The organism is Streptomyces sp. GQFP (genome assembly GCF_021545335.1).
Classification (GTDB): Bacteria; Actinomycetota; Actinomycetes; order Streptomycetales; family Streptomycetaceae; genus Streptomyces.
The window spans coordinates 6292579-6347835 of the sequence record NZ_CP089312.1 but is presented as its reverse complement, the minus strand read 5'-3'; the positions used below and the strand labels follow the sequence as shown (position 1 = coordinate 6347835).

General features: G+C 70.4%; 57 protein-coding genes and 1 tRNA gene (1 of these 58 only partly in view). 26 read left to right on the top strand and 32 right to left on the bottom strand.

The window, feature by feature from the left end; genetic code table 11:
* Positions 1 to 267 precede the first annotated feature (267 nt).
* The gene (locus LUX31_RS28555) at positions 268 to 1122 is read left to right on the top strand and encodes a helix-turn-helix domain-containing protein (protein ID WP_235478182.1); all 855 of its coding nucleotides are present in this window, start codon (positions 268 to 270) and stop codon (positions 1120 to 1122) included.
* A gap of 36 nt (positions 1123 to 1158) precedes the next feature.
* On the top strand, positions 1159 to 1551 hold the full coding sequence (locus tag LUX31_RS28550) for a hypothetical protein (protein WP_235478181.1): 393 nt from the start codon (positions 1159 to 1161) through the stop codon (positions 1549 to 1551).
* A gap of 237 nt (positions 1552 to 1788) precedes the next feature.
* Here LUX31_RS28550 and LUX31_RS37550 read toward each other — a convergent pair whose 3' ends face one another.
* From LUX31_RS37550 to LUX31_RS28530, 4 genes are all read right to left on the bottom strand, one after another.
* Complete coding sequence (locus tag LUX31_RS37550; RefSeq protein ID WP_268828210.1) at positions 1789 to 2004, bottom strand: DUF397 domain-containing protein; 216 nt, start codon at positions 2002 to 2004, stop codon at positions 1789 to 1791.
* A 126-nt stretch (positions 2005 to 2130) separates the two neighbouring features.
* Positions 2131 to 3312 carry a dipeptidase gene (locus LUX31_RS28540; RefSeq protein WP_235478180.1) on the bottom strand — a complete coding sequence of 394 codons (1182 nt, stop codon included), beginning with the start codon at positions 3310 to 3312 and terminating at the stop codon, positions 2131 to 2133.
* 5 nt (positions 3313 to 3317) lie between these two features.
* Entirely contained in the window at positions 3318 to 3869 is a 552-nt protein-coding gene (gene purE / locus LUX31_RS28535) for a 5-(carboxyamino)imidazole ribonucleotide mutase (RefSeq protein ID WP_235478179.1), read from the bottom strand.
* Positions 3866 to 5005: a 5-(carboxyamino)imidazole ribonucleotide synthase gene (locus tag LUX31_RS28530; protein ID WP_235478178.1), complete on the bottom strand. Its 1140-nt coding sequence runs from the start codon at positions 5003 to 5005 to the stop codon at positions 3866 to 3868. The genes purE and LUX31_RS28530 overlap by 4 nt, the downstream gene beginning before the upstream one ends.
* 144 nt (positions 5006 to 5149) lie before the next feature.
* Between LUX31_RS28530 and LUX31_RS28525 the strand changes: the two genes are divergently transcribed.
* Positions 5150 to 5719: a GtrA family protein gene (locus LUX31_RS28525; protein WP_235478177.1), complete on the top strand. Its 570-nt coding sequence runs from the start codon at positions 5150 to 5152 to the stop codon at positions 5717 to 5719.
* 164 nt (positions 5720 to 5883) lie between these two features.
* Here the strand turns inward: LUX31_RS28525 and LUX31_RS28520 are convergent, their stop codons facing one another.
* Positions 5884 to 7158, bottom strand: coding sequence for an ATP-binding protein (locus LUX31_RS28520; protein ID WP_235478176.1), 1275 nt, complete (start codon positions 7156 to 7158; stop codon positions 5884 to 5886).
* Between the two features lie 176 nt (positions 7159 to 7334).
* The gene (locus LUX31_RS28515; protein ID WP_235478175.1) at positions 7335 to 8012 is read right to left on the bottom strand and encodes a response regulator transcription factor; all 678 of its coding nucleotides are present in this window, start codon (positions 8010 to 8012) and stop codon (positions 7335 to 7337) included.
* 336 nt (positions 8013 to 8348) lie between these two features.
* On the opposite strand from LUX31_RS28515, the gene LUX31_RS28510 reads away from it, so the two are divergent.
* The 3 genes from LUX31_RS28510 (at position 8349) to LUX31_RS28500 (ending at position 10390) form a co-directional block, all read left to right on the top strand.
* Entirely contained in the window at positions 8349 to 9830 is a 1482-nt protein-coding gene (locus LUX31_RS28510; protein WP_235478174.1) for an oligopeptide:H+ symporter, read from the top strand.
* Between the two features lie 237 nt (positions 9831 to 10067).
* Positions 10068 to 10226 carry a hypothetical protein gene (locus LUX31_RS28505; RefSeq protein WP_235478173.1) on the top strand — a complete coding sequence of 53 codons (159 nt, stop codon included), beginning with the start codon at positions 10068 to 10070 and terminating at the stop codon, positions 10224 to 10226.
* Positions 10223 to 10390, top strand: a complete 168-nt coding sequence (locus LUX31_RS28500) for a hypothetical protein (protein WP_235478172.1) — start codon at positions 10223 to 10225, stop codon at positions 10388 to 10390. Before LUX31_RS28505 ends, LUX31_RS28500 begins: the two co-directional genes overlap by 4 nt.
* A 74-nt stretch (positions 10391 to 10464) precedes the next feature.
* On the opposite strand, the gene LUX31_RS28495 is transcribed toward LUX31_RS28500, so the two are convergent.
* From LUX31_RS28495 to LUX31_RS28470, 6 genes are all read right to left on the bottom strand, one after another.
* The gene (locus LUX31_RS28495) at positions 10465 to 11724 is read right to left on the bottom strand and encodes a hypothetical protein (protein WP_443046078.1); all 1260 of its coding nucleotides are present in this window, start codon (positions 11722 to 11724) and stop codon (positions 10465 to 10467) included.
* Positions 11725 to 11768: 44 nt separating this feature from the next.
* Entirely contained in the window at positions 11769 to 12872 is a 1104-nt protein-coding gene (locus LUX31_RS28490; protein WP_443046008.1) for a hypothetical protein, read from the bottom strand.
* Complete coding sequence (locus LUX31_RS28485) at positions 12869 to 13723, bottom strand: hypothetical protein (RefSeq protein WP_235478171.1); 855 nt, start codon at positions 13721 to 13723, stop codon at positions 12869 to 12871. Before LUX31_RS28485 ends, LUX31_RS28490 begins: the two co-directional genes overlap by 4 nt.
* A 30-nt stretch (positions 13724 to 13753) precedes the next feature.
* On the bottom strand, positions 13754 to 14518 hold the full coding sequence (locus LUX31_RS28480; RefSeq protein WP_235478170.1) for an LPXTG cell wall anchor domain-containing protein: 765 nt from the start codon (positions 14516 to 14518) through the stop codon (positions 13754 to 13756).
* Between the two features lie 169 nt (positions 14519 to 14687).
* A complete protein-coding gene (locus LUX31_RS28475; protein WP_235478169.1) occupies positions 14688 to 15173 on the bottom strand; it encodes an ATP-binding protein in 486 nt (161 codons plus the stop codon).
* 191 nt (positions 15174 to 15364) lie between these two features.
* Complete coding sequence (locus LUX31_RS28470; protein WP_235478168.1) at positions 15365 to 15751, bottom strand: STAS domain-containing protein; 387 nt, start codon at positions 15749 to 15751, stop codon at positions 15365 to 15367.
* Positions 15752 to 16020: 269 nt separating this feature from the next.
* Between LUX31_RS28470 and LUX31_RS28465 the strand changes: the two genes are divergently transcribed.
* Positions 16021 to 16947, top strand: coding sequence for an RNA polymerase sigma factor SigF (locus LUX31_RS28465; RefSeq protein ID WP_235480091.1), 927 nt, complete (start codon positions 16021 to 16023; stop codon positions 16945 to 16947).
* 146 nt (positions 16948 to 17093) lie between these two features.
* Positions 17094 to 18689 carry an RICIN domain-containing protein gene (locus LUX31_RS28460; RefSeq protein ID WP_235478167.1) on the top strand — a complete coding sequence of 532 codons (1596 nt, stop codon included), beginning with the start codon at positions 17094 to 17096 and terminating at the stop codon, positions 18687 to 18689.
* 366 nt (positions 18690 to 19055) lie between these two features.
* Here LUX31_RS28460 and hutI read toward each other — a convergent pair whose 3' ends face one another.
* From hutI to hutU, 4 genes are all read right to left on the bottom strand, one after another.
* Positions 19056 to 20312, bottom strand: coding sequence for an imidazolonepropionase (hutI, locus tag LUX31_RS28455; RefSeq protein WP_235478166.1), 1257 nt, complete (start codon positions 20310 to 20312; stop codon positions 19056 to 19058).
* A gap of 50 nt (positions 20313 to 20362) precedes the next feature.
* Positions 20363 to 21709, bottom strand: coding sequence for a formimidoylglutamate deiminase (locus tag LUX31_RS28450; protein ID WP_235478165.1), 1347 nt, complete (start codon positions 21707 to 21709; stop codon positions 20363 to 20365).
* A complete protein-coding gene (locus LUX31_RS28445; RefSeq protein WP_235478164.1) occupies positions 21706 to 22917 on the bottom strand; it encodes an allantoate amidohydrolase in 1212 nt (403 codons plus the stop codon). Before LUX31_RS28445 ends, LUX31_RS28450 begins: the two co-directional genes overlap by 4 nt.
* 182 nt (positions 22918 to 23099) lie before the next feature.
* On the bottom strand, positions 23100 to 24764 hold the full coding sequence (hutU, locus tag LUX31_RS28440; RefSeq protein ID WP_235478163.1) for a urocanate hydratase: 1665 nt from the start codon (positions 24762 to 24764) through the stop codon (positions 23100 to 23102).
* 115 nt (positions 24765 to 24879) lie between these two features.
* Here hutU and LUX31_RS28435 point away from each other — a divergent pair, with 115 nt between their 5' ends.
* The 5 genes from LUX31_RS28435 to LUX31_RS28415 all read left to right on the top strand — a co-directional run bounded on the left by LUX31_RS28435 (position 24880) and on the right by LUX31_RS28415 (position 28771).
* Positions 24880 to 26292 carry a diaminopimelate decarboxylase gene (locus LUX31_RS28435; RefSeq protein WP_235478162.1) on the top strand — a complete coding sequence of 471 codons (1413 nt, stop codon included), beginning with the start codon at positions 24880 to 24882 and terminating at the stop codon, positions 26290 to 26292.
* Positions 26293 to 26534: 242 nt separating this feature from the next.
* Complete coding sequence (locus LUX31_RS28430; RefSeq protein ID WP_235478161.1) at positions 26535 to 26960, top strand: hypothetical protein; 426 nt, start codon at positions 26535 to 26537, stop codon at positions 26958 to 26960.
* Positions 26957 to 27820 (top strand): transcriptional regulator, encoded by an 864-nt coding sequence (locus LUX31_RS28425; RefSeq protein WP_235478160.1) that lies wholly within the window; start codon positions 26957 to 26959, stop codon positions 27818 to 27820. Before LUX31_RS28430 ends, LUX31_RS28425 begins: the two co-directional genes overlap by 4 nt.
* A gap of 34 nt (positions 27821 to 27854) precedes the next feature.
* The gene (locus LUX31_RS28420) at positions 27855 to 28370 is read left to right on the top strand and encodes a roadblock/LC7 domain-containing protein (protein ID WP_235478159.1); all 516 of its coding nucleotides are present in this window, start codon (positions 27855 to 27857) and stop codon (positions 28368 to 28370) included.
* Between the two features lie 26 nt (positions 28371 to 28396).
* Positions 28397 to 28771, top strand: coding sequence for a hypothetical protein (locus LUX31_RS28415; protein WP_235478158.1), 375 nt, complete (start codon positions 28397 to 28399; stop codon positions 28769 to 28771).
* A 7-nt stretch (positions 28772 to 28778) separates the two neighbouring features.
* On the opposite strand, the gene LUX31_RS28410 is transcribed toward LUX31_RS28415, so the two are convergent.
* From LUX31_RS28410 to LUX31_RS28400, 3 genes are all read right to left on the bottom strand, one after another.
* Positions 28779 to 29363: a hypothetical protein gene (locus LUX31_RS28410; RefSeq protein ID WP_235478157.1), complete on the bottom strand. Its 585-nt coding sequence runs from the start codon at positions 29361 to 29363 to the stop codon at positions 28779 to 28781.
* 108 nt (positions 29364 to 29471) lie between these two features.
* Positions 29472 to 30338 carry a MurR/RpiR family transcriptional regulator gene (locus tag LUX31_RS28405; protein WP_235480090.1) on the bottom strand — a complete coding sequence of 289 codons (867 nt, stop codon included), beginning with the start codon at positions 30336 to 30338 and terminating at the stop codon, positions 29472 to 29474.
* A 518-nt stretch (positions 30339 to 30856) separates the two neighbouring features.
* Positions 30857 to 32422 (bottom strand): aromatic amino acid ammonia-lyase, encoded by a 1566-nt coding sequence (locus LUX31_RS28400; protein WP_235478156.1) that lies wholly within the window; start codon positions 32420 to 32422, stop codon positions 30857 to 30859.
* 142 nt (positions 32423 to 32564) lie between these two features.
* On the opposite strand from LUX31_RS28400, the gene LUX31_RS28395 reads away from it, so the two are divergent.
* The 5 genes from LUX31_RS28395 to LUX31_RS28375 all read left to right on the top strand — a co-directional run bounded on the left by LUX31_RS28395 (position 32565) and on the right by LUX31_RS28375 (position 36526).
* A complete protein-coding gene (locus LUX31_RS28395) occupies positions 32565 to 33635 on the top strand; it encodes an ABC transporter ATP-binding protein (protein ID WP_235478155.1) in 1071 nt (356 codons plus the stop codon).
* Positions 33632 to 34273, top strand: a complete 642-nt coding sequence (locus LUX31_RS28390; protein WP_235478154.1) for an ABC transporter permease — start codon at positions 33632 to 33634, stop codon at positions 34271 to 34273. The genes LUX31_RS28395 and LUX31_RS28390 overlap by 4 nt, the downstream gene beginning before the upstream one ends.
* Before the next feature lies 1 nt (position 34274).
* Positions 34275 to 34937, top strand: a complete 663-nt coding sequence (locus LUX31_RS28385; protein ID WP_235478153.1) for an ABC transporter permease — start codon at positions 34275 to 34277, stop codon at positions 34935 to 34937.
* A gap of 79 nt (positions 34938 to 35016) precedes the next feature.
* Positions 35017 to 35952 (top strand): ABC transporter substrate-binding protein, encoded by a 936-nt coding sequence (locus LUX31_RS28380; RefSeq protein ID WP_235480089.1) that lies wholly within the window; start codon positions 35017 to 35019, stop codon positions 35950 to 35952.
* A 124-nt stretch (positions 35953 to 36076) separates the two neighbouring features.
* Entirely contained in the window at positions 36077 to 36526 is a 450-nt protein-coding gene (locus LUX31_RS28375; protein ID WP_235478152.1) for a hypothetical protein, read from the top strand.
* A gap of 384 nt (positions 36527 to 36910) precedes the next feature.
* Here LUX31_RS28375 and LUX31_RS28370 read toward each other — a convergent pair whose 3' ends face one another.
* A complete protein-coding gene (locus LUX31_RS28370; protein ID WP_235478151.1) occupies positions 36911 to 38302 on the bottom strand; it encodes a cystathionine beta-synthase in 1392 nt (463 codons plus the stop codon).
* Between the two features lie 150 nt (positions 38303 to 38452).
* On the opposite strand from LUX31_RS28370, the gene LUX31_RS28365 reads away from it, so the two are divergent.
* Positions 38453 to 39496: an SGNH/GDSL hydrolase family protein gene (locus tag LUX31_RS28365; RefSeq protein ID WP_235478150.1), complete on the top strand. Its 1044-nt coding sequence runs from the start codon at positions 38453 to 38455 to the stop codon at positions 39494 to 39496.
* Here the strand turns inward: LUX31_RS28365 and LUX31_RS28360 are convergent.
* Entirely contained in the window at positions 39468 to 41078 is a 1611-nt protein-coding gene (locus tag LUX31_RS28360; protein ID WP_235478149.1) for an FAD-dependent monooxygenase, read from the bottom strand. The two genes, LUX31_RS28365 and LUX31_RS28360, sit on opposite strands and share 29 nt — an antisense overlap.
* 98 nt (positions 41079 to 41176) lie before the next feature.
* On the opposite strand from LUX31_RS28360, the gene LUX31_RS28355 reads away from it, so the two are divergent.
* Positions 41177 to 41701 carry an ATP-binding protein gene (locus LUX31_RS28355; protein WP_235478148.1) on the top strand — a complete coding sequence of 175 codons (525 nt, stop codon included), beginning with the start codon at positions 41177 to 41179 and terminating at the stop codon, positions 41699 to 41701.
* 49 nt (positions 41702 to 41750) lie between these two features.
* On the opposite strand, the gene LUX31_RS28350 is transcribed toward LUX31_RS28355, so the two are convergent.
* The 6 genes from LUX31_RS28350 to LUX31_RS28325 form a co-directional block, all read right to left on the bottom strand.
* Entirely contained in the window at positions 41751 to 44057 is a 2307-nt protein-coding gene (locus LUX31_RS28350; RefSeq protein ID WP_235478147.1) for a FlgD immunoglobulin-like domain containing protein, read from the bottom strand.
* A 122-nt stretch (positions 44058 to 44179) separates the two neighbouring features.
* The gene (locus tag LUX31_RS28345; RefSeq protein ID WP_235478146.1) at positions 44180 to 45100 is read right to left on the bottom strand and encodes a hypothetical protein; all 921 of its coding nucleotides are present in this window, start codon (positions 45098 to 45100) and stop codon (positions 44180 to 44182) included.
* A gap of 125 nt (positions 45101 to 45225) precedes the next feature.
* Entirely contained in the window at positions 45226 to 45630 is a 405-nt protein-coding gene (locus LUX31_RS28340) for a hypothetical protein (protein WP_235478145.1), read from the bottom strand.
* Between the two features lie 626 nt (positions 45631 to 46256).
* On the bottom strand, positions 46257 to 46463 hold the full coding sequence (locus LUX31_RS28335; RefSeq protein WP_235478144.1) for a hypothetical protein: 207 nt from the start codon (positions 46461 to 46463) through the stop codon (positions 46257 to 46259).
* Positions 46460 to 46660, bottom strand: coding sequence for a hypothetical protein (locus LUX31_RS28330; RefSeq protein ID WP_235478143.1), 201 nt, complete (start codon positions 46658 to 46660; stop codon positions 46460 to 46462). Before LUX31_RS28330 ends, LUX31_RS28335 begins: the two co-directional genes overlap by 4 nt.
* A complete protein-coding gene (locus LUX31_RS28325) occupies positions 46657 to 46965 on the bottom strand; it encodes a hypothetical protein (protein ID WP_235478142.1) in 309 nt (102 codons plus the stop codon). Before LUX31_RS28325 ends, LUX31_RS28330 begins: the two co-directional genes overlap by 4 nt.
* 137 nt (positions 46966 to 47102) lie before the next feature.
* On the opposite strand from LUX31_RS28325, the gene LUX31_RS28320 reads away from it, so the two are divergent.
* Positions 47103 to 47345: a GntR family transcriptional regulator gene (locus LUX31_RS28320; protein WP_235478141.1), complete on the top strand. Its 243-nt coding sequence runs from the start codon at positions 47103 to 47105 to the stop codon at positions 47343 to 47345.
* Between the two features lie 92 nt (positions 47346 to 47437).
* Here the strand turns inward: LUX31_RS28320 and LUX31_RS28315 are convergent, their stop codons facing one another.
* Entirely contained in the window at positions 47438 to 47704 is a 267-nt protein-coding gene (locus LUX31_RS28315; RefSeq protein WP_328285702.1) for a hypothetical protein, read from the bottom strand.
* A 192-nt stretch (positions 47705 to 47896) separates the two neighbouring features.
* Between LUX31_RS28315 and LUX31_RS28310 the strand changes: the two genes are divergently transcribed.
* Both LUX31_RS28310 and LUX31_RS28305 read left to right on the top strand, forming a co-directional pair.
* On the top strand, positions 47897 to 49117 hold the full coding sequence (locus LUX31_RS28310; protein WP_235478140.1) for an acetyl-CoA C-acetyltransferase: 1221 nt from the start codon (positions 47897 to 47899) through the stop codon (positions 49115 to 49117).
* Positions 49118 to 49383: 266 nt separating this feature from the next.
* Complete coding sequence (locus tag LUX31_RS28305) at positions 49384 to 50181, top strand: hypothetical protein (RefSeq protein ID WP_235478139.1); 798 nt, start codon at positions 49384 to 49386, stop codon at positions 50179 to 50181.
* A 186-nt stretch (positions 50182 to 50367) separates the two neighbouring features.
* Here the strand turns inward: LUX31_RS28305 and LUX31_RS28300 are convergent, their stop codons facing one another.
* The gene (locus LUX31_RS28300) at positions 50368 to 50679 is read right to left on the bottom strand and encodes a hypothetical protein (protein ID WP_235478138.1); all 312 of its coding nucleotides are present in this window, start codon (positions 50677 to 50679) and stop codon (positions 50368 to 50370) included.
* A 104-nt stretch (positions 50680 to 50783) separates the two neighbouring features.
* Here LUX31_RS28300 and LUX31_RS28295 point away from each other — a divergent pair, with 104 nt between their 5' ends.
* A complete protein-coding gene (locus LUX31_RS28295) occupies positions 50784 to 51014 on the top strand; it encodes a DUF4287 domain-containing protein (protein WP_235478137.1) in 231 nt (76 codons plus the stop codon).
* A gap of 84 nt (positions 51015 to 51098) precedes the next feature.
* On the opposite strand, the gene LUX31_RS28290 is transcribed toward LUX31_RS28295, so the two are convergent.
* The 3 genes from LUX31_RS28290 to LUX31_RS28280 form a co-directional block, all read right to left on the bottom strand.
* On the bottom strand, positions 51099 to 52007 hold the full coding sequence (locus LUX31_RS28290) for a Bax inhibitor-1/YccA family protein (RefSeq protein ID WP_235478136.1): 909 nt from the start codon (positions 52005 to 52007) through the stop codon (positions 51099 to 51101).
* Between the two features lie 212 nt (positions 52008 to 52219).
* Positions 52220 to 53404 carry a 4-hydroxybenzoate 3-monooxygenase gene (locus tag LUX31_RS28285; protein ID WP_235478135.1) on the bottom strand — a complete coding sequence of 395 codons (1185 nt, stop codon included), beginning with the start codon at positions 53402 to 53404 and terminating at the stop codon, positions 52220 to 52222.
* Between the two features lie 171 nt (positions 53405 to 53575).
* A tRNA-Leu gene (locus LUX31_RS28280) sits at positions 53576 to 53659 on the bottom strand.
* 441 nt (positions 53660 to 54100) lie between these two features.
* Between LUX31_RS28280 and LUX31_RS28275 the strand changes: the two genes are divergently transcribed.
* Positions 54101 to 54877 carry an ABC transporter ATP-binding protein gene (locus LUX31_RS28275; RefSeq protein WP_235478134.1) on the top strand — a complete coding sequence of 259 codons (777 nt, stop codon included), beginning with the start codon at positions 54101 to 54103 and terminating at the stop codon, positions 54875 to 54877.
* 71 nt (positions 54878 to 54948) lie between these two features.
* A protein-coding gene (locus tag LUX31_RS28270; RefSeq protein WP_235478133.1) for an ABC transporter permease crosses the window boundary here: on the top strand, positions 54949 to 55257 show its 5' portion. The gene runs 2229 nt beyond the window's last position; the window shows 309 of its 2538 coding nt (coding positions 1-309); its start codon is at positions 54949 to 54951; the stop codon falls past the right edge of the window.

The following is a 55257-nucleotide window of genomic DNA, read 5'->3' as shown; positions in this document are numbered from 1 at the left end:
CTTCGCCCGACGCCACACCTGCCTCACTCGCACCACACGTCACGCCTGTCTCCGGCCTCCATGTGACCTGCACAACTTCGGCAGTCGCCAACAGCTGCCGTCGATTAGACAGGTGTCGTTTGGGTAGGCCCATTTAGACGGCAGCGGCAAGCATTAGTTCTATCGGAGTAGAGGCGAATGGATGTGACGCGAGTCGACCTACTACGATGGCGAAGTTTCGGCACGACCAGTGCCCAACCGCCGCAGTCAAGATCCTGAGGAGCTTTAATGCCCACGGCCGTGGACCCGAGTCTCAATCGCCGCAAGCTGCGACTGGCGCTGAAGTCAGCCCGCGACAACCGCGGTCTGACGCAGCGTGAAGCGGCCGAAGCTCTTGAGTGGTCACTGTCCAAGCTCATCCGCATCGAGGCGGGCACGGTCAGCCTGTCCGTCACGGATCTGCGCGCGATGCTCCTTGAGTACGGCGTTGAGGACGCAGCGGTCGTCACGGAACTGGAAGAGGCGGCCCGGGGCAGCAAGGGCCAGTCCTGGTGGTCCGAGTACAACGACGTCATCAGCCAGCCGTTCAACCAGTACCTGGGGTACGAGAGCGCGGCGAACACCATCCGGGGCTACCACCCGAGTCTCATTCCGGGCCAGCTGCAGATCTCGGACTACGTCACCGCCTTCTTCGAGGTCGGTGAGCCCGTGGCGAAGGCCAGGCAGCTCATCGACCTACGGCTGGCCCGCCAGGAGAGAATCCTCCAGGAGGACGGCCCCCGCGTCGAGATGATCCTGGACGAGGCCGCCCTGCGTCGCCAGATCGGCGGCCCTGCGACCATGCGACGCCAACTGGCCTTCCTCAAGGGCCTCGTCACCGAGCAGCGTGTCACTCTGCGGGCCCTGCCCCTCACCGCCGGCGCGCACGCCAGCCTGGACAGCAGCTTCTTCCTCCTCGGCTTCCGCGACGACGAGGACGTCCTGTACGTCGCCGGCCCCGGCGGCACACTGACCAACCGGGACGACCGGGAACTGGTCGCCCGCTACCAGGAGTGCTTCGAGGATCTGGAGAACAAGGCACTCAACGAGGAGGACACGATGGCACTCTTCGACGACCTGATCGAAAACTACCACCGCTCCTGACACCCAGTCAGCGTGTGCTTAGGCCCAGGGGACGCCATGACCAGCGACGACGAGTGCAAGGGACCGGAGCTGGATCCCGGCCGCTCTCGCCGCCCTGGGCCCAGCTACAACATCTTCCTGGAGTCGGGAACCGCATCCGACGAAAGGCCTGCTCGTCCGCCCGGTCCCCAGCGCGGGCGCGGGCGGGCCGACGTCGACGACACGATCAGGCTCCTGCGCAACCTCGCCGCCCTGGTCGTGTTCTCCTCGGCCACTCTCACTCTGGTGGCCTTCGCCGGTATCGGGATGGGCGTACCGCCCTGGTTCTGTCTGGCCGTCGCCTTCGGCGGAGGGCCCCTGACGATCTGGGCGTTCGTCATGACCTTCGAGACGGTACGTTCCGCACTGCCGGACGGACCAGAAGATCGACCGTCCAGTGGCGGGCCGTAGCCGGTGAGCGCACCCACCACCAGCCCGCGGCCGCCGACACCGCGACAAGCACCGCCAGCCACATCACAAGCCGTATCCACGGACTTCCGCCCAGCAGTGAGACGCCCGCCCCGGCAGCCATGGCGAGCACACCGGTCACCACGCAGTACCCGGGCAACCCGTGATACCTGGTCACCGTCTGCTGTCGGCGTTCGCCGCTCATCTCACATCCCGTAATCGGTCTGCTTCACGCGCACGTCACATGTGGTCCCCGCCTGTGGTGTCCCGGGCGAGGAACAACGCTATCGCCGCTCTCCAGGTGTCCGCTGTAAAGCTCACTGACGTGCTGTCCGGCCGTTTGGAATCACGTACCCGGACCATCCCGGGAAGCACGGCAACCTCGCAGCAGTTCGGCTCCGGGTGAGCGCTGTAGCTGCTCTTCCGCCAGACAACCGCACCCCGATTCCCAGCCAATGCCGCCCCCTCCAACTCTCGCCCCGCTCCGAGAAGCGCTGAACGCGCCTAGGGCTCTTACCCGTTGTGGCCACGGTTCAACAGACAGTCGTCTCTCTGGCGCGTTCTGAGGGGTCGCACCACCCCTCAGCCGTCCAGTTCGCCCAGCGTGGCGTTGGACGGCCCCAGCCTCTCCCGCACCTCCCGTGCCACATCCTCCGCCGCCCCCAGCACCCGCACCGCGTTCTCCCAGGTCAGCTTGGTGAGATCGCCCTTCGACCAGCCCCGGTCGAGGAGTTCGGCGATGAGGTTCGGATATCCGGACACGTCGTTCAGGCCGTCCGGGGTGAACGCGGTGCCGTCATAGTCGCCGCCGATGCCCAGGTGGTCGATTCCGGCCACCTCGCGCATGTGGTCCAGGTGGTCGGCGACCGTCGAGACCGTCGCGATCGGGCGGGGGTTCCGCTCCTCGAAGGCGTGGTGGATCTTCATCGCCTCGGGGGTCGTGGCGAGGTGGTGGAAGCCGTGGGCGCGCATGTTGTCGTCCGCGGCGGCCGTCCAGTCGACGGCGGCCTGGAGGACGAACTTCGGTACGAAGGTCACCATGGCCATTCCGCCGTTGACGGGCAGGCGTTCCAGTACGTCGTCCGGGATGTTGCGCGGGTGGTCGCACACCGCGCGCGAGGAGGAGTGGGAGAAGATCACCGGCGCGACAGACGCGTCCAGCGCGTGCCGCATCGTCGTCGCGGCGACATGCGAGAGGTCGACCAGCATGCCGAGGCGGTTCATCTCCCGGACCACCTCGCGGCCGAACTCCGACAGACCGCCGACGCCCGGCTCGTCGGTCGCCGAGTCCGCCCACGCCACGTTGTCGTTGTGGGTGAGGGTCATGTAGCGCACGCCCAGCTCGTACAACCCCCGCAGGGTGCCGAGGGAGTTGGCGATCGAGTGGCCGCCCTCCGCGCCCATGAGGGAGGCGATACGGCCCTCACGCCGGCCCGCCTCCATGTCGGCGGCCGTGAGGGCGGGCCGCAGCTCGTTCCCGTACCGCGCGATCAACTGACGTACGCAGTCGATCTGTTCGAGGGTCGCGGGCACCGCGTCGGGGAGGTCCGAGCGGACGTACACCGACCAGTACTGCGCGCCGACCCCGCCCTCGCGCAGGCGCGGGATGTCGGTGTGCAGGTGGGCGTTCTGGGCGGTGGCGATGTCGCGGGCGTCGAGGTCGTAGCGGACCTGTTCGCGCAGCGCCCACGGGAGGTCGTTGTGGCCGTCGACGACCGGGAACTCGCGCAGCAGTTCCCGGGCCTCCTCCAGTGAGCTGCTCACAGGCGTCACTGCCCGAAGCCGAAGCCGTTGCCCGCGCCGCTCTCGATCTTGGCGCGCAGCCGCTTGCCCTTCTCGGTGGCCTGGTCGTTCAGCTCCTGCTGGAACTCCCGCATCCGGCCGAGGAGTTCCTCGTCGTGCGAGGCGAGGATGCGCGCCGCGAGCAGGCCCGCGTTGCGCGCGCCGCCGACCGAGACCGTCGCGACCGGCACCCCGGCCGGCATCTGGACGATCGACAGCAGCGAGTCCATGCCGTCGAGGTACTTGAGGGGGACCGGTACGCCGATCACCGGGAGCGGGGTCACCGACGCCAGCATGCCGGGCAGGTGGGCCGCGCCGCCCGCCCCGGCGATGATCGCCTTCAGTCCGCGCTCGGCGGCCTGCTCGCCGTACGCGATCATCTCGTGCGGCATGCGGTGGGCGGAGACGACGTCGACCTCGTACGCGATCTCGAACTCGTCCAGGGCCTGGGCGGCTGCTTCCATGACGGGCCAGTCGGAGTCCGACCCCATGACGATGCCTACGAGGGGTCCCGCACCGGGTTCTGCAACGGGGCTCATTCGGTGATCGTGCCTCTCAGGTAGCCGGCTGCGTGACGGGCGCGCTCCAGCACGTCGTCGAGGTCGTCGCCGTAGGTGTTGACGTGGCCCACCTTGCGGCCGGGCTTCACGTCCTTGCCGTACATGTGGATCTTCAGCTGGGGGTCGCGGGCCATGCAGTGCAGGTACGCGGAGTACATGTCGGGGTAGTCGCCGCCCAGGACGTTCGCCATGACCGTCCACTTGGCGCGGGGGCGCGGGTCGCCGAGGGGGAGGTCGAGGACCGCGCGGACGTGGTTGGCGAACTGGCTGGTGATCGCGCCGTCCTGGGTCCAGTGGCCCGAGTTGTGCGGGCGCATCGCCAGTTCGTTGACGAGGATGCGGCCGTCGCGGGTCTCGAACAGTTCGACGGCGAGGTGGCCGACCACGCCGAGTTCCTTGGCGATGCGCAGGGCGAGTTCCCCGGCCTGGAGGGCCAGCTCCTCCCCTATGCCGGGCGCCGGGGCGATGACCGTGTCGCACACGCCGTCGACCTGCTGCGACTCGACGACCGGGTACGCGACCGCCTGGCCGTGCGGGGAGCGGACGACGTTCGCCGCGAGTTCCCGTACGAAGTCGACCTTCTCCTCGGCCAGGACCGGGACGCCGGCCCGGAAGGGGTCGGCCGCGTCCGCCTCGGACCGGACGACCCACACGCCCTTGCCGTCGTACCCGCCGCGGACCGTCTTGAGGACGACCGGGAAGCCGTCCCCCTCGGCCGCGAAGGCGACGACGTCGGCGGGGTCCGCCACGATCCGGTGCCGTGGGCACGGCACGCCGATCTCGACGAGCTTCGCCCGCATCACGCCCTTGTCCTGGGCGTGCACGAGCGCGTCCGGGCCGGGGCGGACGGGGATGCCGTCCGCCTCCAGGGCCCGTAGATGCTCGGTGGGAACGTGTTCATGATCGAAAGTGATCACATCGCACCCCTGCGCGAACGCGCGCAGCGTCTCCAGGTCGCGGTAGTCGCCGACGACGACATCGCCGACGACCTGCGCAGCGGAGTCCTGCGGGGTGTCACTGAGGAGCTTGAACCTGATGCCTAGCGGGATGCCCGCCTCGTGTGTCATACGAGCGAGCTGCCCCCCGCCGACCATGCCGACTACCGGGAACGTCACCCTCCAAGAGTATCGGCCCGGCCAGGGCGGCCTGATTACACGCCTGTGACCCCGTACACACAGGCGAGCCCCAGAGGGGGTGGTTAGCATGGCTGAGTTGACGAAATCCCACAGGGCGATCCCACAGACGGGGGCCGACAGACCATGGAACGTGGTTCCAAACGTGGTTCCGACGGGCCGCGTACGAAGCCTCCGGGCGCCGTGCGCCGGCGCTTCGACCAGTTCGCGGCCGAGGTCGCGAAGTTCGGGGCGGTGGGCACGGCGGGGCTTCTCGTCAACCTGCTCGTGTTCAACCTGGTCCGCCACACGACCGACCTCCAGGTGGTCCGGGCGAGTGTGGTCGCGACGGTGGTGGCTATCTGCACGAACTACATCGGCTTCCGGTACTTCACCTACCGGGACCGCGACAAGAGCGGGCGTACGAAGGAACTGACGCTGTTCCTGCTGTTCAGCGCGGTGGGGCTCGTCATCGAGAACGGTGTGCTTTACGCGGCGACGTACGGGTTCGGGCTGGACAGTCCGCTGCAGAGCAACGTCTTCAAGTTCGTGGGGATCGGGGTCGCGACGTTGTTCCGGTTCTGGTCGTACCGGACGTGGGTGTTCCGTACGCTGCCGGCGCGGGAGGCTGTGGCCAGTGCGGAGGCGATCTTGGAGGATCTCCCCGAGGGTGGGGCGATTCCGGGGCGGCGGAGTCAGCGGCAGCGGGTGGGTTGAGCGGGTCGGTTCGGTGCGGCGCCGTTGTGGCTGGTCGCGCAGTTCCCCGCGCCCCTAAAGACGGCAGCGGGTGGGCTGAGCGGGTTCGGTTCGGTGCCGCGCCGTCGTGGCTCGTCGCGCAGTTCCCCGCGCCCCTTAGGGGCGCGCCCCCTGGTCCTTGCCTGTTAGCGCACCGTGCGCTCCTCCTCGCCGTCCTGTGGCTTCTTCAGGGGGGTTCGGGAGAGGAAGAGGCCGAAGATCGGGGGCTGCTGTTGGAGGAGTTCCAGGCGGCCTGCGTCGGCCTCTGCCAGGTCTCGGGCTACTGCCAGGCCGATGCCTGTGGAGTTGCGGCCGCTGATGGCTCGCTCGAAGATCCGGGCTCCTAGGTCGGCGGGGACGCCGGCGCCCTCGTCTGTGACCTCGATCACGGCCTGGTTGCCGATGACGCGGGTGCGTAGGGCGACCGTGCCGCCGCCGTGCATGAGGGAGTTCTCGATCAGGGCGGCCAGTACCTGGGCGACCGCTCCCGGGGTGCCCACCGCCTGCAGATGCCGCTTGCCCGAGCTGACTATGGCCCGGCCCGCGCTGCGGTAGGCGGGGCGCCACTCGGCTAGCTGCTGCTGGATGACCTCGTCGAGGTCGAAGGAGACGGCGGAGCCGGTACGCGGGTCGCGGGCGTTGGTCAGCAGCCGTTCGACGACGTCCGTGAGGCGTTCGACCTGCGTGAGCGCGATCGTGGCCTCCTCCTTCACCGTGTCCGGGTCGTCGGTGAGGGTGATCTCCTCCAGGCGCATGGAGAGGGCTGTGAGGGGGGTGCGGAGCTGGTGCGAGGCGTCGGCGGCCAAGCGGCGTTCCGCCGTGAGCATTCGGGCGATGCGTTCCGCCGAGCCGTCCAGTACATCCGCGACCCGGTCCAGCTCCGGGACGCCGTACCGCTTGTGCCGGGGGCGCGGGTCGCCCGAGCCGAGGCGTTCGGCGGTCTCGGCGAGGTCGGTGAGCGGTGAGGCGAGGCGGTTGGCCTGCCGTACGGCGAGCAGGACGGCCGCGATGACCGCCAGGAGCGCTACGGCGCCGATGATCAGCAGGGTGCGGCCGACCTCACGGGTCACGGAGGAACGGGGTTCCTCGACCCGGACGGTCTCACCCTCCTCCCCGTCCTCCTCGGCCGAGATGACGTCCCCTACGGGCTTGTCCCCGACCTCGATCGCCGCGCGCCCGGGGATGCGTACAACGGCGTACCGGTCCCCGGTGACCAGGCCGCCGAGCACCTTGGAGTTGATCTGCTCGTCCCCGAGAATCCGACTGTCCACAATGCTGGCCAGCCGCACAGCCTCGGAATCCACCCGCTCCTGCGCACTGGCACTGATCGTCCGCGTCTCGACGATGACCAGGGACACCCCGAAGACGGCGATCACTACGAGCACGACAGCGAGGGTGGACTGGATAAGGCGACGACGCACGGCCCCTCCGGGCGATGGCTGACGGACGACGGGCGGTGCGCTGCGAGACCGCCCTGGGCGCCCCGCAGGGGCGCTCCAGGGGCGCGGGGAACTGCGCGATCAGCCCCCACCGGCCGCCAGCCGCGCGCCAAGCACAACCCCCACGGCGTTACGCGCGTCCAGCTCCGCCAAGTCTGCTAACTCTTCTCGAAACGGAAACCGACACCCCGTACCGTCGCGATGTACCGAGGGTTCGCCGCATCATCGCCCAGCTTCTTCCGCAGCCAGGAGATATGCATGTCGAGCGTCTTGGTCGACGACCACCACGTCGTGTCCCACACCTCACGCATCAGCTGGTCGCGGGTCACCACCCGCCCAGCGTCACGCACCAGCACCCGCAGCAGGTCGAACTCCTTCGCCGTGAGCTGGAGCTCCTCCTCACCCATCCACGCCCGGTGCGACTCGACGTCGATCCGCACGCCGTGCGTGGCGGGCGGCTGCTGCGGCTCGGCGGCGCCGCGCCGGAGCAGGGCCCGGACACGGGCGAGCAGTTCGGCGAGCCGGAAGGGCTTGGTGACGTAGTCGTCGGCGCCCGCGTCGAGGCCGACGACGGTGTCCACCTCGTCGGCGCGCGCGGTCAGGATGAGGATCGGGACGGTCAGTCCCTCGGCACGCAGCCGGCGGGCCACTTCGAGGCCGTCCATACCGGGCAGTCCCAGGTCGAGAACGACCAGGTCGATACCGCCCTGGACGCCGGCGTCGAGCGCGGTCGGGCCGTCCTCGCGGACCTCGACCTCGTAACCTTCCCGGCGCAGTGCGCGGGCCAGCGGCTCCGAGATGGACGCGTCGTCCTCAGCGAGCAGTACACGGGTCATGAACTGATGGTAGACCGCCCTGGACGCCGTCTGGGGTGTGACCAGGCGTTCTTGATTCTTACCTTCGGACACCAGGACGAGAGCGCCCGGGGCGGCGCGGGCGGTGCCCGCCGCACCCCCACCCGCAAACCTGTGCCTCTGCGATGAGATCCTGTCTCTTACCTTCGAATAAGCGACTGTTGCGTACCCATCACCTGTGATCCGTATCTCAAGTCCTTTTATTTACCACAGTGAACTGTCGTATGGTGACTGGAGCTCTTAACGGCACCTGAGGACCTTTGGCGAGTTTTCTGCCGAAGGTCTTTTTTCGTGCGCCCCGACAGCAAGGAACGACCCATGGCGTCCAGCCTGACGAAGGATTCCCCCGTCTCCGAACGGTCCTTCTTCGGCCACCCCCGCGGACTGGCCACACTCTTCATGACCGAGATGTGGGAGAGGTTCTCCTACTACGGCATGCGGGCACTGCTCCCCCTGTACCTGATCGCCCCGAGCGGCCTGCACCTCAGTGCGACGGCCGCGACCGCGATCGGCTCCGTCTACGTCTCGCTCGTCTATCTGCTCGCCCTGCCGGGCGGCTGGTTCGGCGACCGGGTCTGGGGCCCCCGCAAGACCGTCGCCGTGGCCGGCGGCATCATCATGCTCGGCCATCTGACGCTGGCCCTGCCGACAGCGGGCACCTTCTACGCGGGCCTCGGGCTCGTCGCGATCGGCTCGGGTCTGCTGAAGGCCAACATCTCCACCATGGTCGGCCACCTGTACGACGGCCCGGACGACCCGCGCCGCGACGGCGGCTTCACCGTCTTCTACATGGGCATCAACGCGGGCGCGTTCGCCGCGCCGCTGGTGATCGGCACGATCGGCGAGAAGGTCAACTGGCATCTCGGCTTCGCCCTCGCCGCGCTCGGCATGGCCCTCGGCCTCGCCCAGTTCCTGCTGGGCAGCCGGCACCTGGACGCGCGCTCCAGCGTCGTCCCGACCCCGCTGTCCGCCGCGGAGAAGTCCGCGACGCTGCGCAAGGCGGCGGTCTGGGCGGGCATCGCGGCCGTGTTCTACGCGTTCGTCGGCTTCTCCGGCCACTACACGCTGAACTGGGTCATGGTCCCGCTGATCCTGCTCGGGCTGATCGTCCCGGTGGTCGTGCTGGCCCGCATCAAGCGCGACAAGGACCTGAACAAGGCCGAGCAGTCGTCGATGTCGGCGTACATCTGGTTCTTCGTCGCCGCCGCCGTCTTCTGGATGATCTACGACCAGGGCGCCACGACCCTGTCGATCTTCGCCGACGGCAAGGCCGAGAACACGGTCTTCGGCTGGGAGTTCCCGGTCTCCTGGTACCAGTCGGTGAACCCGGTGCTGATCATGGCGTTGGCGCCGGTCTTCGCCTGGTTCTGGCTGGCGCTGAACCGGATGGGCAAGGAGCCGAGCACGATCGTGAAGTTCGCGTCGGGCCTGGTCCTGGTCGGTGTCTCGTTCTTCCTCTTCCTGGCGCCGCTGTCGATCGCCGGGGACGGTCACAAGGCGGCGGCGATGTGGATCGTGGCGATCTACTTCGTCCAGACGGTCGGCGAACTGACCCTCTCCCCGGTCGGCCTGTCGGTCACGACGAAGATGGCCCCGGCGAAGTACGCCTCCCAGATGATGGGCGTCTGGTTCCTGGCGGTCACGGCGGGCGACGCTACGACCGGCCTCCTCTCGGTCGCGGGCGTCAACCTCGACCGTATGGGCGTGGTGGCCCTGGAGGCCGTGCTCGCGGTGGTCGCGGGCGCGGCGGTGTGGTCGTACCGCGGCAAGGTCAAGCGGCTGATGGGCAGTATCAGCTGATGAGCGGTGTGGGCTAAGGGTCAACTGACGGTATTCGCAGGTTGGTTGCAGGCCACCGGGGCCGCCGTGTGCTGATGGGCACGGCGGCCCCGGCCGTTCGGGGCGTACGGGAATTCAGCCGCCGCCGAACGTGTCAACCCGGCCCTGTCCGCGACGTTTTCGCCCGGTTCAGGCGTCATGCTCGTGGCACAGCCACAGCCACAGGCCGGTAGCGCCCCACCTGAGGAGTGAACCCGTATGACGACGACCACCCTCCCCCAGCTCCCCCACCGCGCGCCCACCGCTCAGCACGTCACCCCTCCCCCCGCTCCCTCCCGCCTTCCCGGAGTCTGGGCCGCGCCGACCCCCGAGGTGCTGCGCTCGCTGGAGGCAGCGCTCACCCGGTGGTCGTCGTGACGACGGTGCCCGCCGCCGGGCCGGAGGCAGCGCCCTGCGATGTGTGCGAGGCGCTGGCCGCGCAGCGGGACGCGGCGCGGGAGGCCGGGCGTACCGATGAAGTCGGCGACTGCGAACGGGAGTTGAGGGAGCACGGTCTCCACGGGCTGGGATGCTCGCCATGACCCGACAGGACCCCGCCCCTCCGGTGACAACACACTCCGGGGCGGGGTCCTGACCATGTCGTAGCCGCCGCGGCTCAGCGCAGGCGCCGGCGCCCCGGCATGAACGTGAACACCGCCACGCCCAGCAGTACCGCCGTACCGGCCACCAGGCCGAGCGCCTTCAGGGCGCCGTTGTTCTCCGCGCCCGTGTTCGCGAGGCCGCCGCTGGTCGACGTACCGCCGGAGCCGGACGTCGTACCGCCCGACGTCGACGAACCGCCGGACGCTCCGCTCGCCTGTTCCTCCGTGTCCAGGGTCAGGGAGACCATCGTCGTGGTCGGGGTGCAAGTGGTCGTCGTGCCGAGGGCGTTCACCGTCAACACGCCTGGTGCCAGGGTCGATTCACCAGTCGCGCCCGGCTTGTAGGTGCCCGTCATGTCTGAGATCGTCATCGCGTCGCCGGTCTTGATCGGCTCCGTGTTGGCCGGGCCCTCGACATGGACCGTGCCCGTGTCGGACCCGCCCAGGACAACCTCCATGGACGGCTTCACCGAGTCCGCCGGGAGGTCCGCCGGACTGTCCATCACGGAGCCCTTGAACTGGACCGTGATGTCGTAACTCCCGCCGTTCTTCTTGGCGTTGATCTGAATGGGGGAGGTCACTTCCTTGTCACCGATGGGCGTCACGCACTTGTACGGGACCTGCACGAGTTTCCCGGTGAAGTCCGTCTGGCCACCGTCCGACGGGGTCGAACTCGGGCTCGGGGACCCGGAGTCGGTCGGCGTGGGTGAGGGCGACGGTGACGTCGATGTCGTCGGGGTCGGGGTCGGGGTCGGTGAACCGCCGTCCCCCGCCGTCACCTTGATCGTGACCGACGGCTGGACCGTCTCCGTCGGCGCGCACTTCGTGTCCGTCCCGAAGGCGTTGATCGTGTAGGCGTCCGGCGTCAGCGTCACGTCCCCGGCCGTCGTCAGTTTCACCTTGCCCTTCATGTCGGACAGGACCATCGCCCCGCCCTTGGGGATCGCCGGGTTCTCACGCGGGCCCACCATCGCGATGTCGGCACTCTGCGCGCCGCCCGCCTTCAACACCCCGCTGGGCTGGACCGAGTTGGCGGGCAGGTCGATCAGGTCGGGGTTCTTGGACGCGGCCTGGGTGAACTTCCAGACCACGTCCACCTCGTCGCCCACCTTGGCCGTCACGGGCGCGGTGATCTCCACCTTGGTCGTGCCGTTGACGGGGTCAAGGCCTGAGGCCGCCGGCGGCACGCACTTGGTCGCGTACGACACCTCGGCCGCCTGGGCGGGCCCCGCCGCGGCCATGCCCAGCAGGACACCGCCCGCTCCGCCGAGCAGCAACAGGGCTCCTGCCGCACTCGCGCTCCGTCTCCGTTGCGTTCTCACGTGTTCCCCTTCGAGTTCGTCGTGTTCATCGCGTTCGTCGTCGGAGTGCCCGTAGTGCTCGTGCCGGGATCGGCGTCCGGGGTGAACCACGGCAGGGTTGAAGAAGCGCCCACAGGTGGGGAGTTACCGTCCCGCTCGCCCACCTTCGGCATACGCAGGGTCAGTTCGGGCAACCGAAGCCTTCGCGGCCCCCGGCCACTGTCACGACGTACCGCCTGCTGCCCGCGCGGCCGTACCCGGTCCACCACCGCCATCCCGACGCGGAACAGCGCCGCCGGTACGACGACTCCGGCCAGGACCCAGAACAGGGTCACGCCCCACGGCCGGCCCACGCCCCAGGGCTGTTCGGCGAGGACCTTGCCGTCGTACTTCAGCGAGACCGAGTAGTCGCCGTGCGCCCCGCTCGCCAGGGAGACCGGCAGCTCGACGCGTGCCTTCCCACCCGGCGGGATCGTGCCCTGCCACTGCTGCTCGTCCCACTGCGGGGCGAACACCCCGTGGGAGGTGCCGACTTGGAAGACCGGGTCCTTGACGGCCGCCGTACCGAGGTTGCCGACGGTGAGGACGAGGGTGCGGGTGGGCGGCGCCCCGAACCAGGTCAGCAGCCCGCTCGAACCGTCGAGCCGGGGGTCCGTGAGGACCGAGAGACGTCCGGTGCCGTCCGATTCGGGCAGCGGCTCGGCCGGGTGGCCCGCCACCTGGAACACCGCGTCGGACGCCGTGTCGGACGACCCGGTCACCGTCGCCACATGCACCACGCACGGGCACGGCACCGGCGGTTCGACCACCGGCAGGATCTGGCTGAAGGCGCCCTGCGTGTCCGTGGTGACGGCTCTTCCGTCCGCGTTGGCACAGGAGTTGGTGCCGCCGACCACTCCCCGGGACGGGCTGGACCGGCCGCAGATCAGCATCATCAGCAGCGCCTTCCGGGGCCAGCCGGTCCCGGTCACGATGATCGAACCCCCGGTCCCCGCCTGTGACTTGGAGACCTTGACGGTCGGCCCGTCGGCAGCGGCAGCGGTCGTGGGCAGTAGAGACACGGGGAAGAGGAAGGCGAGCGCCAGCGCCGCCGCGACCAGTGCGGGAATCCGCCGCTTCACTTCATCGCCCCCGTCAGCTCCTCCGCCAACTCCTCACGTGCGCACGGCTGTTCGTCGCTGCTCCGGCGGCGCCCGTGCCGTCGTACGGCCATCAGGGCCCCGCCCGCCACCAGCGCCCCCGCGCCTCCCGCCACCCCGCCCCACGGCACGAACCTCACCGACGTGCCCGCCTCGGCGCGTACCGTCCCGTCGGCCGCCGTGACCGTCAGGCGTACGTCGACCACGTCGAACTCGGGTTGCCCGGGCCAGGGTTCGGTCAGGGCGACGCGCTCGCCCGGGGGCAGGCGTACGGGGAGGGTGCGTGCGGGCCGGTCGAGGAGGGGGCCGAGGACACCGTCCGCGCGGACGGTGAGCGTCGGGGTCAGGTCGGTGGTGCCGCGGTTGACCAGCTCGTACGCGATGCGGTCACCGCGTACCCGCACGTGCTCGACGGTCAGCGCGGGCAACCGGGGTCCCCCGACCCGGAGTCGGACGCGTACCGTCTCGGTCCGGCCCGAGGCGCGGGCGGTGATCGTGGCGGTGCGGTCGCCGGGAGGCGTGCCGTCGGGGATGCGTACCGTGAAGGGCACGTCGGCGCGGGTGCGGGCGGGGACGTCGACCTCGGGGGCGGCGAGGGTGAGCCAACTGCCGCCGGACAGCCGGACATTGAGGATCCGGTCCGTCGGGTTGCGGACGGAGAGCGTGTCCTGGAGGACCGTCCCGGGGGTGCCCTCGGCGTAGAAGTAGGGCCGGTCGGTGCCCAGGGGCGCGGCGGACCAGCCGTCCTGCCCCTCGTCGGCCGCCGCTGTGGACGACGTGGCCCACAACAGCGGGGCGACGAGGCAGAAGGAGAGACAGAGGACGGCACGCATCGGCGGCTCCCGTGGTCGACTGGCCGTGCCTCAGCGGCGTACTGCCCGCTCGTCCCGTACGGTCTGGTTCCTGCGCGTCAGCCACAGCGCGCCCGCCGCGCCCATCAGCAGGACCGTGCCGCCGAGGGTGCCGAGCGCGATCATCGAGTCCTCGGGGCCGGTCTGCGGGAGTTCGGCACCGGCGTCCGAACCGCCGCCACCGTCCGTACCGCCGGTGCTGCTCGTACCGCCGGTGCTGCCGCCCGTACTGCCGCCGTCCGAGGCGCCCGTGACGTCGAGCGTCAGGGACGGGCCCGGGTTGTTGGTGGGCGTGCACGTGGTGGTCGTACCGAGGGCCTTGATGGTGAGGACGCCGGCCGTGAAGGTGACCTTGCCGTTCTTCGACGGTTTGTACGTGCCGCTCAAGTCACTGATCTTTATGGGGGTGTTGGCGGGTACCGCCTCGGCGTTCGCGGGGCCGCTGACGCTCAGCGTGCCGCTGTCCGCGCCGCCCAGCTTGATCGTGGCGCTCGGGTTCATCGCGCCCTTGCCCAGCTCCACCGGGCTGGACGAGACGCCCTTCTGCCAGGACATCGTGACCTTGTAGCCGCCGTCGCTCTCCACCGCCTTGATGTCGATGGGCGACAGGGCGCTCTTGTCGCCGATCGGCGTCTTGCACTGGTAGTTGACGTCCACGACCTCGGCGCGGGCGGCGGGGGCGGCCAGCAGCACCGCCGATCCGGCCAGGGCCGCGACGGACGCGAGCGCGGCGCTTCGTTTCGGGTGCGTGCTGCGGCATGTCCGGTGGTACGACATCGTCGTCCCCCATTCCTGGCGGTCCTGTCAGCATTTCTGACGGCACATCAGATCGCGGATCGGCCGTCAAGGTACGCCGGGGGACTGAGAGAAGGAAGACACAGCGCACACCGGATCGGCGGGAAATCGACCGGAACCCGGCGGTGCTTTGCCGCCACATCGGCGGGAACTACGCCGGAGCGCCCAGCTCCGCCCACACCTTCTTGCCCGCGACACCGGGGGTCCGTACGACTCCCCAGTCCAGGCACAGCCGCTGCACGATGAACATGCCGTGGCCGCCCGGGCGGCCTGCTCTGTGCGGGGTGCGCGGGGCGGGCTGGCCCGTGCCCCGGTCGGCGACCTCGACGCGGATCACCTTGTTGTCGCAGGTGATCCACATCTCGTCCGGGCCCTCGGCGTGCAGGCAGGCGTTGGTGACGAGTTCGGAGACGACGAGCAGTACGTCCTCGGCGGCGGCGCGCCGGTCGGCGGTCGCGGCGGGCAGCCAGCCCCACGCGTACAGCGCCTGCCGGGCGAAGTCCCGGGCGAGCGGAACGACACCGCTCTCGTCGCCGAAACTCAGGCTGCGGGTCTGCCGACCCCCGGAAGCGCCGCTGGACTCGGGGGACTCCGGGGATTCCGGAGAGCCCGGCGAGTCGGGCCGGGTGGTGCTCATCAGCGCTTCACCTCACCGATTCACCAGTTCACGTACACGGTCGTCATTGCACACTGTTCATTACGCGCGCGCTTGTGCGCATATTCAGGATGTCTCCTGCCCGGCGGAACCGACAGAACACCCCCCGAACGCGGCGCGCTCGACAGCCCGCCCGGCCGACCCGGAAGACTCGGCCAGGAGGACCGGGAAGGCTAGGTGGACTCGGGAGGTTCGTCGGCCAGGGCGTCGGCGAGCGATTCGTGCACGGTGAACACCGCGTCCGCGCCCGTGATCTCGAACACCCGTGCGACAACCGGCTGCATTCCGGCCAGGTGCACCCCGCCGCCGGCGGCCTCCGCCTTCAGGCGGGCGCCGAGCAGCACATTGAGGCCGGTGGAGTCACAGAACTCCAGCCGCGCGCAGTCGACGACCAGCCGCGCGAGACCCTTCGCGAGGCAGTCCTCAAGCGGTTCACGCAACAGATCGGCGGTGTGGTGATCCAGCTCACCCGCCGGAGTCACGACGGCGCTGGAACCCTCCCGCCGCACCTCGACCAGTAGCCGGCCAGACTGTGCGCTGCCGACCGTCCCGCGGTCCATGCCGTCTCTCTCCCGAGGTCGTGGCTGTTCGCCGGCGCCCACTCGCGCCCGCTGACGTCCTCGAACACTACGCCTTCCTCACACTCTCCGACACCTGAACTAACGCCCATATTCGGACATATGGGCATGGAACGCACTTGCGGCGGGCTCGGGAAACCGGGTAGGGCTAGATACACGTACCCGACACGGCCGGCATTGGAGGCGCCGCACACCGCACGTGCACACGCACCGGCTTCGGCAGCCTCATGCCGAGAACCATGGAGGACACCATGTCACCCCGGCTCGACGCATCGCATACCCAGAGGGCGACGTCGACACCCCCTCCGGAACACACGGACTCCCACCAGCTCCACCAGGACCCGCTCATTCCGGGCCCACGCGTTCCGGACGCCCTGGACGGGCTCCCCGAGATCCCGCCGTACGACGAGGTGGGTGCGGTCGACGCGCGGGCCCTGTCCAAGACCCTCTTCGCGCGGCTGGAGTCCCTGGAAGAGGGGACGCACGACTACGCGTACGTCCGCAACACCCTCGTCGAGCTCAACCTCGCGCTGGTCAAGTTCGCCGCCTCCCGCTTCCGTTCGCGCAGCGAACCGATGGAGGACATCATCCAGGTCGGCACCATCGGCCTGATCAAGGCGATCGACCGCTTCGAGCTGAGCCGCGGCGTCGAGTTCCCGACCTTCGCGATGCCGACGATCGTCGGCGAGATCAAGCGCTTCTTCCGCGACACGTCGTGGTCGGTGCGCGTACCTCGCAGGCTCCAGGAACTCCGGCTCGACCTGGCCCGCGCCGGCGACGAACTGGCCCAGCAGCTCGACCGCGCCCCCACCGTGGGCGAGCTGGCCGACCGCCTCGACCTCTCCAAGGACGAGGTGGTGGAGGGCATGGCGGCCTCGAACGCCTACACCGCCAGCTCACTTGACGCCCAGCCCGAGGAGGACGACTCCGAGGGTGCCCTCGCCGACCGCATCGGGTACGAGGACCACGGCATCGAAGGCATCGAGTACGTCGAGTCGTTGAAGCCGCTGATCGCCGAACTCCCGCCCAGGGACCGGCAGATCCTCTCGCTGCGGTTCGTCGCCAACATGACCCAGTCGGAGATCGGCGAGGAGCTGGGCATCTCGCAGATGCACGTGTCACGGCTGCTGTCGCGGACGCTGCACCGGCTGCGGAAGGGCCTGACGATCGAGGGCTGACGTCCTCTTTGCGGGAGAGGTTTCCGGTTACCCGCGGAAACCTCTCCTCGTCTTTTCCCAAAGGCCCCCTGCGTCACCGTGACCGCCTGCAAACTGGCTGGGATGTCAGAAGCAGGACGGGATCGGGGGTCCAAGGAGGCGAATTGATGTCCCAGGACATCAATGGCACGAGTGACACCAGTGGCTACGGGTCGAACGGGGTGTACGCGGGCACGTCCGACGCACGCCTCACCGAGTTGCTGCGCACCAACTCTCCCACCGCGTACCCGGCGTTACAGGAAATCCGTGCCCGCCACCGCGCGTCCGTACTCGTCTACGCCCGCCTGTGCACGACGAGCGACTCCGCAGCACGGCAGTTGGTAGCCGAAGCGTTCACGACAGCGGCCCAGGACACGGCCCGCGGTACCGAGCCGGGCGTGCCGTGGCGCCACCGACTCCTGCTGCTGACCGCAGAGTTGGCCTCGATCTGGGCAACGGACGAACGGGCGGCGGGCCTCGACGCGAACCTGCTCCTCGTCCTGAACACACTGAACGCGGCGGGCGGAGTCATCCCGACCCCGCCCATGCTGGCCCCGTTCCAGTCGCTCCCGTCCCGCGCCCAGGGCCTCATCTGGTACGGCGTCCTGGAGCGGGAGGGCGAGGAACGGACCGCCGATTTCCTCGGCCTGACACGCAAGGACGTGACGCCCGGGACGGAGTCGGCGCTCCAGGCGCTGAGCACGGCCTGTCTGCGGTCCCGGCTGGCCGCCTCCGACGACCCGCGCTGCCAGGACTTCCGCCGGCTGATCGAGGAGTCGGTCCGCCCCGTCAGCCCCCGCCACAGCTCGGACCTGCGCGCCCACATGACCCACTGCCCGCACTGCACGACGGCCTATGAGGAACTCTCCGCCCTCCGCGACACCCCGCGCACGGTCCTGGCAGAGGGGCTGTTGCCATGGAGCGGCACGATGTACGCGAGGGACACGCCGGCGAGCCCGTACGCCGACCCCCTTTCCTCGGACGCCAGGTGGCCCTGGTCACCGCCGCCCCGGCCGCCCCGGCCGTCCCGGCGGCGCCTCGTGCTGGCCTCGGCGGTACTGGGGGTGACGCTGGTACCGCTGCTGATGGCGCTGCTGTCGTCGGGCGACGGCTCGTCGAGTCCCCAGGACGTGACGGGCACGCTCCCGGTCACCACCACTCCGAACCGGCCCGAGGTGACGGTGACGGCAACGGTCTCTTCCTCGCCGTCGGCCGCCAGGTCTCCGTCCCCGCCGCCGACTTCACGTCCGCCGACCACTCCGGCCTCGCCCCCGAAGCCAACGCCCACACCCACACCCACACCGGTGTTCCGGGCGCCGGGAGCCACGTTCACTCAGGTGGTGAACGTCGCCTCGGGCCGCTGCCTGGACATCAGGGACGGTGTACTGGAGAAGGGCACGGACGTCTTCACGGCGCCCTGCTCCGCATCGGCCAGGACCCAACGCTGGCGTGTGGACGCCGACTTGAGGGTGCTGCAGTCGGCCGCCGACACCGACTTCTGTCTGGACAGCCGGGGTGATCTGGACCGGGGCGTCGGGATCTGGGAGTGCTCGGCGGTGAACAGCGACAACGGCGACAACCTGCGCTTCGACGTGAGCGACGACGGCGTGATCCGCTCGGCGATCGCCCTCTCGACGGCGCTCACCCCGGACGGCGACGGCGAGTTGGCCCTCGTACCGCTGACGGGTGGGTCGGGGCAGCGGTGGCGGGCGGGGGCAGCCTGAAAGGTCCCCGCGATTCACTCCGCTGCACGAGTCAGCAGTGAACGGCCGCCGCACGGCTGCTCGTCGTCTTCGCCGCCGACGTCCGGCACCCGCCCGCGGACCTCGTACAGCCGCTCAACGAGGTGGGGAACCATGTCTCGTCGACCTACCCGGACCTCTACGGCCTCCGCGACTACGGCTGAAGAACCGCTCGCCCCTCCGGGGGACCGACGGCTCCGTCGGACCCCGGCCAGCCGGTGCCGCTGCCTGATGAAGGCGGGCAGCGCGGACCGGATCACGGAGTTCGACACAGGGACGTTCCGTGACCTCTGGCGCCCCCCGAAGAGCCGGTACGGCCTCTGACCAGCCGCTTTCAGACCAACTGCGTCAGCTCACCGGTACGCCCCGCCGCCACACCCCGCTGACCAGCGGGACCCCCGGCCGGTAGGCCAGGTGTACGTGGCTCGGGGCGTCCAGGAGCGTCAGGTCGGCGTACGCCCCGGGCGTGAGGCGGCCGATGTCGTCGCGGCGGAGGGCTCGCGCGCCCCCCGCCGTGGCGGACCAGACCGCCTCGTCCGGGGTCATGCCCATGTCCCGTACCGCCAGGGCGATGCAGAAGGGCACGGAGGAGGTGAAGGAGGAGCCGGGGTTGCAGTCCGTGGAGAGCGCGACCGTGACGCCCGCGTCGAGGAGCCTGCGGGCGTCCGGCCACTGGGCGCGGGTCGAGAACTCGGCGCCGGGCAGCAGGGTCGCGACCGTGTCGCCGTTCGCGAGGGCGTCCACGTCGGCGTCGGTGAGGTGGGTGCAGTGGTCGGCGCTGGCGGCGTCGAGTTCGACGGCGAGCTGCACGCCGGGGCCGTACGAGAGCTGGTTGGCGTGGACGCGCGGGTGCAGCCCCTTCGCCTGGCCCGCCGTGAGGATCGCGCGGGCCTGGTCGCCGTCGAAGGCGCCCTTCTCGCAGAAGACGTCGACCCAACGGGCGTACGGGGCACAGGCGTCGAGCATCTCGCCGGTGACCAGGGCGACATAGGCGGCCGGGTCGTCGGCGTAGTCCGGGGACACGATGTGGGCGCCGAGGTAGGTGACCTCGTCGGTGTGGGCGGCGGCGATACGCAGGGCGCGGGCCTCGTCCTCGACGGTCAGGCCGTACCCCGACTTGGTCTCGAAGGTCGTCGTGCCCTGCCGGAGCGCCTCGCGGAGGTAACGGGTGAGGTTGGCCTCCAGTTCCGCGTCGGTGGCGGCGCGGGTGGCGGCGACGGTCGTACGGATTCCGCCCGCCGTGTAGCTCCGCCCGGACATGCGGGCGTTGAACTCCTGTGTCCGGTCGCCCGCGAAGACGAGGTGGGAGTGGGAGTCGACGAAGCCCGGGAGGACGGCCCTGCCACCGGCGTCGACCCGATTGTCAGTGGTGGGTGCTTTGCTGTTCTCACCGGTCCAGACGACGCGGTCGCCTTCGATGACGACGGCCGCGTCCTGGATCAGTCCCAGGGGGGATCCGTCGCCGAGAGAGGGGTCGTTGGTGACCAGGCTGCCGATGTTCGTGATGACGGTCGTCGTGCCGGTGGTGGTGTCGGTCGTGCTGCCGATAGCGCTGTTCGTCCGGTTCGGGCTGCTCGGACTGCTCGGCGTGCTGGTGCTGTTCATGGCGTCCTCGTGGGTGGCGGGGGTGCGTACGGGAGGGGCGCGTACGGGGGTCAGGCGCGCAGGGCTTCTACAGCTGCCGCAAGCGCCTGCGGCACCTCTGGTACGAGGGTGTGCGCCCCGTCGCGCACGACGTGCCGGCCGCCCACGACCGTATGGCGCACATCCGCTGCCGACGCTGCGAATACAGCCGTCTCCGCGCCCAGCCGAGGCACCGGTCCCGCAGTTCTGACCGAGTCGAGCGCGATCGTCGTGAAGTCGGCGAGCGCCCCGGCTTCCAGGGTGCCCGCGTCCTCCCAGCCGAGGGCCGCGTGACCGTCGGCGGAGGCGGCCCGGAGCAGGGCTGCCGCCGTCCAGTGACCCCGAGTGCGGGTGCGCAGGCGCTCGTTCAGCTCCATGGCGCGGGCCTCTTCGAGCAGGTCGATGACGGCGTGGCTGTCGGAGCCGAGGGAGAGCGGTGAGCCCGCGCGCTGGAGGGCGACGGCGGGGCCGATGCCGTCGGCGAGGTCGCGTTCGGTGGTGGGGCACATGCAGGTGCCGGTGCCGCTGTGGCCGAGGAGCGCGATGTCCTCGTCGGTGAGGTGGGTGTTGTGGACGCCGGTGGTGCGGGGGCCGAGGACCCCGTGGTCGGCGAGGAGCCGGGTGGGCGTGCAGCCGTGGGCGGCGAGGCAGGCGTCGTTCTCGGCCGTCTGCTCGGAGAGGTGGACGTGAAGGGGGGCCCGGCGTTCCTCGGCCCAGCGGGCCACGGTCGCCAACTGACCGGCGGGCACGGCCCGTACGGAGTGGATGGCGGCGCCGATCCGCGCGTGATCCCGTTCCTTGAGAACTGAACAGCGTTCCGCCCAGGCGTCGGCGGTGCCGTCGGAGAAGCGGAGCTGGTGGCGGTTGGGGGCCTGTCCGAAGCCAGCGGACAGATAGGCGGTGTCGAGGAGGGTGATGCGGACACCGGCGTCGGCGGCGGCTTCGACGAGGGCCTCGCCCATGGCGTTCGGGTCGGCGTACGGGGTGCCGCCCGGGGCGTGGTGGACGTAGTGGAACTCGCCGACGGCGGTGATGCCGGCGAGGGCCATCTCGGCGTACACGGCACGCGCGAGGGCGTGATAGGTGTCCGGGGTCAGCTTGTCGGCGAAGGAGTACATGACCTCGCGCCAGGTCCAGAAGGTGCCGCTGCCGACCTGGACGGTGCCGCGCAGGGCGCGGTGAAAGGCGTGGCTGTGGGCGTTGGCGAGGCCGGGGAGGGTGAGCCCACGCAGGATCTCGGCGCCGGGGGGCGGGGCGTCGACTCCCGTACGAACAGCCGCAATCCGACCGTCCTCGACCTCCAGGGCGACGCCCGGCTCGACGTTGGTGTCGAGCCAGGCGTGCTCCAGCCAGTACGTCCGTGCTTGGGGGTGGGTCACGTGCAGGCCAGCCCTTCCAGTACGTCGGCGAGTGCGGTCACCCCGGCCACGCAGTCGTCCTCGGCGGCGTACTCCGCCGGGGAGTGCGAGATGCCCGTGGGGTTGCGCACGAACAGCATGGCGGTCGGGATGCTCCCGGAGAGAATCCCGGCGTCGTGTCCGGCACCGGTGCCGAGGACGGGGACGGTGAGGGCTGTGTCCGCTCCGTCCCTGCCGAGGATGCGGGCGAGTTCGTCGCGCAGGGCGTGGTCGAACTCGACGACGGGGGTGAACGACTCCCGGACGACGTCGAGCTCGACGCCGTGGGCCTCGGCGTACTCGCGGGCGGCGTTCTCAACACCGGAGACGACGGTGTCGAGGGCCTTCTGGTCGGCGGCGCGGGAGTCGAGCCAGCCGCGTACGAGGGAGGGGATGGCGTTGACGCCGTTGGGCTCGACGGAGATCTTCCCGAAGGTGGCGACAGCACCGGCGAGTTCGGCCTCGCGGCGGGCGGCGAGGACAGTCTCGGCGTACGACAGCATGGGGTCGCGCCGGTCGACGAGCCGTGTCGTACCGGCGTGATTGGCCTCGCCCCGGAAGTCGAACCGCCAGCGCCCGTGCGGCCAGATGGCACTGGCGATGCCGACCCGGTCGCCGCTCAGATCGAGCGCCCGCCCCTGCTCGACGTGCAGCTCGACGAAGGCGCCGATACGAGCGAGGCGCTCGGGGTCGGGCCCGATGGTGTCCGGGTCGTAGCCGGCGGCCTCCATGGCCCGGGGCAGCGTGATCCCCTCCCCGTCGGTCAGCAGCCGAGCCTGCTCGACGGTGACGGCCCCGGCTGTGAGCCGCGACCCGACACAGGCGAGCCCGAACCGGGCACCTTCCTCGTCCCCGAAGTTGACGATGGCGAGGGGCTTGCTGAACTGCGCCCCGCGCGCGCGAAGCTCATCGAGAGCGGCAAAGGAGGAGACAACACCCAGGGGCCCGTCAAAGGCCCCACCATCAGGCACGGAGTCAAGATGCGACCCGGTGACAACGGCATCCCCCCCAGCGGGATCCCCGAGCCAGGCCCACTGATTCCCGTTCCGGTCAACCTCGTACGACAGCCCCCGGGACTCGGCCTGCTCCTTGAACCAGGCCCGACACTCGAGATCGATCCCGGTCCAGGCGTAACGGCGATAGCCACGGGAGTCGGGGTGACGACCGAGGGGGGCGAGGTCGCGCCACATCGCGTGAAAGGAGGCGCCAGTCGGCCCGCCACCAGGCTGTGGGCAGGCGTTCCGCAGGGCGATGGGGGTCCCCCCGCTCGAACGAAGTTGAGAGTGGGGGAGGGTGGGCACAGCCGAACCGGCAGTCGGCGACGAACCGCCCGCCCCCACCGAAGAGTTGCCGTCCCCGACCGAAGAACCCCTCACGCGTCGTCCCCCTCACGCATAGGCACCCGCACACCCCGCTCATCGGCAACCGTCTCCGCGATGTCGTACCCGGCATCCACATGCCGGATGACACCCATCCCGGGGTCATTCGTCAGCACCCGGCGGATCTTCTCCCCCGCCAGCTTCGTGCCGTCCGCCACGGACACCTGCCCGGCGTGGATGGAGCGGCCCATGCCGACCCCGCCCCCGTGGTGGATGGAGACCCACGACGCGCCCGAGGCAACGTTCACCATCGCGTTCAGCAGCGGCCAGTCGGCGATCGCGTCGGAGCCGTCGAGCATCGCCTCGGTCTCCCGGTAGGGAGACGCGACGGACCCGCAGTCCAGGTGGTCGCGGCCGATCGCCAGCGGTGCCGCCAGCTCACCGCTCGCCACCATGTCGTTGAAGCGCTCGCCGGCCTTGTCCCGCTCGCCGTAGCCGAGCCAGCAGATCCGGGCCGGGAGGCCCTGGAAGTGGACCCGCTCACCGGCCATCTTGATCCAGCGGTGCAGGGAGTCGTTCTCCGGGAACAGCTCCAGCATCGCCTTGTCCGTCTTCGCGATGTCGGACGCCTCGCCCGACAGGGCCGCCCAGCGGAAGGGGCCCTTGCCCTCGCAGAAGAGGGGGCGGATGTACGCCGGGACGAAGCCCGGGAAGGCGAACGCCCGCTCGTATCCGGCGAGTTGGGCCTCGCCCCGGATCGAGTTGCCGTAGTCGAAGACCTCGGCGCCGGCGTCCATGAAGCCGACCATCGCCTCGACGTGCCGGGCCATGGACTCGCGGGCCCGGGTCGTGAAGCCGGCCGGGTCCTTCGCCGCGGCGGACGCCATGTCGTCGAAGTCGACGCCGACGGGGAGGTAGGCCAGCGGGTCGTGGGCCGAGGTCTGGTCGGTGACGATGTCGATGGGCGCGCTTTCGGCGAGCATGCGCGGGAGCAGCTCGGCCGCGTTGCCGAGCAGGCCGATGGAGAGCGGGCGGCGGGCGTCACGGGCCTCGACCGCGAGCTGGAGGGCGTGCTCCAGGGAGTCGGCCTTCACGTCGAGGTACCGGTGTTCGATGCGGCGCTCGATGGCACGCGGGTCGACGTCGATACAGATCGCGACGCCGTCGTTCATCGTCACGGCGAGCGGCTGGGCGCCGCCCATCCCGCCGAGGCCGGCGGTGAGGGTGATCGTCCCGGCGAGGGTGCCGCCGAACTTCTTGGCTGCGACGGCGGCGAAGGTCTCGTAGGTGCCCTGGAGGATGCCTTGGGTGCCGATGTAGATCCACGAACCGGCCGTCATCTGCCCGTACATGGTCAGGCCGAGGGCCTCCAGGCGGCGGAACTCCTCCCAGTTGGCCCAGTCGCCGACCAGGTTGGAGTTGGCGATCAGGACGCGCGGGGCCCACTCGTGGGTCTGCATGACACCGACCGGGCGGCCCGACTGGACGAGCATCGTCTCGTCCTGCTTCAGGGTCCGCAGGGTGCGGACCATGGCGTCGAAGGAGCGCCAGTCACGGGCGGCCTTGCCGGTGCCGCCGTAGACGACGAGCTTGTCGGGGTGTTCGGCGACCTCGGGGTCCAGGTTGTTCTGGAGCATCCGGAGGGCGGCCTCCTGCTGCCATCCCAGGGCACTCAGTTCCGTACCGCGCGGGGCTCGTACGGGGCGGGGTCCTGACATGGTCTGCCTCCCAGCGGACTGTTGCAGTGGATATTCATATCCTGACTTCATGAATAGAACTAGTCAATACATTCCCGCGCCGTCATGTGCCCGCCCCGGATGTTTCGCTTGACGCATGGACACGGACATCGACACCACGGGGGACACTGTGGACCACAACGGGGCCGTTCGGACCAACCGCCGGGACGAGGCCGTACGCGCCGCCGTGGAGCAGGGACTGCTCCGCGCCGACGCACCCATCGTCGGACTCCTCGACGTCACCGGCATCCGCGAGTCCGCCGCCGAGCTGCGCGCCGCCTTCGACGCGGTCGTGGCGCCCGGCACACCCGTGCTGCACGCCTTCGCGGTGAAGGCGACCCCGCTGGTGCCCGTACTGCGGTTGCTGCGCGAGGAGGGCATCGGGGCCGAGGTGGCGAGTCCGGGAGAGCTGGCGCTGGCGCGGGCGGCCGGGGTGGCGCCGTCCCGGACGGTGCTGGACTCGCCCGCGAAGACGCCCGCCGAACTGCGCGAGGCGCTGGCGCTGGGCATCGCCGTGAACGCCGACAACCCGCAGGAGCTGGACCGTCTCGACGCGCTGATGCGGTCCGCGACCAGCCGGTCCCCCATCGGGATCAGGGTGAATCCGCAGATCGGCGGAGGGTCGATCGGGGCCACGTCCACCGCCACCGCGACCTCGAAGTTCGGGGTCGCGTTGCTGGACGAGGGGGCGCGCGAGTGGATCGTGGGGGCGTACGCCGAGCGCCCGTGGCTGACCAGGCTGCATGCGCACACGGGGTCGCAGGGCATCCCGCTGGCGCTGATGGTGCGGGGCATCGCGGAGACGTACGCGCTGGCCGAGGAGATCAACCGGCGGGTCGGGCGGCGGCAGATCGACACGATCGACATCGGCGGCGGACTGCCGGTCAACTTCGCGTCGGACGCGACGAGCCCGACGTACGCGCAGTACGCCCGGCTGCTGAGCGAGGAGGTGCCGGGGCTGTTCGGCGGGCGGTACGGGCTGGTGACCGAATTCGGGCGGTCGCTGCTGGCCAAGCACGGCACGGTGGTGGCGCGGGTCGAGTACGCGAAGAGCGCCGGCGGGCGGCCGGTCGCGGTCACGCACGCGGGCGTACAGGTCGCGACGCGGACGGTGTACGCGCCGGGGTCGTGGCCGCTGAGGATCGCCGCGTACGACGGGAAGGGGCGGCCGAAGGCAGGACCGGAGGTCGTGCAGGACGTGGCCGGACCTGCCTGTTTCTCGGGGGACCTGCTCGCCGAGGGGCGTGCGCTGCCGCTGCTCGAACAGGGCGACTACGCGGCGGCGCTGGACACGGGCGCGTACTATTTCGCGCACCACTACGCCTACAACTCCCTCGCCCGGCCCGGGATCTACGGCTTCGTGCCGAGCGGGAGCGGGGACGGGGACGTCGTCTTCGCGGTCGTACGGGAGCCGCAGACCGTCGCCGAGATCGTGGCCGAATCCGGTGGGGCGCACGTCTCCGCGCTCACCACCCTCCCCGCAACCGCCTCCCCCCATGCACGCCCTTGACGGACTTCGGGGAACATGCAGGTCAACTGCCGTGAAAACAGGGCCAGTCGACCAACCTTAGTCATCCAGCGCATGTTCCACTGGAAAATGCCAGATCTCTCACTCCTCATGCACACGTTGCGTAGCGTCTGCGTCACTCAGCCGAACACCAGGTTGGCCGAACGTCAGGTCGGCGAACTCCGGGCTGGGCGATCGAACACCAGCCGGACAGACGCGAGCGGGACAGGCAGGAGGGGCCAAGGGTGCCCGGAATCGACGAGTGCTTACTGGAAGCCATGCGGCTGCCCGGGGCCAGGGGCGCCGCGCTGGTCGACTGGACCAGCGGGCTGGCACTGGGCACCGTCGGGGACTCCCCTGGCGGTGACCCGGAGACGATGGCGGCCGAGGCGGCGGAGCTGGCCCGGCTGGCCGCCGAGCACCGCGCGTTCGCCCCGGAGGGCGACGACGAGGAGTCCGAGGGCGGCGGGGCGGCCGTCGGCCGGGGGCAGGACCCGCCGGTCGAGGACCTGATCATCAGCAACCGGGACAGCTATCACGTCCTGCGGTTCGTGACGACGAGCTTCGACAGCAGTGTGTTCCTGCACCTGTGGCTGGCCCGCGCGGAGGGCAATCTCGCGCTGGCCCGCATCCGGCTCGGCGAGATGGCCGGACGGCTGGTGCTGGGATGACGGCACTGCACGCGAATCTGACGACCCCGCCGCCGCGCCTGCCGGTGCGGGACAAGGCGGCGGCCCGGCAGCGGGCGTGGGGCGGGGTCTCCCCGATGCTCGGCCGGCTCGCCACCGAGCGGGCCACCGGCGCCCTGGTGCGCGAGCGCGGCTCGCTCTACCTCGCCGACGGCCAGGTCGTGCACGCCGAGAGCCCGGCCGTACCGGGGCTCGACGTGCTGCTCACCGCGCGCGGCACGCTGGACGCGGACGGCTGGCGGGACGCCGTGGGGGCGGCCGGGGAGCGCAACCGGGTCGGGCGGTTCCTGGTCGAGAGCGGCCGGATCGGCGCGGGCGCCCTGGAGGTGTGCCACCTGGGGGCGCTGTACGACGCGGCGTACTTCGCCCTCGCGCCCAGCGGCACGCCGGGGCACTTCCGGTACGGGGACACGCACTGGCTCGGCCCGGTGCGCCCGGTGCCGGTGGCGGCGCTGGAGCACGAGACCCTGCGCCGCCGCGCCCTGCTCCACCGCATCTGGCCCGACCCGGCCCCCGACAGCGCCCCGCTGCTCCGCTCGGGCAGCCCGGGCGCGCCGACGATCAGCGCCCGCCAGTCCGCCGTACTGGACCTGGTGGACGGTGTCCGCACGGCGGCGGACATCGCCCTGGCGCTGGCCCGCCCGACCTTCCACACCCTGGTGGACGTACGGCGGCTCGCGGCGGCCGGGGTGATAGTCCCGGCGGCCGTCCCCGCCCTCCCCCCGCCCCCGCCGTCCACGTCCTCCGCTCCACCGGCGCCCCCAGGAACGCTGCCGCCTTCGTTCACCGACCCCAACATCACGCTGCTGAAGAGGCTCAGGGATGCGCTGGAGGCCCTTTGAGCGGCAGCGCCCGCGTGCCGAGAGGAGACAACTCATGGCAGCCGAGGCCGAAGTCATGGACGAACTACGCCGGTTGCGGGCCCGCGTGCCGCAGCTCACCGGCGCGCTCGCGGCCAGCGTCGACGGCCTCGTCCTCGTCCACGACACCCCGGGTGTCGAACCGGAGACGGTCGCGGCGCTCACCGCCACCGCGCTCAGCGTCGCCGTGCGGATGGCGGACGCGACCGGCCAGGGCGACTTCCGCGAGCTGCTGGTGCGCGGGGTGTACGGCTATGTGGCGACGTACGCGGCGGGCCGCAGCGCCGTCCTGACGCTGCTCGCCCAGGACCGCGTCAACGTCGGCCGACTGCACCTGGAGGGCCGCCGGGCCGGCGTCCGCATCGGGGAGCTGGTGGACGCGGCGGCCGAACAGACGCCGAGACCGGCCGCTGCTCCCGCGCCCACGCCGTCACCCGCCCCCGCACCACCGATGCCCACCCGAACCAGAACCCCACGCGCGCCACGCACACCGTCAACCACGCCCAACGCGCGCACCACCACGGAAAGTTGAACCGGAAGCAGGAGAGGAACACCGTCATGGCCAACACCGAGACCGCGCTGAAAGAGGCGCTGACCTCCATCGAGGGCGCCACCGGAGTCGCCCTCGTCGACTACACCAGCGGCATGGCCCTGGGCACGATGGGCGGCAGCAAGACGTTCGACCTGAACGTCGCCGCCGCCGGCAACACCGATGTCGTACGCGCCAAGATGCGCACGATGGAGCATCTCGGGCTGAAGGGCGAGATCGAGGACATCCTGATCACGCTCTCCAGCCAGTACCACCTGATCCGGATGATGAAGGGGCGCGGCGGCAACGGCCTCTTCCTCTACCTGGTGCTCGACATCAACCGTTCCAACCTGGCGATGGCCCGCCACCAGCTGAAACGGATCGAGGCGGACATCGAGATCTGAGGACGAGCTAGACCAGGACGTCGCCGCGGCGGCGCGCCCCGCCCGGGGTCGCGTCGCCTGCGGCGATCCCGGTGGAGCGGTAGGCCTTGACCGGCTTGCCGGCCGGGGCGCCGGCGCGCGGGCCGAGCCAGTCCACCCGTACCCACAGCAGTACGTCGTCGGCACGCTCGCGCCGACCCAGCCAGGCGGCCTTCAGCCACAGCCCCGTACCGGCCCCGGCGAGCAGCATCCCGCCCGCGGCGGGCACCGCGAAGGAGCTGCCCAGCGCGGCGGCGAAGGCGAGCAGCAGCCACCAGCGGTGGCCCCGGCGCCAGTTGCGCACGGTCACCGCGCGGTCCTGGAGCACATCGTGCCGGCCCGCCCGGGCGGTACCGGCGGCGAGCGCGGTGTAGCGGCGGCGCCGCAGACACGCCACGGCACCGGCCGTGACGATGAAGAGCACGGCCCCCGCCATGACGCCGATCCGGCGGCCGGTGATCCCCGGCAGCACCACGCCGACGCCCGCCGCGAACACTCCGAGCCACCACATGGGCGCCGCTCCGGCCCGTACCACCACGGCCACCCGAGCCAGTCCCTGACCTCCGCGTGCCATGCCCGCCTCCCGGTTCGTCTCTCCCGGCACCAGTCCTGTCGTCGGAGCGGGAGAGTAGCGAGCGAACGTGAGACGAGTCTGAGAGTCCGCCGGTACGGCAGGCCGGGCCTACTCGACGAACAGGCTCCGGGTCGCGGCCCGCGCGTCGAACTCCTCCAGGCGGGCCTGGGCGTCCGGCAGGTCGTCGCACATGGCCTCCAGTAGCACCCGGCCGAGCAGCATCGGCGCGCAGGCGGTGTCGAAGGCGAGGCCGGTACCGACGGCGGCGGGCAGCAGCAGGTCGGAGACCTTCGCGACGGGCGCGAACGCCGAGTCGGCGACGGTGACGACGGTCAGGCCGGCCGCCTTGGCGTAGGCGAGGGTGTCGACGACCTCGCGCGGATGCCGGGGCAGCGCGAAGCAGAGCAGGGTCGTGGCGCCCGCCCGTACGGCCGCGTCGATCCGGTCGTGGATCATCGTGCCGCCCTCGTGCAGCAGCCGTACGTCCGGGTGGACCTTGGCGGCGAAGTACGCGAAGCCGTACGCCTGGGAGGCGGCGGCGCGCAGCCCGAGGACGGGCAGCGGGCGGGACGCGGCGAGCAGCCGCCCGGCCCGGTGCACGGGACGCGGATCGGCGAGCACCTCGGCCAGATGCTTCAGGTTCTCGATCTCGGCCTCGACGGCCTGCTGGTACTCGTTGTACGAGCCCGGCTCGGCGCTCTGCTCGGCGGGCGCGACCTCGCGCAGATGCTTGCGCAGGGCGGGATATCCGTCGAACCCGAGGGCGACGGCGAACCGCGTGACGGACGGCTGGCTGACCCCGGCCAGCTCGGCCAGCTCGACACTGGACAGAAAGGGCACGTCAGCGGCCCGCCGCACCATGCTGTGCGCGATCCGCCGCTGGGTCGGCGTGAGCCGATGCCCTTCGAAGAGCGCCTGGAGCCGCCCGGCGGGACTGTCGGGCGGGGTCCCGCCGACGCCCGCATCCCCGTCCAGGCCGGGGCCGCTACCGGGGGCACCGGTGCCAGTCCCACCCGCACCCCCATCCCCCGCGGCCAAGCGCTTAGAAGGCGCCTGCTCTGTCCCACCCGGGCCGGGACCACCGCCGGGGCCGCCGGTGGCGGTCCCGCCCACACCCACGCCCACGTCCCCATCCCCGCCCACGCCTGCGTCCCCGCCGACACCCACGCCCGCGTCCCCATCCGCGCCCACGCCTGCGTCCCCGCCGACACCTACGCCCATGTCCCCGCCCACGCCCGCGTCCCCGCCCACGCCTGCGTCCCTGCCCACACCCACGCCCGCGTCCCCATCCGCGCCTGCGCCCGAACCCGTCTCCACACCCACGTCCCGCTCCATACCTGCGTCCGCGCCCAGACCCGCGCCGACACCCACGTCCCCGACCCTGTTCCCGGCCCCGCCCGTCCCCACGCCCACGCCCACGCCCACGCCGGTACCAGTACGCGCCCCCGTACCGGAGGTACCCGCGCCCCCGCTGTCGTCCCCACTCGGCGTGCTCATGCCCCGCTCCCCCTCCAGATCTCCGTGAACCGGTCCAGCAGTGCCGACGCCACCGTCACGTCGTGGGTGAGCGGTCGGTCGGTCGAGTCGGCGTCGAGGACCGACTCGGCCAGGTCCAGGGCCCGGCCGATCGGCAGGTCCGGGTCCGGGCGCAGGTCGCGCTGGCGCAGTGCCCGTACCGCCGCGACCAGTTCGCAGCCGACGACGAGACGGTACGCGTCGCAGGCGCGCAGTGTCTGGCGGGCGGCGAGCGAGGCGAAGCTGGCCTGTTCCTCGACGCCCCGGGAGAGTACAGCGTGCCCGAGCGAGGCGGGCGCGGAGAAGGCCCGCAGGTCACCGAGGGCCGCGCCGGCGGCGTACTCCAGGATCATCACGCCGGAGGCGGCGGGTTCGTGGTCGGCGAGGAAGGGGCGCAGGCGGGTGAAGGCGGGCTCGTTGAGGGTGGACAAGCGGGAGGTGGACAGGCGTGCCACCTGAGTGACCGCCAACCTGAAGTGGTCCAGGGCGAGGGCGAGTTGGGCCTGGTAGAAGCCGCCGTGGTGGTAGGCGGTGAGGTCCTCGGGGGAGATGAGCGGGTTCTCGGCGGCGGCGTTGATCTCGATCGCGAGCACCCCCTCCAGCGCGTCCGCCGCGTCGTGCGCGGGCCCGTGGATCTGCGGCAGACACCGGAAGGCGTACGGGTCCTGGATCCGGCCGAGGGGAGGGGTCGGCCGGTCGGCCGAGCCGATCAGCTCGCGCATCCGGCGCGCGACCTCCACCGATCCCCGGTGCGGGCGAGCCGCGTGCACGGGAGCTGCGTACGCCTCGTGCGAACCGTCGACGGCGAGCAGGGAGAGCGCGGCTACGACCTGCGTGGCGACGATCAGCCCGCGCAGCTCGTGCAGGGCGAGCGCGGACTGCCCGAGGGTGAGGGCGTTGCTGCTGATCAGGGCGAGGGCGTCGTTGTTGTCGAGGGCCTGCGGCTCGGGGGCGCCGGGGACCCGCCAACCGCGGGAGGCCGGCCCGCCCGCTCCCGTCGCCGGCGCGATCCACTCGTGCTCCCCCGCCAGCGCCAGCCCCATCTGGGCCAGCGCCGCGATGTCGCCCGTACCGACCGACCCGAACTCGTTGACCACGGGATACGCGCCGCTCTCCAGCGCCTCGCACAGGGCCGTGACGACCCCGGGGCGCAGGCCGGCGCCGCCCGCGAGCAGCTGGTTGGCGCGGACGGCGAGCATCGCCCGTACCTGCCGGGCCGGGAGTTCCGCGCCGATGGCGCCCGCGTGGCTGCGCAGCAGCCGCAGACCGTGGTCGGCGGCGGCCTCGGTCGGGACGTCCTCGTTGCGGTTGGCGCCGACGCCGGTGGAACGGCCGTACACGCGGCCGGTCGCGGCGATCTGACGGGCGACGCCCCAGACCTCCTCGACGCGCTTCATCGCGTCGGTGCCGGGGACGGGCCGCGCGGCCCGGTCGGCGAGGCGTACGACGTCCTCGACGCCGAGACCGATGCCGTCCAGCACGACGATGCCGGTGGACACCGGAGGTGGCACCGGAAGCGATGCATCCACGATCCGAGACGACATAAGGTACGCACTCCCCTCAAATGGGACGTTCGATCTTGCTTGCTGGACGTCCGTTACCTCGGATTAACGCCAGGGCATTGACAATCTATTCAGACACGGAGAACTCTGCATGACGTTATGCAGGCCGGGCAAGGGACACCTCATGATCCAGTTCGACGCGGTCCACAAACGCTTCCCGAACGGCACCACAGCAGTCCACGACCTCTCACTCCGGATGCCGGAAGGCGGCGTGACCGTTCTCGTCGGATCCTCCGGCTGCGGCAAGACGACCACCCTGCGGATGATCAACCGGATGGTCGATCCGACCTCCGGCACGATCAAGGTGAACGGCAAGGACGTCCTCCAGCAGGACGCCGCCGACCTGCGGCGATCCATCGGGTACGTCATCCAGCAGTCCGGACTCTTCCCGCACCGCACGGTCCTCGACAACATCGCGACCGTACCGCTGCTCCTTGGCTGGGGCCGGAAGAAGGCCCGCGTCCGCGCGGCCGAACTCCTGGAGACCGTCGGCCTCGCCGCCGACGCCGGCAAGCGGTACCCGCATCAGCTCTCCGGCGGTCAGCAGCAGCGTGTCGGCGTGGCCCGCGCGCTCGCCGCCGACCCGCCCGTCCTCCTCATGGACGAGCCGTTCGGCGCGGTCGACCCGGTGGTCCGCACCCAGCTCCAGGACGAACTGCTGCGCCTGCAGAAGGAGTTGAACAAGACCATCGTCTTCGTCACGCACGACGTGGACGAGGCCGTCCGGCTCGGCGACCAGATCGCGATCTTCCGCACCGGCGGCCACCTGGTCCAGTGCGCGACCCCCGCCGAGCTCCTCGCCCGCCCGGCCGACGACTTCGTCGCCGACTTCCTCGGCGCCGAGCGCGGCCTCAAGCTGCTCTCCCTGAAGACCCTCGCGGACCTCCCCCAGGCCCCGGCCCCGGAGGGCGGCACCTGGACCCTCGTACTGGACGAGGCCCGCAAGCCGCTGCACTGGCACGCGGCGGCAGAAGGCGCCGACATCCCCGTACGAGCGCTCCGTGACAGCGATTCACTCCTCGCGGCGCTCAACGAGTCGATAGCCTCCCCCACCGGGCTCATAGCCCGCGTCGACGCGGCGGGCACCCTCACCGGCGTCTCGTCCCGCGACGACATCCACACGCACGCGGGCCGAGCCCACACAGAAGCACAACTGACCGCACAGCCGACTGCGGAAGCCCAGGTCAAGGCATGACCATCGACTGGTCGTGGATCGGCGACCACACCGACGACCTCACCACCCTCACGGTCTCCCACCTCCAGGCGGCCCTCTCGGCGGTCTTCTTCGGCCTGCTGATCTCGCTCCCCCTGGCCGTGATCGCCCACCGGGTCCGCCCCCTGCGCGGCTTCCTGCTCGGCCTGTCCAACGTCCTCTTCACGATCCCGTCGATCGCGATCTTCGTGCTCCTGCTGCCGGTCAGCGGTCTGACCCGCACCACCACCGTGATCGGCCTGACGGTCTACACGCTGGTCGTGCTGCTGCGGAACACGGTCGAGGGCCTCGACTCGGTGCCGGTGAAGACGAAGGAGGCGGCCAAGGCGATGGGCACGCGCCCGCTGCGCACCCTCCTCACGGTCGAACTCCCGCTCGCCCTCCCGGTGATCATGGCGGGCGTCCGTATCGCGACGGTCATGTCGATCTCACTCGTCTCCGTGGCGACCTACATCGGCGACGGCGGACTCGGCCAGCTCTTCACGGACGGTTTCCAGCGCAACTTCCCGACCCCGGTGATCGCGGGAGTGGTCCTCACCCTGCTCCTCGCGGTGATCGCGGACGCGCTGCTGGTCGCCGTCCAGTACGTACTCACCCCGTGGACGAGGCGGCGAGCCTGACATGTACGAACTCTTCAAGGATCTCGGCAGCTGGCTGACCAGCGGCGACCAGTGGTCCGGCTACGACGGCATCGCGCACCGCCTCGCCGAGCACCTCCAGTACTCGCTGCTCGCCACGCTCATCGCGACGGCCATCGGCCTCCCGCTCGGCCTGCTCATCGGCCACACGGGCCGGGGCGCGTTCGTGGCGATCAACCTGTCGTCCTTCGGCCGCGCCCTGCCGACGGTGGGCCTGGTCGTTCTCGTCTTCCTGGCCAGCGGGTTGTCGATGTGGCCGGTGTACATCGCCCTGGTGGCGCTCGCGGTCCCGTCCATCGTCACGAACACGTACGCCGGTATGACCGCCGTCGACCCGGACGTGAAGGACGCGGCGCGCGGCCAGGGCATGCGCTGGCACCAGGTCCTCTTCCAGGTCGAACTGCCGCTCGCGCTCCCCCTGATCATGACCGGCCTGCGCCTGGCGCTGATCCAGGTGGTGGCCACGGCCACCATCGCCGCGTACGTCTCCTTCGGGGGCCTGGGCCGCTACGTCTTCGACGGCCTCGCCCAGCGCGACCTGGTCCAGGTGATGGGCGGCGCGGTGCTGGTCGCCGTGGTCGCCATCGCCCTGGACCTGGCCCTCTCCGGCGTCCAGCGCTTCCTCTTCCGTCACCGCCCCGCGTAACCCGAACCGCGTAACCCGAACCGGGTAAACCGAACCGGGTAAACCGAACTGCCCAGGAGTTCTTCCGATGGCCCTTCCGATGAACCGACGTGCCCTCCTCGGCGGCCTCTTCGCAGCCGCCTCCGTCCCCGCTCTCGCCGCGTGCAGCGGCGGCATCACCTCCCTCGACGAAGGGTCCGGCACCTCGGGCGGGGGCAGCGGCTCCAGCGCGGGCGGCCTCACCATCGGCACCGCCAACTTCACCGAGAACCAGGTGCTCGGCTACCTCTACGCGGCCGTGCTGGGCGCGGCGGGAGTGCAGACGAAGGTCCGCCCGAACCTGGGCAGCCGCGAGATCCTCATCCCCGCGATGAAGAGCGGCGACATCGACCTCCTCCCCGAGTACCAGGGCGCCCTGCTGCACTACGTGGCCCCCAAGGCGACGGCGACGGAGGAGGGCGAGATGCAGAACGCCCTCACGATCGCCCTCCCGGCGGGCCTCCAGGTCCTCCCGTACGGCATGGCCGAGGACTCGGACGCCTTCGCCGTGACCCGCGAGACGGCCGAGAAGTACGGCCTGACCTCCCTGGCCGACCTGAAGAAGCAGAACGGCAAGCTGATCCTCGGTGCGGCGGCGGAGGTGAAGACGCGCGAGGTGGGCGTGGTGGGCCTCAAGGCGGTGTACGGGGTCGAGTTCAAGGAGTTCAAGTCGCTCGACTCGTCCGGTCCGCTGGTCAAGGGCGCCCTGAAGAAGGGGGATGTGGACGTGGCGAACCTGTTCACCACGGACACCGACATCCTGGACAACGGCTGGGTCGTCCTGACGGACCCCAAGAACCTGATCCCCGGCCAGCACATCGTCCCCCTGATAGCCGACCGCAAGGCCGACTCGAAGGTCCGCAAGGCCCTCGCCGAACTGGGCAACGTCCTCACGACGGCCGACCTCACCGAGCTGAACCGCAAGGTGGACAAGGACAAGAAGGACCCGGAGGACGTGGCGAACGCGTACGCGAAGGAGAAGGGCCTGACGAAGTAGATCCCTTGCCGGAGACCCTTTGCCGGAGACCCTTTGCCGGTCCTGTCCCCTAGGGTCCGGCCCAGGGACAACTGGGGGGCTATCCCCAGTGCCGGTCGGGCCCGGTTTCTCTACCGTGGTGTGCATGACCGGTATGGACGCGACGGGCGCACACGACGCCGACCTGAAGAAGGAACTCAACGCCACCCTGCAGGCCCGCAGGGAACTGGGCGACGAGTACGAGTCCGCGCTGGTCGACTCGTTCCTGGAGAAGGTCGACCAGCGGATAGACGGCTCGGTGGAGCGCCGGGTACGGCGGCAGCTCGCCGAGCAGCAGATGGTGGTGGCGCGTGACTCGCGCGGCCCGAAATCCAGCGACACCTTCGGCGAGCGCTTCGGTTTCGGCATCGTCTCGCTGGTGCTGGCGATACCCCTGTCCGCCATCGGCGGCGGCAGCTCGGGGCTGCCCGGCCTGCTGGTGGCCTGGGCGGGCATCGTGGGCGTCAACGTGGTCCAGGCGGCGCGCAGTTCGGCGTGGATGTTCGGCAGGCACCACCGGAGGGGCGGCCAGGACAACGACAAGTGGGAGGACTGACACTCCCCCAAAAAGGGCTATCCCCTAGAAAAAGCTATGCGCGGGGACCGCCGCACCCCCGTTGCCGGGGGGCGGGACGACGGCGGTCCCCGCGAGGGACGCGGGCCGGGTCAGGGCCAGGCTGGCGCGTCCTAGGCGTCGGTGGAGGTCCGGGAGCCGCTCCGGAGGTCCGTGACGCCGTTTCGGTTGTCGGCCGGGGCGGGGAGCCGCTCCCGCCCTTGCCGACATCCACTAATGTGCCGGACTCGTGTTAAGCGTGTGCTGCGCGGACGTGACACCCTCGTACCACTTCCGCGAAGTTCCGTTCGGAAGGGGAAACGGACCGGGACATCGCAGCGGAGACCGCAACTTCCGCTCCGACACGCCCAGTTCACCGGACGTTTACTACTGCTTGCCGCCCTTGGCCAGGAAGGCCAGAAGGTCCTGCCGGCTGACGACACCGGTCGGCTTGCCCTCGACCAGCACGATCGCCGCGTCGGCCACGCCGAGTACGGACATCAGGTCGGCGACCGGTTCGCCGGAGCCGACCTGCGGCAGCGGCGCCGACATGTGCTTCTCCAGCGGGTCGTCGAGCGAGGCCCGCTGGGTGAACAGCGCGCCGAGCAGCTCGCGTTCGACGACCGACCCGACGACCTCCGCCGCCATGACGTCCGGGTGACCGGCACCGGGCTTCACGATCGGCATCTGCGAGACGCCGTACTCACGCAGCACCTCGATGGCCTGACCGACGGTTTCGTCCGGGTGCATATGAACGAGGGAGGGGATGTGGCCGTGCTCCTTGTAGTCGAGGACGTCGGCGACGCGCGCGGAGGGGCCGCTGTCCTCCAGGAAGCCGTAGTCGGCCATCCACTCGTCGTTGAAGATCTTGCTGAGGTACCCGCGCCCGCTGTCGGGGAGAAGAACGACAACAACATCATCCGGCCCGAGCCGCTCGGCAACCCGCAGCGCGGCCACCACGGCCATGCCACACGAGCCCCCAACCAGCAGGCCCTCCTCCTTGGCGAGCCGCCGGGTCATCTGGAAGGAGTCCTTGTCGGACACGGCGACGATCTCGTCGGCGACGGTCCGGTCGTAGGCGGTGGGCCAGAAGTCCTCGCCCACCCCTTCGACGAGGTACGGCCGCCCGGACCCCCCGGAGTACACGGACCCCTCCGGGTCGGCCCCGACGACCTGGACGCGCCCGTCACTGGCGTCCTTCAGGTAGCGCCCGGTCCCGGAGATGGTCCCGCCGGTGCCGACACCCGCCACGAAGTGGGTGATCCGTCCCTCGGTCTGCTCCCACAGCTCGGGGCCGGTGGAGTGATAGTGCGAGAGGGGGTTGTTGGGGTTGGAGTACTGGTCGGGCTTCCAGGCACCGGGCGTCTCACGGACGAGCCGGTCGGACACGTTGTAGTAGGAGTCCGGGTGCTCGGGGTCGACGGCGGTGGGGCAGACCACCACGTCGGCGCCGTACGCACGCATCACGTTGATCTTGTCGGTGGAGACCTTGTCGGGGCACACGAAGATGCACTTGTACCCCTTCTGCTGGGCCACGATGGCCAGCCCGACACCCGTGTTTCCGCTGGTCGGCTCGACGATCGTGCCGCCGGGCTTGAGCTCCCCGCTCTTCTCCGCCGCCTCGATCATGCGCAGGGCGATGCGGTCCTTCACGGACCCGCCGGGGTTGAAGTACTCGACCTTCGCGAGGACGGTCGCCCGAATGCCCGCGGTCACACTGTTGAGCCTCAGCAGCGGGGTGTTGCCGACGAGGCTGATCATCGAGTCGTGGAATTGCACCGTTGTCTCCGGTTGCCGCACATAAATGTGGTTGTCATTGGTGCGGCCAGCCTAAGGCTCCACCTCGGCATTCACCTCACGTCACGATTGGCGGACGGTCGGTACGGGGCAAGGAGTGGTTGTACGGCTACGAGGAGGTGGCGGCGACGCATGACGAGCATGTCCAGGGCAAGGGTGGCCCGGCGGATCGCGGCCGGCGCTGCGTACGGCGGTGGCGGGATCGGCCTGGTGAGCGCGGCGGCCGTGGGTCTGGTGCTGGCCGAGGTCCGGATGGCGAAACGCCAGGTGGGCAACGGCCGCAGTCCGCACGCGCCGAGCGCGGACGGCCTCTACGGGCGCGGGTACGCCACTCCCGGTGAACCCCCGCTCAGACTCGTACTGCTGGGTGACTCCACGGCCGCCGGCCAGGGCGTCCACCGGGCCCGTCAGACCCCGGGCGCGTTGCTCGCGTCGGGCCTGGCGGCGGTGGCGGAGCGCCCGGTGGAGCTGCGCAACGTGGCGCTGCCCGGCGCCCAGTCCGACGACCTGGACCGCCAGGTGGCACTGACGGTCTCGGCGTCCGACTGGGTCCCGGACATCTGCGTGATCATGGTCGGCGCGAACGACGTCACCCACCGGATGCCCCCGACGCGCTCGGTCCGCCACCTCTCCTCGGCGGTACGGCGGCTGCGTACGGCGGGTGCGGAGGTGGTCGTGGGGACCTGTCCCGACCTGGGCACCGTGGAGCAGGTCCAGCAGCCGTTGCGCTGGCTGGCCCGGCGGGCGTCCCGGCATCTGGCGGCGGCCCAGACGATCGGGGTCGTGGAGCAGGGGGGCCGCACGGTGTCGCTGGGCGACCTGCTGGGCCCCGAGTTCGAGGCGAACCCGCGCGAGCTGTTCGGCCCGGACAACTACCACCCCTCGGCGGAGGGCTACGCGACGGCGGCGATGGCGGTGCTCCCGACGGTGTGCGCGGCGCTGGGCCTGTGGCCGGCGGAGGAGGAGCGCCCGGACGTGTCCCGCCGCGAGGGCTTCCTGCCGGTGGCGCGGGCGGCGGCGGAGGCCGCGTCGGAGGCGGGCACGGAGGTCACGGCGGCGATGCCGACCGGTCCCAGGGGCCCCTGGGCACTCCTCAAGCGCAGGCGGCGCAGGCGGGTCCCGGCGACGGACCCGACGCCCACGCCGACTACGTCGGGAGGGGTGTCGAGCGGCTGATCCCGGCGAGGGCGTGCCGGACGGCGGAGTCGCCGTCCGGACGGTCCGTCCAGCGGGCGCCGATGTGCCCGTCGGGCCGGACGAGCAGGGCGCCGGCCGGGCGGAGGCCGCAGAGGTCGGCGTACTCGCCGGGCAGCCCCTCGACACGCAGGGGCACCAGGGACGACAGGTCTGCCTGCTGCTCCCAGCTGCCCGGGTCCGGGGTGAGCAGGGTGAACCACTCGCCGAAGGAGTCGAGGGTGGAGCGGCCGGGCGTGAGCCAGAGGTGGGGCATGCGGTGCCCGGGCTCGGCGGTGGGGACGTAGTCGGTGCCGGGGTGGGAGAGTTCGGTGGGCGCGCCGTGATCGCCACCGTCACCGAGGACGGCACCGGAACGATAGCCGACCCCGAGCACGAGCCCGAGCTGCGCGAAGAACCGCTCGGACCAGGGAAGTTCGACCTCACCGGAGGCCACAGCACCGGCCCGCTGCCGAAGCTGTTCGCGACGCCCGTCCTGCACCTGAAGCATGAGCCGAGCGTTGGCCACAGCCTGCCGGAGGGTCAGCTCGGCGACGGGTTGCCGTTCCACCTGATAGCTGTCCAGCAACCCGTCCCCCGCCCACCCCCGCAGAACACCGGCCAGCTTCCAGCAGAGGTTGTGCACATCGGCGATGCCGACGTTCATGCCGAGACCGCCGGCCGGTGGCACCGTGTGCGCGGCGTCACCGGCGAGCAGGACCCGCCCGTGCCGGAAGCGCTCGGCGACGTAGGCGGTGAGTGTCCAGTGCTCGACGCGCAGGACGTCGACGCGTACGCCGTGTCCGTCGGGCCCGAGGGCGCCCGAGACGAGGCCGGTCCAGTCGGCGTGCTCGGTGTCGTCCGGGGTGGGAGCGACCCAGGCCCAGCCGCCCTCGGGGTAGAGCGGCAGGAACGACCCGTGGACGGTGGCGTAGAACCCGGCGGGCTGACCGGCGGACCAGGCGGTGAGGTCGGCGTCGAAGACGACGGTGGTGATGCGTCCCAGGGCACCGGGTCCGGCGGTGCCGATGCCCAGCAGTCCCCGGACGGTGGAGTTGGCCCCGTCGGCGGCGAGGACGTACCGGGCCCGGACAGAGGTCTCCGCACCACTGCGCCGGTCGACCAGCCGGGCGACAACACTGTCGGCTTCCGCCTCCTCGACAAGCCCGACGACCTCACTCCCGAACCGCACCCGCGTGTCGTCGGCGGCCCCGAGCAGGGTGGGCTCCAGCCGATCCTGCGAGGTGACGACCCCGATGACGGGACTCTCGGGCACCGGCGCATTGACCCCGATCATCGCGGCGGAGGCGAAGTCACGGCCGAGCAGCCCGTCCCGGAAGCGGATACGGCCGTACTCCGGTGGAAAGGCGCGGGCGGCGATGGCATCGGCGAGCCCGAGCTGCCGGAAGATCTCCATCGACCGCACGTTGACGAGCCGGGACCGGGGAAAAGGCGACAGCTCGACCCGCTTCTCGACGAGCAGCGTCCGCACCCCCCAGCGCTCCAGCAGCGCCCGGGCGGTGAGCCCCACGGGCCCGCCCCCGACGATCAGCACGTCCACCGTCATGGGATCGATCACTGTCATGGGATCAATGATCCGCGCCCGGCACCGGGCCGCAACGGCAGCGCGAGGGGGCGCGGGCGGCACAGGCGGCGCGCGAGGGGAGCGATAGCGTCGGACCTATGATCGTATGGCTCAATGGCACCCATGGCGCGGGCAAGTCGACGACCAGTCCGCTCGTGCAGCAACTGATCCCGGATTCGCAGGTGTTCGACGCCGAGAAGGTCGGCGAGACACTCATGGACATCAAGCCTGGGCTGCCCGCGACGGACAACTTCCAGCACTGGCCGCCGTGGCGACCGCTCGTCGTCGAGACCGCCCGCCGCGTGCTGGACTACACCGGCGGCACGCTGGTGATTCCGATGACGGTCCTGGTCGAGGAGTACTGGCGCGAGATCAGCACGGGCCTGGCCCAACACGCCATCCCCGTACGGCACTTCGTCCTCCACGCCGACCAGGACACCCTGCGCGGACGCATCGCGAACGACACCGTCCTCGGCCCCGACTCCCCGTTCCGCCTCAGATACCTCGACCCCTACGCCGAGGCGGCCCGCACCTGGCTGCACGCCGAGGCCGAGGTCGTCGACACCACCCACCTCACGCCCGCCGAGGCCGCCCTGCGGATCGCGGAGGCGGTCAAGAACTGAGGCCCGACAGCAGGTATGAGCGGGCCCGGTACAGACCGCGGCGCCCCGCCTACCGCACGGCCAGCGACTTGTCGTAGATCACCGCGTTCCTGGGGGTGCCGTTCGCGGTGCGGGCGGTCAGCTTCACCCGGTAGGTACCGGCGCGGACCAGTGTCCCGTTCGCGGCGCGCCCGTCCCAGGTCGCGGTGATCTTCCCGTGGGCCCGGCCGCCGGTGAGGGTCCGTACGACGGCGCCTGCGGAGTTGGTGACGGTCAGCTTCCAGGTCGCGGTCGGCTTGTTCAGGTGCCAGATGCCCTGGAAGGTGCCGCCCTGGCGCGGGGCGACGGAGGTCGGGACGGTGGCGTCGGTCGCCGCGAGCGGGGAGGTGGTCACCTGCGGCCACTTCACCGTCACGGCACCGGACGCCGTCAGGTAGGCGACGGGGCCGCCGAACCGGTCCACGTTCCAGAACCGGCCGCGCCGGTCGGCCGGGGCGTACGGCTGGGACGGCAGCGGGCCGAGGTCCTTCGTACCGACCTTGGCGGCCGGGACCGTGCCCTTCAGATAGGTGATGAGGAGCTTGCCGGCCTTGTTGTCCTGCGAGACCAGATATCCGTCGCCGAGCCGCGCGTAGCCCCGGGGCACGTTCTGCGCGACGCGGGTCTTCTGGTCGTAGACGACCGCCTGGGCGTTGGGCCCGCAGGACCAGTAGACGTACCGGCCGACGACCTGCAGATCGGTCGGCAGACAGGAGGCGACCGACAGACTGCCCAGCTTCCGCATCGACGGCAGCGCGTACGTCTCGAACGTCGGCTTGCCCGAGACGGTCCGGGCGGTCCACAGGGTGTTCCCCCACAGGGCGGCGGCCGACCAGGGGCCCCTGGCCAGCCACTTGGTCCCGTTCCACACCTGCATGACGTCGCCGTACCTCTCCACCGCGTACGAGGCGGACGCCGCCGCGATGTCACCCAGCCACTCCTGCTGCGGGTGGGTGATGCCGCCCTCACCCGTGCCGGTGAACCGCAGGCATTCCCCGTAGCACTCGACGCCGTACAGAGGGTTCGACTTCGCGGTCCCGAGGTCGCCCTGGTTCTGCGGCGGTGCGACGGTCAGCCTGCCGTCGGCCGTCAGGGAGAGCGCGGAGGCGGTGAGATCGGTGCCGGGATACGGGAGGTACCCGTCGTTCCGCTCGGTGCCGAGCAGCACCCGCCCCTGGTCGACCGCGATGCCGCCGGCCTCGTACACCGAGACCGGGGGCAGCGCCGCCCCCACCGGCTTGAAGACCGGCACCCCGTCCGCGCCGAGGGTGACCTGCTGGACCGTCCAGTGGTCCGCGTCCGTGCCGCCCTCGATGAAGAAACTGCCGTCGTCGCCGTCGACGAAGCCGTGGTACGAGGCGGCCAGCACGGTCCGCGCCGGGCCGCCGCCGGTCACCGGCACGGCGACGATCCCCTCGTTGGCGGCGCCGGGGTAGATCACCCAGCCGCCCATCGCGCGGGCGTCCCGGAGGCCGCTCTGTGGTACGTCGACCACGTGTCCGGGAGCCTCGGGATGCGCACGGTCGACGACGTACAACCGGTGGCTGCCGCCGGACTGCTTGCCGATGGCGTAGTAGCTCACCGTGTCCCCGGCCAGGCGGGGGAACTCCAGGTAGGCGAAGTCGTCGATGGGCACGTACGCCACCGAGGCGGTGTCGAAGTCGAGCAGCACAGCGCGCCAGGAGTTGCCGCCGTCGGTCGCGTGGTACCCGAACGCGGCTCCCCGCTTGTCCGACGCCGCCTGGTACGCCCATCCGCTGTAGTCGTCGGCCAGACCGGTCACCGGCCGGTCGACCAACTGCCCGCCTCCGGGCGGCATCTCCAGCAGGTGGAGCGTCCACTTGCCGCCGACCTGGCGGGCGACCAGCAGCCGGTTCTCGGCGAACACCTCGGTGACCCGGTCACCGGCCGGCACGTTGAACCGCGTCACCTTGTTGGTGGCGTAGTGCCGGATGTCGTACGCGTTCTTCGTCTGCGCGGTCTCCGGGACCTGCTCCAGCCCGAGCCCGCCGTTGCGAGCGATCGTGGTCGCCTGGCTCGGGATCTCCCTGGTCGAGCCGTCGCGGCCGATCCACTTGGCCGGGGAGGCGGCGTCGTACGGCCTCGGCGCGACCAGATACCCGGAACTGTCGGCGGCGGTCAGGAACCCGACCCGCGGCGCTGCCCGGTGCGTGCCCGGCAGGGTGACGGTCGGCATGTCCCCACCACCGGCCGCGACAGCCGGCTCCGAGGTGAACTGCAGCAGCCCGGCCACCAAGGCCAGGCCCGCCGCGACCGAGACGACCCCACCCCTGGCCCGTCTCCTCCTCGACACCGTACGCAGAGTCGTACGTCTCACGCGCCCCACCCCCATTGGTCTCCCCTGTCGGCTGCACCAGCCCATGCCGCACCGTCAGACTCACGCGGGGGCGGAGACGTTGTACGGAAAGGGCACCGACGTTCCCATGACCGAGCGCCGGGTCAGCGAGCAGTCTCCGTGACGTCCGCACCGGCCTGTTCGAGAGCGGGGAAGCAGAGCCGTACCTTGTAGCGGGCCGCCAGCTTCCGGACCCGCGGCATCAGCTTCTCCGTCAGTTCCTTGATTTCCTGGCGGTGGTCGGTGACGAACCGGGTCCGCAGCTCCTCGCGCAGCGGCTCGCGGGCGGCTTCGACCGGGGCCATGCAGGTCGCGTAGTCGGCGGCCAGGCCCATGTCGGTTCCGCCGGCGGCGAGCCGCTGGTCCACGAGCCCGAAGAACCTGCTCTCGCTTTTCACCCGCACACCCCGCTGTGCGAGGCAGGAAGGGAAGGCGCGGTAGGCCAGGGCGACCGACTCATCGGATCCGAGTCGGCCGATCACTTTGAACCATGACATCCGCAGCGGACCGTAGAGCGCCCGGAACTCGTTCAGAACGGTCTGGCCCGCCGCCAGGCAACGCCGCATCAGCTCAGGCCCCGGAGAGTCCTGCGACGCGGCGGGGTCGGGGGAGGGCACCGGAACCGCGGTCGATCCGAAGCCGTGGCGCCGGATGAACTCCAGGTCGGGCAGGTCCATGTATCTGGTGAAGGCGAGCGGTGCCAGGTCCGGCATCTCCTCGCCCCGGGACCGTACGCAGTCGCGGATCTCGCCGTCGGCGACCGCTTCGCCGAAGGCGTCGAGACCTTGGGACCACCGGGACTCGGCGCCGGTCGCCGGCAGTACGGCGGGCGTGAGGTCCGCCGGCACCTCGTAGGTCACGGGCGAGGCCCGGAACGTGGCGGCGGCCGGATCGCCTCCGGCGGGGGAGGCGGACGGCTTCGAACAGCCGGCTGCGCACGCGACGAGAGTGATCAGCGTGACCAGTGTGAGCAGTGTGAGCACGGTGCGCGGCGGTACTGCGGCTGTCCGGGTCGGTCCGGCCATCAGGAGCCTTCTCCTTCTTCTTTCGCAACCGGTAGGACGGACGCCGTGTACGCGTCCGTGACCGTGACCGTGACCTGTCCGGTGGGGCCGCCGCCGGGCGGCCCCACCGGACACGGTCGGGAGGACTAGTGCGTGATGTTCACGTAGTCGGGCGAGTCGTAGTAGCTCTCGACGCCGAACGTGGTGCCGTCGTTGAGATCGGTCAGCAGGAGCTGTGTGTCGATGGCGTAGGCGCCGTCGTTGAGGCAGTGCCAGCCGGACGCGCCGCGGAACCAGGTGCCCGCCGAGTTGCGGTACATACCGCGGTAACAGTCGTAGGCCGCCGCCGACGTGTCGTTCGCGTAGGTGAGGTTGAGGTCGCTGCAGGTGCTCGTGGACGACTTCGTCGCCGTCTCCGAGTACGTGCGGTAGCCCGTGGTGATGGTCGTGGTGACGCACGCCTGGGCCGCGGCGGAGGCCGCCGGCGCCAGAGAGACCAGTGAGGCACCGATCACGCCCGTCGTAGCGAGCGCTGCCCAGAGCTTGTTCATGGACTTCTCCTTGAGTCGGTGGTGCCAGGGATCGGCTCACAGAGGGACGGGAACGGCGCGGCTCTCCCACCGCGCCGCCCTTCCCCCGCCGAACGCCGCAGACACTGGCAAGGGGCGTCCGCCGACGGCAACGAATCAGCCCGGGATGGGACGTTGGGATGGGATGACCTGCGTGAGCATGGTGTTTCCAGGGGCTGTGGGACGGGTGTGGGACGAGCACAGCGGAGGGGGCTGGGATCCGGCCGCCTACAACCACGGATCCAGGCCTACCTGGGCTCGCCGTCCCCCTCACCGTCCGGCTCGGCCTGGCATCGCCGTCGTCAAGGAGGACCTCGGCGGCGACCCGCTCCGCAGCACAGGACCGGTCCTTCAGAAGGTGCTTCGCCGGACCCCGGGATGGCTCTCGTCCCCGGTGATCACGGGCCTCTACCGTCCCAGCGAAGGCGACGAGGTCCTCCGGACCACGGTTGGTGTCGGGTGATGGCAAGCACAGGTGCACACCAGGTAGTGCACGCCGGGTACGCCGGTGTCGCGGGGTTCGGCGTCCTGGCACTCGGGGTGCTGGCCCAGGACACAGCGGGGAGAACGGAAAGGGGGGTCCGATGTCCAGGCCGACGGCTCGTGGGTCATCGCGTACCTGTCTCCCCGCCGAGATCCGCTCCGCCGACGAGGGGAATGACGTACCAGCGTGCGCCCTTGGCGTCCTTATGGTCGCCCTCATGCCTCTTGGGGAGGACGCACGCCCCGGTCTCGCTGAGGATCGGCGCCCGATAGAACAGCGAGGCGCGGACCGTCCCGCACGTGTCGGTCTGGCCGGTGGGGTGGGCGGTCATCCGGCACCTCCGTCGTACGCGTGGCGGTAGGCGCCCCACAGCTCTTGTCCCGTCTCGCAGCCGTCCATCGCCCTGCGGGCGGGCTTGCAGCCGGCGCACTTGCGGGCGTGCTCGAACCAGAGCCGGTAGGCGCGCAGCATGGGCAACTCGGCCTGTCGTACGGCTGCTTGGACCCTGGTACGCCGCTGGCCGGTCATCGGGCGCCCGCCGTGCTCAGTTCGGCGTGGACAACAAGGTCCGTGAAGGCGGGGAGGTAGGGCCGGGACAGTCGGGACGCGGAACCGTCCAGGGGTGCCCGGTCGGCGCTGTACGGCGACCGGCGCGCAGCAGGCACCCGTACCGCCGAACCGGCAGCAATTCCTGACTTTCTCCTGTTCGCAACGGCCCGCATCGGCGCGCGGGTTTTCCGACGAGTGCCGGTCGGTGGGATCAGGCGGGTGAGGCCCCAGAGAACCAGGGTCACCCCAACCCAGTGCAGCGCGGCAGCGCTACGCTCGGCCATGTTCATCAACTCCTAACAGTTGGTGGGCCACGCCCCGGGAGTCCTGACCGACTCGCCGGGGTCTGCCAGTTTCTGAGGATACGCGCATTCGCGCATTCGCGGTCGCCCGGTTTCGCGAAGACGCATACGTTCGAGTCATGGATCTCGACCGGGGCAAGCCTGTATGGACCCAAATCGCCGGTGAGCTACGACGCAGGATCGACGCGGGTACGTACGTTCCCGGTGCGCGCTTCCCCGCCGTGGTGGACCTGGCCGCGGAGTTCGACGTCGCGGCGTCGACGATTCAGAAGGCCGTGGCCGCGCTGCGGGCGGAGGGCAGGCTCCGGACTGTGCTGGGGCAGGGCTCGTTCGTGGAGGACGCCCCCAAGACCGGGAAGTAGGGGTCGTCCGCTGCTGTGGCATGGGACCAGGCTGAGGACGACAGCAGCCCTGGGCCTACGCACTTGCACCAACTTGCGCGGCGAGTGGGCGACTACCCGAGTGCGTCGATCGCGCCGGTGATGAGCGACCTGGCCTCCGTGCCGTACACGGCGTTGGCGGAGAGTTCGGCGAACGCCCTCGCGTACTCCGCGATCTCGCCCGGCTGCGTGACGGTCAGGTGCGCGGAGACGAGTTCCACGTTGACCTGCGCGTCGTCGTACATGGTGAACGACTCGACGGGCCATCCGGCGCCACGCACGAAGGCGTACTGGGCGGAGGTGCAGCGGGCGGGGGTGTACTGGGAGTGGCTGGCGGACAAGGGCCGGCTGCCCCTACTCCCGCCCTCGCCCGCCACCCTCTGAGCAAGCGCTTAGAAAAGTGCGGCCCGAGTCACACCGCCACACCCGTGACCGAGACCATACGTACGGGTAACTTCCCAAGCAGGTCCCCTTACAAGAAGCGCACGAAGCAAGAAACGCCCAGCAGCCCCCGTAACGCCAATGGAGCCGTCATGCCGGAAGCCGTCATCGTCTCGACCGCCCGCTCCCCCATCGGACGCGCCTTCAAGGGCTCCCTCAAGGAACTGCGCGCCGACGATCTCACCGCCACGATCATCCAGGCCGCGCTGGCCAAGGTCCCCGAGCTGGACCCGCGGGACATCGACGACCTGATGCTCGGCTGCGGTCTGCCCGGAGGCGAGCAGGGCAACAACCTCGGGCGGATCGTCGCCGTGCAGATGGGCATGGACTACCTGCCGGGCTGCACGATCACCCGTTACTGTTCTTCCTCGCTCCAGACGTCCCGGATGGCGCTGCATGCCATCAAGGCGGGCGAGGGCGACGTCTTCATCTCGGCCGGCGTCGAGATGGTCTCCCGGTTCACCAAGGGCAACTCGGACTCGCTGCCCGACACGCGCAACCCGGTCTTCGCGGAGGCCGAGGCCCGTACGGCCGCCGTCGCCGAGCAGGAGGGCACCTCCTGGCACGACCCGCGCGAGGACGGTCTCGTACCGGACGCGTACATCTCGATGGGCCAGACCGCCGAGAACCTCGCCCGCGTGAAGGGCGTGACCCGGCTCGACATGGACGAGTTCGGTGTCCGTTCGCAGAACCTCGCCGAGGAAGCCATCAAGAACGGCTTCTGGGAGCGCGAGATCACCCCGGTGACGCTGCCCGACGGCACGGTGGTCTCGAAGGACGACGGTCCGCGTGCGGGGGTGACCCTGGAGGGCACCCAGGGGCTCAAGCCGGTGTTCCGTCCGGACGGAATGGTCACGGCCGGCAACTGCTGCCCGCTGAACGACGGCGCCGCGGCGGTCGTGATCATGAGCGACACGAAGGCACGCGAGCTGGGCCTGACCCCGCTGGCCCGGATCGTGTCGACCGGCGTCTCCGGCCTCTCCCCCGAGATCATGGGCCTCGGCCCGGTCGAGGCGAGCCAGCAGGCGCTGCGCCGGGCCGGCCTCACCATCGACGACATCGACCTGGCCGAGATCAACGAGGCGTTCGCCGCCCAGGTGATCCCCTCCTACCGCGACCTCGGCCTCCCACTGGAGAAGCTGAACGTGAACGGCGGCGCCATCGCCGTCGGCCACCCCTTCGGCATGACGGGCGCGCGGATCACCGGCACGCTGATCAACTCCCTCCAGTTCCACGACAAGCAGTTCGGCCTGGAGACGATGTGCGTCGGCGGCGGCCAGGGCATGGCGATGGTCATCGAGCGCCTGAGCTGACGGTAGTTGACAGAAAACTCTGTGTGAGAGAGCGTCCCGGGACCCCGCAACCACCGGGGTTCTGGGCCGTTTTGTGATCCAATCTCCCCCAGGATGTGACCTATCTCGCTCCGAAGAGGTATTTATGCAGGTCACCTGGGGTTCAACCCCAAACATCAGGCCCAAAGTCCTGTCCGTTTCGTGACGTTACGCACTGACAGGTGGTTAGTCCACCCTTCAAGCTGATGTAGGAAGTCGGGGGTCGACTTTGAACCGGGAGTACGTCAGTGAGCGCTACGCCTCTTGCTCTGCTGCTCGCCACAGCCACCGTCACCACGGCTGTGGGCGTCGCCGTTCTGCGCACCTTGCTGGGACTGCGTCGACAGATCGCGGCCCTGCACACCGAGCTGGCCGCCCAGAGCCTCGCCGTCGGGGCGCACGGTCTCGTGCCGCAGGCCCGCACGCCCCGTGACACCGACGAGATACGCGCTGCCGTGGCCGAGGCGCTCGCCGAGGAGCGGGAGCGGGAGCTTGCCGAGGCGCGTGCCTTCTGGGCCGCCCAGGAGGCCCGTGACGCCTCCGACGCCCCCTCCCTGCTCGGCCTCCCCGACAGCGAACTGTTCCTGCCGCGTCCGGCGGACTTCGCGGGCCTGGAGTCCCTGGAGCCGGTGACGGAGCCCAGCACGGAGGCGGACGAGTTCGCGGGCGAGTCCGCGGAACTGGCCGCCGCCCGCCGCCGGCACCCCTCCCACCCGGACTTCGTCCCGGCCCAGTCGCCCATCGTGAACGACCACGAACGCACGGTCGCCTGCCTGGAAGACCTCGCCGACTCCCGCACCGCCCTGGCCGACGTCCGCCCCGGCCCCCTGGGCACCCTCGACGTCTACGTCTTCACGGACGGCACGACCCTCTGCATGACCCCCGGCCACCGCGAAACCGCCGAACGCCTCTCCGCAGCCCTCCGCGCAGGCGAGACCCCGATCCTCCTCGGCGGCTCCGGCATCTCAGGCGCCTACGCCCTGACCTTCGAATGCGGCGAGGAAACGGTGTACGTACTGGCGGACAGGGTCATAGCGTCTCTGTAACCGGTTGCAGTCCCTGGGCGCGGGTGGTGTCACGGTCGCTGGGCGCGGGCAGGCGGTGGGTTTTTCGTCGCGGCAAGGGGCCGAGCATCGAATCGCCGCCGACAGGAGCGCCCCGATAGGGGCGCGGGGAACTGCGCGACAAGCCCCCACCGGCGGGGCAGCCGACAACGAACCCCCCTACTGCACCTACACCCCCGCCCGCTGCTGAGCCTCCGCAACAAGAGCCAGCGCCGAAGCCAACTCCCCCTCACTCCGAAGAACCAGCGCCAAATCATGCGCGGCCACAGTCACTTGATCCGCCCCCGCGAACATCCCCACATCCGGCATGACGAGCGGCTCACCCCCCGGCGACTCCAACAGCTGGGCACGCCGTGCCAACTCCCTGGCCAACCCCAACGCCTCAGCGGCAGCGCCCCGCTGCAACCGACTCTGCGGCGCCGCCCGCAAACGATCGGCAAAGTGATCCACTGCGCGCGTCAAAGGCGAGGTATCCAGCACGCCGTGAGACTAACGGTCGCACCTGGACTGTTGCCAACAACCCAACCCTCAGGCACGGTGGCGTGAAGGACCGGCTTACATCCCCTTTGCGTCCGGAGGCGCCGATGTCCCACGTCCTCTCCGAGGAGACCCACCGCAACATGCTCGCCCGCATCCCCCACTGCACCGGTCGTGAAGTATCCGACTGGCTGCGCACCGTCGACGAAGGCCCCTCCCTCTTCCGCTTCGAGGAGAAGGTCAGCTGGCTCCGGCACGAGCACAATCTCGCGTACGGCCACGCCAAGGCGATCATTCACGAGTACGACATGAGGAGGGCCGCGCGCAAGCTCCTCTGAGAGCCCGGGGCGCGCACGACAAAGGGCCCCGGGAGTGACCCCGGGGCCCTTCTACTGCCTTACTGGCTACTGCTGGCCGTCGTACTAGTCGTCACCCTGGAGGATGGCGATCAGCCGCAGGAACTCCAGGTAGATCCAGACCAGCGTCATCGTCAGACCGAAGGCGGCCAGCCAGGCCTCCTCGCGCGGCGCGCCGTAGGCGATGCCGTCCTCGACCTGCTTGAAGTCGAGAGCCAGGAAGCACGCACCGAGCAGGATGCCGACAATGCCGAAGATGATGCCGAGCGGGCCGCTGCGGAAGCCGAGGCCGTCACCGCCGCCGAAGACGGCGAACAGCAGGTTCACTGCCATGAGCAGCACGAAGCCGAGCGCCGCCGCCATCACGAAGCCGTAGAAGCGGCGGTTGACGCGGATCCAGCCCGCCTTGTACGCCACGAGTACGGCGGTGAAGACCGCCAGCGTGCCGATCACGGCCTGCATGGCCGCACCGCTCGCGATGCGGTTGTCGACGACGCTGGAGACGACGCCGAGGAAGACACCCTCGAGCGCCGCGTACGTCACGATCAGCGCGGGCGAGGCCTTGCGCTTGAAGGACTGGACGAGGCCGAGGACCATCGCGACCAGACCGGCGCCGATGGCGATGCCGTAGGACCGGTTGATGTTCGCGTCGTCGACCGGCAGCAGCGCCCAGGCGAGCGCCGCCGTGACGACCAGCACACCAAGGGTGGTGGCGGTCCGCATGACGACGTCGTCGATCGTCATCCGGCCGGTGGTGACCGGGGCCTGCGGCGGTGCGCCCTGCTGAAGGTCCTGCTGGGCGTAGGGGTTGGTCGCGTACGGGTTCCCGCCCTGCTGGGCGTGCTGGTCCGCATACGGGTTGCCCGACTGCGTACCGACAGCGGCGCCCCCGGCCTGCGGCGCGGTGTTGAAACCCGCGTAGCCGTTGTCGCGGCTGAACCCCCGTCGCGAGAAGACCGGGTTGCTGCTCCTCATTTCACTCCTCCATGGACACGCTGCGTGGCCTTGGCTCAAGAGTAATAGGTGGGCAAAGGATTGACCCTAGTGCTTGGGGAGGATCTTTCCCTTGTCCTGTCGCGAACACGCTACGCGCCCACTTGATTCCCGGCCATGGAGCCCCCGGACCCTGACCAACCCGGTACAGACCCGAGACCGCCCCCTGATCCGCCGGCGGGGTCACTCAAGGGTCAGTCGAGGGGGAACCCCGTGTACCCCTCCGCCAGATCCGTCTCCGCCGAACGGGCGGTGGCGATCCGCTCCAGCCGCGCCAGCTGCAGCCGGTCGTCGAAGGGAGTGGCGTCCGGGGAGCGGTGCAGGAGGGTCGTCATGTCGTACGAGAACCGCTCGGCCTGCCAGACCCGGCGCAGACAGGTCTCGGAGTAGGCGTCGAGCAGCTGGGCCGACCCCGTCTCCTTCTCGTACGTCAGTGCGCGCGCGAAGGTCACGACGTCCCCGACGGCGAGGTTGAGCCCCTTGGCGCCGGTCGGCGGGACGATGTGCGCGGCGTCCCCGGCGAGGAACAGCCGTCCGTGCCGCATCGGCTCGTGGACGTAACTCCGCATCGGGGTCACGGACTTCTGGGTGATGGGCCCCCGGTCGAGCTTCCAGCCGTCGGCGGTCTCGAAGCGCCGCTCCAGCTCGTCCCAGATCTCCTCGTCGCTCCACGCCTCGGCGTCGGTGCCGTCCGGCACCTGGAGGTAGAGGCGGGAGACGGACGGGGAGCGCATGGAGAGGAGGGCGAAGCCGCGGTCGTGGCGGGCGTAGACCAGCTCGTCGTGCGAGGGCGGTACGTCGGCGAGGATGCCGAGCCAGCCGAAGGGGTACGACCGTTCGAACACCCGGGTGAGTTCGGCGGGGATCGCCGTACGGGCCACGCCCCAGAAGCCGTCGCATCCGACGACGTACTCGCACTCCAGTACGTCCTCACGCCCCTCGTGCCGGAACCGCACCCGAGGACTGCCACCGTCCGCCCCCTCCAGTCCCTCCACGGCCAGCGCCTCCGCCTCGAAGAGCAGCGGGCCGCCCTCGGCCAGCTGGAGGGCGATGAGGTCCTTGCAGACCTCGGTCTGCGCGTACACCATCACGGACCGGCCGCCGGTGAGGGCGGGGAAGTCGACGCGGTGACGCTTCCTGTCGTAGCGCAGCTCGATGCCGTCGTGGCGCAGGCCCTCGCGGTCCATGCGGGCGCCCGCCCCGGCGGCGCGCAGCACGTCGACGGTCCCCTGCTCCAGGATCCCGGCCCGCTGCCGGTGCTCCACGTAATCCCGGTCCCGGCTCTCCAGGACGACCGAGTCGATACCGGCGTTGTGGAGCAGCCGCGCGAGCAGGAGCCCCGCGGGGCCGGCTCCGATGATGCCGACGGTGGTGCGCATCGGTCGTTCCCTTCATGCAGTACGTTCATACGAGGGGTGTTCGTATAGTGAAACTTTCTTCACTGACTTCCTGGAATGAGTGTCTGACCGCATACGCCCGCTGTCAACGATTCCGCAGCCAAGACTTCAATGGACCAAGCACCGACAAATCCGGCATACAACGGTCGGAGGTGCCCGGAGCCGGACTTGAACCGGCACGCCCGCGAAGGGGCAGCGAGGTTTAAGCTCGCCGTGTCTGCATTCCACCATCCGGGCAGGCCCTGGGCTCCGCATCGAGGTTCCGAGCCTATCGGGACGCCTCACCCGAACTGCGGGCGAGGGGACCGATGTTGTCTTATTTTATTGACGTCTGAGGGTGCATCAGCACCTGGAACGGGCCATCCGCACTTGCCAGTAGCCTTTCGCGAGGCAGCCCGGCTCGCATGCGGAATGACGGAATTTCACCGCCCGAACAAGGGGGCTCCACCTGTTCTTGTCATGGCCTCTGGCACTTGCCACGGTCCCGTCGAAGGGGACGCCCGTCATCCCCAGGTATGACACAGGCGCGCCGGGTCCGTCCCAAGACTGCCTTCGGAACCGGAACAGCGGCTGACTACACGGCGCCCCCCGGCCATGACGATGGTTCACGAGCCTCAGACCTCAGACGTCAGACCTCAGACGTCGAAACTCGTCGAACCTCCCGACAGGAGCCCGCCCGTGACCACCACTCCCCTCGCCGACCGGACCGCCACGACGGTGGCCGCCCGCGCCACGGAGCTTTCCAAGGTCTACGGACAGGGTGAGACGCGGGTCGTCGCCCTCGACCAGGTCTCCGTCGACTTCAAGCAGGCCGAGTTCACCGCGATCATGGGCCCGTCCGGCTCCGGCAAGTCCACGCTGATGCACTGTGTGGCGGGCCTGGACTCCTTCTCCTCGGGCTCCGTGCGGATCGGCGACACCGAGTTGGGCTCCCTCAAGGACAAGCAGCTCACCAAGCTCCGCCGGGACAAGATCGGCTTCATCTTCCAGGCGTTCAACCTGCTGCCGACGCTGACCGCCCTGGAGAACATCACCCTCCCGATGGACATCGCGGGCCGTAAGCCGGACAAGCAGTGGCTGGACTCGGTGATCTCGATGATCGGCCTCGCCGACCGGCTCCGCCACCGCCCGTCCCAGCTCTCCGGCGGCCAGCAGCAGCGCGTCGCGGTGGCCCGGGCGCTGGCCTCCCGCCCCGACATCATCTTCGGCGACGAACCGACCGGAAACCTCGACTCCCGCGCGGGCGCCGAGGTACTGGGCTTCCTGCGCAACTCCGTACGGGAACTGGGTCAGACGGTCGTGATGGTCACCCACGACCCGGTGGCGGCGGCGTACGCGGACCGGGTGGTCTTCCTCGCGGACGGCCGGATCGTGGACGAGCTGTACGGCCCGACGGCGGACGGCGTCCTGGACCGCATGAAGCAGTTGGACACACGGACCGTCCGCACCAGCTGACGCTCACTCAACTCCCGTAGCCCTGCTTCCACTTCACCCCGCTCACGACCCGACGGACTGAGACGACACCCATGTTCCGTACCGCCCTGCGCAACGTACTCGCGCACAAGGCCAGGCTTCTGATGACCGTGCTCGCCGTGATGCTCGGCGTGGCGTTCGTGTCCGGGACCCTGGTCTTCACCAACACCCTCTCGAACGCCCTCCAGAACAGTTCCGCCAAGGGCTTCGACCAGGTCGACGTCGCCGTGCAGGCGCGCCCCCGGGACGATGTGGGCGACAAGATCGGCAAGACGCCGGAGCTGACGCGGGCCCTGCTCGACGAGAGCGCGAAGGTCCCGGGTGCCGCCTCCGCCATCGGTGTCGTGACCGGGTTCACGGCC

Coding starts and splice junctions, on each gene's coding strand:
- LUX31_RS28555 (WP_235478182.1), top strand. CDS start 268: ATGCCCACGGCCGTGGACCCGAGTCTCAATCGCCGCAAGCTGCGACTG.
- LUX31_RS28550 (WP_235478181.1), top strand. CDS start 1,159: ATGACCAGCGACGACGAGTGCAAGGGACCGGAGCTGGATCCCGGCCGC.
- purE (WP_235478179.1), bottom strand. CDS start 3,869: ATGAGCCCCGTTGCAGAACCCGGTGCGGGACCCCTCGTAGGCATCGTC.
- LUX31_RS28525 (WP_235478177.1), top strand. CDS start 5,150: ATGGAACGTGGTTCCAAACGTGGTTCCGACGGGCCGCGTACGAAGCCT.
- LUX31_RS28515 (WP_235478175.1), bottom strand. CDS start 8,012: ATGACCCGTGTACTGCTCGCTGAGGACGACGCGTCCATCTCGGAGCCG.
- LUX31_RS28510 (WP_235478174.1), top strand. CDS start 8,349: ATGGCGTCCAGCCTGACGAAGGATTCCCCCGTCTCCGAACGGTCCTTC.
- LUX31_RS28505 (WP_235478173.1), top strand. CDS start 10,068: ATGACGACGACCACCCTCCCCCAGCTCCCCCACCGCGCGCCCACCGCT.
- LUX31_RS28485 (WP_235478171.1), bottom strand. CDS start 13,723: ATGCGTGCCGTCCTCTGTCTCTCCTTCTGCCTCGTCGCCCCGCTGTTG.
- LUX31_RS28480 (WP_235478170.1), bottom strand. CDS start 14,518: ATGTCGTACCACCGGACATGCCGCAGCACGCACCCGAAACGAAGCGCC.
- LUX31_RS28475 (WP_235478169.1), bottom strand. CDS start 15,173: ATGAGCACCACCCGGCCCGACTCGCCGGGCTCTCCGGAATCCCCGGAG.
- LUX31_RS28470 (WP_235478168.1), bottom strand. CDS start 15,751: ATGGACCGCGGGACGGTCGGCAGCGCACAGTCTGGCCGGCTACTGGTC.
- LUX31_RS28465 (WP_235480091.1), top strand. CDS start 16,021: ATGTCACCCCGGCTCGACGCATCGCATACCCAGAGGGCGACGTCGACA.
- LUX31_RS28460 (WP_235478167.1), top strand. CDS start 17,094: ATGTCCCAGGACATCAATGGCACGAGTGACACCAGTGGCTACGGGTCG.
- hutI (WP_235478166.1), bottom strand. CDS start 20,312: ATGAACAGCACCAGCACGCCGAGCAGTCCGAGCAGCCCGAACCGGACG.
- LUX31_RS28445 (WP_235478164.1), bottom strand. CDS start 22,917: ATGTGGCGCGACCTCGCCCCCCTCGGTCGTCACCCCGACTCCCGTGGC.
- hutU (WP_235478163.1), bottom strand. CDS start 24,764: ATGTCAGGACCCCGCCCCGTACGAGCCCCGCGCGGTACGGAACTGAGT.
- LUX31_RS28435 (WP_235478162.1), top strand. CDS start 24,880: ATGGACACGGACATCGACACCACGGGGGACACTGTGGACCACAACGGG.
- LUX31_RS28425 (WP_235478160.1), top strand. CDS start 26,957: ATGACGGCACTGCACGCGAATCTGACGACCCCGCCGCCGCGCCTGCCG.
- LUX31_RS28420 (WP_235478159.1), top strand. CDS start 27,855: ATGGCAGCCGAGGCCGAAGTCATGGACGAACTACGCCGGTTGCGGGCC.
- LUX31_RS28415 (WP_235478158.1), top strand. CDS start 28,397: ATGGCCAACACCGAGACCGCGCTGAAAGAGGCGCTGACCTCCATCGAG.
- LUX31_RS28410 (WP_235478157.1), bottom strand. CDS start 29,363: ATGGCACGCGGAGGTCAGGGACTGGCTCGGGTGGCCGTGGTGGTACGG.
- LUX31_RS28400 (WP_235478156.1), bottom strand. CDS start 32,422: ATGTCGTCTCGGATCGTGGATGCATCGCTTCCGGTGCCACCTCCGGTG.
- LUX31_RS28395 (WP_235478155.1), top strand. CDS start 32,565: ATGATCCAGTTCGACGCGGTCCACAAACGCTTCCCGAACGGCACCACA.
- LUX31_RS28390 (WP_235478154.1), top strand. CDS start 33,632: ATGACCATCGACTGGTCGTGGATCGGCGACCACACCGACGACCTCACC.
- LUX31_RS28385 (WP_235478153.1), top strand. CDS start 34,275: ATGTACGAACTCTTCAAGGATCTCGGCAGCTGGCTGACCAGCGGCGAC.
- LUX31_RS28380 (WP_235480089.1), top strand. CDS start 35,017: ATGAACCGACGTGCCCTCCTCGGCGGCCTCTTCGCAGCCGCCTCCGTC.
- LUX31_RS28375 (WP_235478152.1), top strand. CDS start 36,077: ATGACCGGTATGGACGCGACGGGCGCACACGACGCCGACCTGAAGAAG.
- LUX31_RS28365 (WP_235478150.1), top strand. CDS start 38,453: ATGACGAGCATGTCCAGGGCAAGGGTGGCCCGGCGGATCGCGGCCGGC.
- LUX31_RS28360 (WP_235478149.1), bottom strand. CDS start 41,078: ATGACAGTGATCGATCCCATGACGGTGGACGTGCTGATCGTCGGGGGC.
- LUX31_RS28355 (WP_235478148.1), top strand. CDS start 41,177: ATGATCGTATGGCTCAATGGCACCCATGGCGCGGGCAAGTCGACGACC.
- LUX31_RS28345 (WP_235478146.1), bottom strand. CDS start 45,100: ATGGCCGGACCGACCCGGACAGCCGCAGTACCGCCGCGCACCGTGCTC.
- LUX31_RS28340 (WP_235478145.1), bottom strand. CDS start 45,630: ATGAACAAGCTCTGGGCAGCGCTCGCTACGACGGGCGTGATCGGTGCC.
- LUX31_RS28335 (WP_235478144.1), bottom strand. CDS start 46,463: ATGACCGCCCACCCCACCGGCCAGACCGACACGTGCGGGACGGTCCGC.
- LUX31_RS28330 (WP_235478143.1), bottom strand. CDS start 46,660: ATGACCGGCCAGCGGCGTACCAGGGTCCAAGCAGCCGTACGACAGGCC.
- LUX31_RS28325 (WP_235478142.1), bottom strand. CDS start 46,965: ATGGCCGAGCGTAGCGCTGCCGCGCTGCACTGGGTTGGGGTGACCCTG.
- LUX31_RS28320 (WP_235478141.1), top strand. CDS start 47,103: ATGGATCTCGACCGGGGCAAGCCTGTATGGACCCAAATCGCCGGTGAG.
- LUX31_RS28310 (WP_235478140.1), top strand. CDS start 47,897: ATGCCGGAAGCCGTCATCGTCTCGACCGCCCGCTCCCCCATCGGACGC.
- LUX31_RS28295 (WP_235478137.1), top strand. CDS start 50,784: ATGTCCCACGTCCTCTCCGAGGAGACCCACCGCAACATGCTCGCCCGC.
- LUX31_RS28290 (WP_235478136.1), bottom strand. CDS start 52,007: ATGAGGAGCAGCAACCCGGTCTTCTCGCGACGGGGGTTCAGCCGCGAC.
- LUX31_RS28285 (WP_235478135.1), bottom strand. CDS start 53,404: ATGCGCACCACCGTCGGCATCATCGGAGCCGGCCCCGCGGGGCTCCTG.